The 57,671-nt window shown below is 59.7% G+C and carries 52 protein-coding genes and 4 pseudogenes (1 of these 56 only partly in view); 38 read left to right on the top strand and 18 right to left on the bottom strand.

The genetic code is table 11. The annotated features are described in order from the left end of the window. Nucleotides 1-614: 614 nt before the first annotated feature. The 7 genes and pseudogenes from EN857_RS15665 (at nucleotide 615) to EN857_RS15630 (ending at nucleotide 6,472) form a co-directional block, all read left to right on the top strand. The gene (locus EN857_RS15665) at nucleotides 615-1,175 is read left to right on the top strand and encodes a hypothetical protein (protein WP_091595768.1); all 561 of its coding nucleotides are present in this window, start codon (nucleotides 615-617) and stop codon (nucleotides 1,173-1,175) included. A gap of 457 nt (nucleotides 1,176-1,632) precedes the next feature. Continuing rightward, on the top strand, nucleotides 1,633-2,661 hold the full coding sequence (locus EN857_RS15660) for a hypothetical protein (RefSeq protein WP_091595766.1): 1,029 nt from the start codon (nucleotides 1,633-1,635) through the stop codon (nucleotides 2,659-2,661). A 2-nt stretch (nucleotides 2,662-2,663) separates the two neighbouring features. Further along, nucleotides 2,664-3,596 carry a cupin-like domain-containing protein gene (locus EN857_RS15655; protein WP_126092613.1) on the top strand — a complete coding sequence of 311 codons (933 nt, stop codon included), beginning with the start codon at nucleotides 2,664-2,666 and terminating at the stop codon, nucleotides 3,594-3,596. Further along, nucleotides 3,589-3,816 (top strand): hypothetical protein, encoded by a 228-nt coding sequence (locus tag EN857_RS15650; RefSeq protein WP_091595762.1) that lies wholly within the window; start codon nucleotides 3,589-3,591, stop codon nucleotides 3,814-3,816. The genes EN857_RS15655 and EN857_RS15650 overlap by 8 nt, the downstream gene beginning before the upstream one ends. Before the next feature lie 2 nt (nucleotides 3,817-3,818). Beyond that, on the top strand, nucleotides 3,819-4,580 hold the full coding sequence (locus tag EN857_RS15645; RefSeq protein WP_091595760.1) for a hypothetical protein: 762 nt from the start codon (nucleotides 3,819-3,821) through the stop codon (nucleotides 4,578-4,580). Nucleotides 4,581-4,826: 246 nt separating this feature from the next. Then, nucleotides 4,827-4,960: pseudogene (locus tag EN857_RS15640) on the top strand (IS5/IS1182 family transposase); the annotation flags it as partial. A 411-nt stretch (nucleotides 4,961-5,371) separates the two neighbouring features. Next, complete coding sequence (locus EN857_RS15630) at nucleotides 5,372-6,472, top strand: DUF4238 domain-containing protein (protein WP_091595756.1); 1,101 nt, start codon at nucleotides 5,372-5,374, stop codon at nucleotides 6,470-6,472. A 563-nt stretch (nucleotides 6,473-7,035) separates the two neighbouring features. Here EN857_RS15630 and EN857_RS36190 read toward each other — a convergent pair. The 7 genes from EN857_RS36190 to EN857_RS15600 form a co-directional block, all read right to left on the bottom strand. After that, nucleotides 7,036-7,167, bottom strand: coding sequence for a hypothetical protein (locus EN857_RS36190; RefSeq protein WP_268929511.1), 132 nt, complete (start codon nucleotides 7,165-7,167; stop codon nucleotides 7,036-7,038). Between the two features lie 297 nt (nucleotides 7,168-7,464). Further along, on the bottom strand, nucleotides 7,465-8,001 hold the full coding sequence (locus tag EN857_RS15625) for a hypothetical protein (protein WP_126043593.1): 537 nt from the start codon (nucleotides 7,999-8,001) through the stop codon (nucleotides 7,465-7,467). A 1,298-nt stretch (nucleotides 8,002-9,299) separates the two neighbouring features. Next, nucleotides 9,300-10,664, bottom strand: a complete 1,365-nt coding sequence (locus EN857_RS15620; protein WP_245511324.1) for a site-specific integrase — start codon at nucleotides 10,662-10,664, stop codon at nucleotides 9,300-9,302. An 11-nt stretch (nucleotides 10,665-10,675) separates the two neighbouring features. After that, nucleotides 10,676-10,924, bottom strand: a complete 249-nt coding sequence (locus tag EN857_RS15615; RefSeq protein WP_127221238.1) for a hypothetical protein — start codon at nucleotides 10,922-10,924, stop codon at nucleotides 10,676-10,678. 788 nt (nucleotides 10,925-11,712) lie between these two features. After that, on the bottom strand, nucleotides 11,713-12,150 hold the full coding sequence (locus EN857_RS15610) for a DUF6527 family protein (protein WP_187331429.1): 438 nt from the start codon (nucleotides 12,148-12,150) through the stop codon (nucleotides 11,713-11,715). Nucleotides 12,151-12,324: 174 nt separating this feature from the next. After that, a complete protein-coding gene (locus EN857_RS15605; RefSeq protein WP_245511323.1) occupies nucleotides 12,325-13,275 on the bottom strand; it encodes a ThiF family adenylyltransferase in 951 nt (316 codons plus the stop codon). A gap of 16 nt (nucleotides 13,276-13,291) precedes the next feature. Beyond that, the gene (locus tag EN857_RS15600; protein ID WP_127308822.1) at nucleotides 13,292-13,561 is read right to left on the bottom strand and encodes a multiubiquitin domain-containing protein; all 270 of its coding nucleotides are present in this window, start codon (nucleotides 13,559-13,561) and stop codon (nucleotides 13,292-13,294) included. Between the two features lie 129 nt (nucleotides 13,562-13,690). Here EN857_RS15600 and EN857_RS15595 point away from each other — a divergent pair, with 129 nt between their 5' ends. Next, complete coding sequence (locus tag EN857_RS15595; RefSeq protein WP_127308823.1) at nucleotides 13,691-14,035, top strand: helix-turn-helix domain-containing protein; 345 nt, start codon at nucleotides 13,691-13,693, stop codon at nucleotides 14,033-14,035. A 2-nt stretch (nucleotides 14,036-14,037) separates the two neighbouring features. After that, on the top strand, nucleotides 14,038-14,586 hold the full coding sequence (locus EN857_RS15590) for an ImmA/IrrE family metallo-endopeptidase (protein ID WP_187331428.1): 549 nt from the start codon (nucleotides 14,038-14,040) through the stop codon (nucleotides 14,584-14,586). A gap of 5 nt (nucleotides 14,587-14,591) precedes the next feature. Here the strand turns inward: EN857_RS15590 and EN857_RS15585 are convergent, their stop codons facing one another. Next, a complete protein-coding gene (locus tag EN857_RS15585; protein ID WP_128346386.1) occupies nucleotides 14,592-15,125 on the bottom strand; it encodes a hypothetical protein in 534 nt (177 codons plus the stop codon). Nucleotides 15,126-15,448: 323 nt separating this feature from the next. Here EN857_RS15585 and EN857_RS15575 point away from each other — a divergent pair. Together EN857_RS15575 and EN857_RS35735 are read left to right on the top strand one after the other, a co-directional pair. Further along, nucleotides 15,449-16,452 (top strand): annotated as a pseudogene (locus EN857_RS15575) (IS110 family transposase); the annotation flags it as partial. 680 nt (nucleotides 16,453-17,132) lie between these two features. Then, a pseudogene (locus EN857_RS35735) lies at nucleotides 17,133-17,335 on the top strand (hypothetical protein); the annotation flags it as partial. Here EN857_RS35735 and EN857_RS15565 read toward each other — a convergent pair. Further along, nucleotides 17,325-17,925: pseudogene (locus tag EN857_RS15565) on the bottom strand (IS481 family transposase); the annotation flags it as partial. The pseudogenes EN857_RS35735 and EN857_RS15565 sit on opposite strands and share 11 nt — an antisense overlap. A 165-nt stretch (nucleotides 17,926-18,090) precedes the next feature. Here EN857_RS15565 and EN857_RS36325 point away from each other — a divergent pair. Continuing rightward, nucleotides 18,091-18,147 (top strand): DUF2274 domain-containing protein, encoded by a 57-nt coding sequence (locus tag EN857_RS36325; RefSeq protein ID WP_245543666.1) that lies wholly within the window; start codon nucleotides 18,091-18,093, stop codon nucleotides 18,145-18,147. Here EN857_RS36325 and EN857_RS15555 read toward each other — a convergent pair. Continuing rightward, nucleotides 18,144-19,103 (bottom strand): LysR family transcriptional regulator, encoded by a 960-nt coding sequence (locus EN857_RS15555; RefSeq protein ID WP_128346517.1) that lies wholly within the window; start codon nucleotides 19,101-19,103, stop codon nucleotides 18,144-18,146. The genes EN857_RS36325 and EN857_RS15555 overlap by 4 nt on opposite strands. 193 nt (nucleotides 19,104-19,296) lie before the next feature. On the opposite strand from EN857_RS15555, the gene EN857_RS15550 reads away from it, so the two are divergent. Beyond that, a complete protein-coding gene (locus EN857_RS15550; protein ID WP_127308828.1) occupies nucleotides 19,297-19,533 on the top strand; it encodes a helix-turn-helix domain-containing protein in 237 nt (78 codons plus the stop codon). A 48-nt stretch (nucleotides 19,534-19,581) separates the two neighbouring features. Here EN857_RS15550 and EN857_RS15545 read toward each other — a convergent pair whose 3' ends face one another. After that, nucleotides 19,582-20,580 carry a LysR substrate-binding domain-containing protein gene (locus EN857_RS15545; protein ID WP_135858850.1) on the bottom strand — a complete coding sequence of 333 codons (999 nt, stop codon included), beginning with the start codon at nucleotides 20,578-20,580 and terminating at the stop codon, nucleotides 19,582-19,584. 104 nt (nucleotides 20,581-20,684) lie between these two features. Between EN857_RS15545 and EN857_RS15540 the strand changes: the two genes are divergently transcribed. From EN857_RS15540 to EN857_RS15510, 7 genes are all read left to right on the top strand, one after another. Beyond that, nucleotides 20,685-22,208: a sugar ABC transporter ATP-binding protein gene (locus EN857_RS15540; protein WP_127308830.1), complete on the top strand. Its 1,524-nt coding sequence runs from the start codon at nucleotides 20,685-20,687 to the stop codon at nucleotides 22,206-22,208. Continuing rightward, nucleotides 22,205-23,209, top strand: coding sequence for an ABC transporter permease (locus tag EN857_RS15535; RefSeq protein WP_128346515.1), 1,005 nt, complete (start codon nucleotides 22,205-22,207; stop codon nucleotides 23,207-23,209). Before EN857_RS15540 ends, EN857_RS15535 begins: the two co-directional genes overlap by 4 nt. 22 nt (nucleotides 23,210-23,231) lie before the next feature. Further along, nucleotides 23,232-24,191 (top strand): substrate-binding domain-containing protein, encoded by a 960-nt coding sequence (locus tag EN857_RS15530; protein WP_127308832.1) that lies wholly within the window; start codon nucleotides 23,232-23,234, stop codon nucleotides 24,189-24,191. A 62-nt stretch (nucleotides 24,192-24,253) separates the two neighbouring features. Continuing rightward, nucleotides 24,254-25,147, top strand: a complete 894-nt coding sequence (locus EN857_RS15525) for an amidohydrolase (protein WP_127308833.1) — start codon at nucleotides 24,254-24,256, stop codon at nucleotides 25,145-25,147. Between the two features lie 40 nt (nucleotides 25,148-25,187). After that, nucleotides 25,188-25,940, top strand: coding sequence for an SDR family NAD(P)-dependent oxidoreductase (locus tag EN857_RS15520; protein ID WP_127308834.1), 753 nt, complete (start codon nucleotides 25,188-25,190; stop codon nucleotides 25,938-25,940). Then, nucleotides 25,933-26,799 carry a transketolase gene (locus EN857_RS15515; RefSeq protein ID WP_127308835.1) on the top strand — a complete coding sequence of 289 codons (867 nt, stop codon included), beginning with the start codon at nucleotides 25,933-25,935 and terminating at the stop codon, nucleotides 26,797-26,799. The genes EN857_RS15520 and EN857_RS15515 overlap by 8 nt, the downstream gene beginning before the upstream one ends. A 62-nt stretch (nucleotides 26,800-26,861) precedes the next feature. Next, complete coding sequence (locus EN857_RS15510) at nucleotides 26,862-27,818, top strand: transketolase family protein (RefSeq protein WP_245511329.1); 957 nt, start codon at nucleotides 26,862-26,864, stop codon at nucleotides 27,816-27,818. Nucleotides 27,819-27,869: 51 nt separating this feature from the next. Here the strand turns inward: EN857_RS15510 and EN857_RS15505 are convergent, their stop codons facing one another. After that, nucleotides 27,870-29,054: an MFS transporter gene (locus tag EN857_RS15505; protein ID WP_187331427.1), complete on the bottom strand. Its 1,185-nt coding sequence runs from the start codon at nucleotides 29,052-29,054 to the stop codon at nucleotides 27,870-27,872. Between the two features lie 88 nt (nucleotides 29,055-29,142). After that, nucleotides 29,143-30,738 carry a GMC family oxidoreductase N-terminal domain-containing protein gene (locus tag EN857_RS15500; protein WP_245478098.1) on the bottom strand — a complete coding sequence of 532 codons (1,596 nt, stop codon included), beginning with the start codon at nucleotides 30,736-30,738 and terminating at the stop codon, nucleotides 29,143-29,145. A 498-nt stretch (nucleotides 30,739-31,236) separates the two neighbouring features. Here EN857_RS15500 and EN857_RS15495 point away from each other — a divergent pair, with 498 nt between their 5' ends. The 8 genes from EN857_RS15495 (at nucleotide 31,237) to EN857_RS15460 (ending at nucleotide 40,096) form a co-directional block, all read left to right on the top strand. Next, a complete protein-coding gene (locus EN857_RS15495; RefSeq protein ID WP_245493280.1) occupies nucleotides 31,237-31,881 on the top strand; it encodes a hypothetical protein in 645 nt (214 codons plus the stop codon). A 220-nt stretch (nucleotides 31,882-32,101) separates the two neighbouring features. Continuing rightward, nucleotides 32,102-32,692, top strand: a complete 591-nt coding sequence (locus EN857_RS15490) for a DUF1349 domain-containing protein (protein ID WP_128346046.1) — start codon at nucleotides 32,102-32,104, stop codon at nucleotides 32,690-32,692. A 536-nt stretch (nucleotides 32,693-33,228) separates the two neighbouring features. Then, entirely contained in the window at nucleotides 33,229-34,107 is an 879-nt protein-coding gene (locus EN857_RS15485) for a dihydrodipicolinate synthase family protein (RefSeq protein ID WP_127308841.1), read from the top strand. Between the two features lie 79 nt (nucleotides 34,108-34,186). After that, complete coding sequence (locus EN857_RS15480) at nucleotides 34,187-35,767, top strand: ABC transporter substrate-binding protein (RefSeq protein ID WP_245478094.1); 1,581 nt, start codon at nucleotides 34,187-34,189, stop codon at nucleotides 35,765-35,767. A gap of 66 nt (nucleotides 35,768-35,833) precedes the next feature. Beyond that, on the top strand, nucleotides 35,834-36,802 hold the full coding sequence (locus tag EN857_RS15475) for an ABC transporter permease (protein WP_127308842.1): 969 nt from the start codon (nucleotides 35,834-35,836) through the stop codon (nucleotides 36,800-36,802). A 17-nt stretch (nucleotides 36,803-36,819) separates the two neighbouring features. Beyond that, nucleotides 36,820-37,650: an ABC transporter permease gene (locus tag EN857_RS15470; protein ID WP_127308843.1), complete on the top strand. Its 831-nt coding sequence runs from the start codon at nucleotides 36,820-36,822 to the stop codon at nucleotides 37,648-37,650. A 1-nt stretch (nucleotide 37,651) separates the two neighbouring features. Then, nucleotides 37,652-39,235, top strand: coding sequence for an ABC transporter ATP-binding protein (locus EN857_RS15465; RefSeq protein WP_245478095.1), 1,584 nt, complete (start codon nucleotides 37,652-37,654; stop codon nucleotides 39,233-39,235). A 60-nt stretch (nucleotides 39,236-39,295) separates the two neighbouring features. Next, nucleotides 39,296-40,096, top strand: a complete 801-nt coding sequence (locus tag EN857_RS15460) for an IclR family transcriptional regulator (protein WP_245493282.1) — start codon at nucleotides 39,296-39,298, stop codon at nucleotides 40,094-40,096. 67 nt (nucleotides 40,097-40,163) lie between these two features. On the opposite strand, the gene EN857_RS15455 is transcribed toward EN857_RS15460, so the two are convergent. After that, nucleotides 40,164-41,159, bottom strand: a complete 996-nt coding sequence (locus tag EN857_RS15455) for a Gfo/Idh/MocA family oxidoreductase (RefSeq protein WP_127308844.1) — start codon at nucleotides 41,157-41,159, stop codon at nucleotides 40,164-40,166. Between the two features lie 131 nt (nucleotides 41,160-41,290). Here EN857_RS15455 and EN857_RS15450 point away from each other — a divergent pair, with 131 nt between their 5' ends. Continuing rightward, entirely contained in the window at nucleotides 41,291-42,112 is an 822-nt protein-coding gene (locus EN857_RS15450; RefSeq protein WP_127308845.1) for a helix-turn-helix transcriptional regulator, read from the top strand. Between the two features lie 54 nt (nucleotides 42,113-42,166). Here the strand turns inward: EN857_RS15450 and hisN are convergent, their stop codons facing one another. From hisN to EN857_RS15435, 3 genes are all read right to left on the bottom strand, one after another. Further along, nucleotides 42,167-42,958: a histidinol-phosphatase gene (hisN, locus tag EN857_RS15445; protein ID WP_127308846.1), complete on the bottom strand. Its 792-nt coding sequence runs from the start codon at nucleotides 42,956-42,958 to the stop codon at nucleotides 42,167-42,169. A gap of 149 nt (nucleotides 42,959-43,107) precedes the next feature. Further along, entirely contained in the window at nucleotides 43,108-44,133 is a 1,026-nt protein-coding gene (locus tag EN857_RS15440; protein ID WP_127308847.1) for a glycoside hydrolase family 3 N-terminal domain-containing protein, read from the bottom strand. Between the two features lie 65 nt (nucleotides 44,134-44,198). Further along, the gene (locus tag EN857_RS15435; RefSeq protein WP_128346048.1) at nucleotides 44,199-45,368 is read right to left on the bottom strand and encodes a Gfo/Idh/MocA family oxidoreductase; all 1,170 of its coding nucleotides are present in this window, start codon (nucleotides 45,366-45,368) and stop codon (nucleotides 44,199-44,201) included. Between the two features lie 559 nt (nucleotides 45,369-45,927). Here EN857_RS15435 and EN857_RS15430 point away from each other — a divergent pair. Further along, a complete protein-coding gene (locus tag EN857_RS15430) occupies nucleotides 45,928-46,746 on the top strand; it encodes a DeoR/GlpR family DNA-binding transcription regulator (protein WP_127308979.1) in 819 nt (272 codons plus the stop codon). Here the strand turns inward: EN857_RS15430 and EN857_RS15425 are convergent. Beyond that, entirely contained in the window at nucleotides 46,718-47,602 is an 885-nt protein-coding gene (locus EN857_RS15425; RefSeq protein ID WP_127308980.1) for a sugar phosphate isomerase/epimerase family protein, read from the bottom strand. The two genes, EN857_RS15430 and EN857_RS15425, sit on opposite strands and share 29 nt — an antisense overlap. A 370-nt stretch (nucleotides 47,603-47,972) precedes the next feature. Here EN857_RS15425 and EN857_RS15420 point away from each other — a divergent pair, with 370 nt between their 5' ends. The 8 genes from EN857_RS15420 to EN857_RS15385 form a co-directional block, all read left to right on the top strand. After that, on the top strand, nucleotides 47,973-49,775 hold the full coding sequence (locus tag EN857_RS15420) for a thiamine pyrophosphate-binding protein (RefSeq protein ID WP_135858845.1): 1,803 nt from the start codon (nucleotides 47,973-47,975) through the stop codon (nucleotides 49,773-49,775). Between the two features lie 100 nt (nucleotides 49,776-49,875). Continuing rightward, complete coding sequence (gene hisD / locus EN857_RS15415) at nucleotides 49,876-51,186, top strand: histidinol dehydrogenase (protein WP_127308982.1); 1,311 nt, start codon at nucleotides 49,876-49,878, stop codon at nucleotides 51,184-51,186. 63 nt (nucleotides 51,187-51,249) lie between these two features. Then, a complete protein-coding gene (locus tag EN857_RS15410) occupies nucleotides 51,250-52,503 on the top strand; it encodes an ABC transporter substrate-binding protein (RefSeq protein ID WP_128346049.1) in 1,254 nt (417 codons plus the stop codon). Nucleotides 52,504-52,593: 90 nt separating this feature from the next. Further along, entirely contained in the window at nucleotides 52,594-53,490 is an 897-nt protein-coding gene (locus EN857_RS15405; protein WP_127308984.1) for a sugar ABC transporter permease, read from the top strand. Next, nucleotides 53,480-54,400, top strand: a complete 921-nt coding sequence (locus EN857_RS15400) for a carbohydrate ABC transporter permease (RefSeq protein ID WP_245478121.1) — start codon at nucleotides 53,480-53,482, stop codon at nucleotides 54,398-54,400. Before EN857_RS15405 ends, EN857_RS15400 begins: the two co-directional genes overlap by 11 nt. A 4-nt stretch (nucleotides 54,401-54,404) precedes the next feature. Continuing rightward, nucleotides 54,405-55,505 (top strand): sn-glycerol-3-phosphate ABC transporter ATP-binding protein UgpC, encoded by a 1,101-nt coding sequence (gene ugpC / locus EN857_RS15395; protein ID WP_135858843.1) that lies wholly within the window; start codon nucleotides 54,405-54,407, stop codon nucleotides 55,503-55,505. Between the two features lie 9 nt (nucleotides 55,506-55,514). After that, entirely contained in the window at nucleotides 55,515-57,011 is a 1,497-nt protein-coding gene (locus EN857_RS15390; RefSeq protein ID WP_135858841.1) for a GMC family oxidoreductase, read from the top strand. Between the two features lie 191 nt (nucleotides 57,012-57,202). Then, nucleotides 57,203-57,671, top strand: the 5' end (the start) of a protein-coding gene (locus EN857_RS15385; protein ID WP_127308987.1) for an aspartate ammonia-lyase. Its footprint extends 941 nt past the window's final position; 469 of the gene's 1,410 nt are visible here — the first part of the coding sequence; the start codon lies at nucleotides 57,203-57,205; the stop codon falls past the right edge of the window.

Here is a 57,671-nt window from a genome sequence, read left to right as displayed (position 1 = left end):
GCTTGAAACATTCGCGTCAACCGCTGCCAGCGGGAGACGAGCGCACCCTTCTTCAGACATGGTCCAATGCGGCCAGTCTTGCATTTGCGATCAGGAATGACATCGCTCATGGCGTGCCACCAACTTGGGCGAGAACGCGCAAGAGACCGTCCAGCGACTATTGGGCCGACGATCACTCTCTCGATCTCGTTCGTCACGCCTTCGCGGTTCTACTGCGCGTCACTGTTGGCGTTTCGACAGAGAAGATGCCGTTGATCGAGCTTGCGAACCCATCTTTGCTACGTGCCCTCCGCCGCGAATTATTCTGAGCGAGATGGCCTGCAAAGACTATAATCCGACCTTCAGAAATACTAAATCGGCAGCGATGGCTTCCTATTTCCCCGCGAGCGCTACACTGGTCACTTCAAGAATGGCGGCACCGTACCGCGGGCGCGCAGGCCAGGATGTCCAGTTCGACGTCACGGAAGGCCAATCGAAGACACGATCGAGGCATTCAACAATCTTGGATTTAACGATCGCACGATGACGATCAATCGTACGGCTACTCGGGCTATATCGCTCGAACTTGGACCGATTGCCCTTGGCCGCTTCCAGGTCGCATTGGTTTCGAGGTTGTGCCGGCATTCAACGAAGCTTTCTACGGCGCGCTCCACGTCGATCATATCGATCACAGCTGGAATGAGAATGACGGCCTCGCTTTTCGCATTCAAAATACACTTGGCCTTGCCGGCTTAGTGGTCGGCGGCAAAGTAGAGTTCTGCAAGATAAGCGGCACCATTCCAATCGGCGGCGCGCTGGTTACCTTGGGCGCGAAGTCGGCGACGGGGTCGACATCGCTTGATACCCCCAATGGCGACAGCACAACCTACCATGTGCGGCTCACGCAGCCGATCTACATGCTCGCCCATGTCGTCACGCCGGTGTTTTCAGGTACGGTCCCCCTGTGGTTCAAGTTGGAACTGACCAAGGGCAAGATCCCTACAACGCTGGGACAGAAGGGGTCGATCCAGATCACACCGACAGGACAGCGCCGTGACTACGTCCTTGTCGTTAGGCTCGATCAGGCCGCCTTTCTCCCGCAAGGGCTGACCGCGTCGGGCAAAGTCGACGTTAATTGGCAGGCACCGACCACGCTGCCGCCGACCGCGGCCGGCATCACGATGCCGCACCAGTAGCGAATTTCTCGCTGTAGCCGGGTTTGAGCGCAGCAAGCGATCTATTCGTCGCACTGCAATCGGCCTATGGCGAACTGAGTGCGAGGCCCTTTTGGAGGGCTTTTCCGTGTTGGCCGAAACGGTAGCTTTGGGTCAGGTCACGACTATGCCTAGCGGGGTGCCTCAACGTTCGTTTCCGACTATTTGTGCCTTAAAACTGCCAACCTGCAACGGCCCAACGCCGCCTGGCAGCTTTTGCGCCTCGTGTCGGCCATAGAGGCGAACTTTACCTCTGCCCGGAAGCAGACATTTCGGTTGACAACGCGCGCCGTCGCGGTCGCGCCATGAACAGGCATGGAATGTGGGTTCAACTGAAATGGATAGCTGGAGACTAGTATTGGCAAAAGTGCTTGCATCGCGGTGCGAACTGACGCTCTCTATTAGCTTAAGGTAAGATCAATTAGCTAAACCTAGTGCCATGGGCGATACTGACATCAACGCCGCTTTCGCGGGGGTGGACATAGCGCGATTTGCCCCGAGGGGGCATGAGCGTTTTGATGGTCCTATTCGAACGTTCTCAGACGCAGATGGGACAACTCTCTCAGCAATATCGGATCGAACGTTTCTTAGGTGGATAATCAGAGAACTCGGCGATCTGAGGGGGAAGCGCATATACGAAATTGGAACAGGAACTGGTTATCTGGTGTCAGTACTCTCCTTGCTAGCCGGCAGGGAAGGAGACGTCCCACTGATATTTGGTTGCGAGATTATTCCCGACCTCTTCGATCAATCACAGCGCGCCCTCATCGGCACTTCTGGTGTGCGCGTGCAATTAGGTGATTGGGTCGATCGACTACCCGAGCTGGGTCTCTTCGACGTCATAATAGCCACTTCTGCGTTTCGTGGCATCCCGCGACTGCTTCGCGAGGCGTTGCGGGTGCCGGGAGGCATGCTCGCTATGCCTGTAGCGATTCCGGGTGGCGGGGACTGCTTTACGATCTTCCTAGCAACCGAGAAAGGACTACTCACGGTCGGCGCTAGGATGTCCGTGTCCGTCCCTACAACCGGTTCCATTGCAGATGAGGACACATGGTACATCCCGCTTGAAAAGCTTATTGATCCGCGACCGAAGTCCTTCTTGCATATTGAAAAGGGCCGAGGCTTTGGTCACCCTGTTTTGGATTCTTTGGCATTCCGGAGCTACCTTTTTGGCGCTGAACCGAATTTCCGCGCTGTGAACCTAGGCGTCGAGCGTACATTCGACCTCACACACTACTCTTTCGGTCTCATCGATAGCGAGCGCCGCTCGGGCGCGCTTTATCACGGCCGCGACATAGTCGTGTTCGGTGATCTGGGCCTCGAATTTGCCGGCACCTTGGCAGCCCATCGGGAACGATGGCAAGCAAATGGGCAGTCGGATCTTAGCCGAGTGCACTATCATATCCCTTGGACCGCGTTCGATGCTGACCAGTTGCCAAGCGGATATGTTGCTGCCCTTGGAGGCTGAGGATGTTGCAGACGGCTCCTCCAGACTTGTCATACGTTTGTCCCGATGTGAGATTTCGGGAAATAGGTTGCATCCCCATCATCGGAATGAAGTGCGCAGCAGAGCTGATGGAAACTCCCTGGGTGTCGCGAGACGTTTCCGCTCTGGATGAACTTGCTGCCCTCCTCACACCCCAGCGTATCGCGGCACGGCATGGGACGCGCTTGGTCACGCTCGAGCATAAGGAACGATGGCGGAACCTCCGGGCGCAACAGAGATTGGGCGATTATCTCGCTGGTCTCGACACAACTGAATTTTATCTCAGGCAGAGTGACGCGTCCTTCGTCGACATCGCGCATCGATTGCCTGTTTCACCTCGATCACGCGAGCCGGCATACTTCGACAACATATGGATCGGTCCGCCAGGAACGGTGCAAACCTTTCATCAAGATAACCACAACGACTACGTCACGAACCATAATTACTTCATTCAGTTGTTTGGGTGGAAATATGTTGCAGTCTGCCACCCACGGGATACCTTCGCGCTCACGGACGGCGCCACAGTGCGAGGGCACCATTGCGATGCCTCGCCGACGGACCCCAATGTCTGGCAACGCGTGCCGTCGTTACGTCATGCAATCGTCGGTCCATGCGACCTCCTGCATATCCCTCCCAGTTACTGGCATTACGTCCAATCCCTCTCAGTTAGCATTTCGGTGTCGCGTTGGTGGTTCGATAACCACTTGGCAGAGATCATTTACAGCGTTGGGCAAGAGCGTTGGGAGCGTCCTGCAATCGTTGTGGCGGATACTAGGACATTCTTGGCTGACCTTGAAGAGTTTGGCGGCGCTTCTGCTTTGAAGCGTGTCCTTTTGCAATTGTCTCCCATCGCAAGATTTGCAATTATAACGGCGTTCAGTGAATTCTATGGCAAAGGAGTTTTCGACTATGTCTGAAGCACCGCTTTCCTTCGAACTGAGTGAAGATCAAGCTAAGGCCCTCAGGTCCCTCGCTGGAGGTAAAGGCATACGCATTTCCGGTTATGTCGATGGGACAACCCTGAAGGTCGACAACATTGCCATCAACGCAGGGATAATCGGTATCAGCAGTTCACCCTTCAAGGACGGCATGGCCCCTTTTATCGCTTGCAATGGCCCGCTCGAAGTTGAAAAATGACAATGGACTACGTCGCGCGTTTTGTTGAAACTGCCCTTGACGAACAAGGCGACATAGCAACGCGCGACTACCTTCGGCTGTTTGGCGACGCTGTTGCACGTCACGTGCCGCCATACTTCCTCGCCGACTACGGCAACAGTTTTAGGTCGCATATTGAGAACCCGGTATGGGTGCTGCAGTCGCTTGTCTCGAATGCGATCAAAGAGGGCGAGGGTTCCCGCGACTTAGCGAAGATTGCCAACGCTTGCACAAGTGCCGGGCTTGTTGACGATCTGAGCCAGCATGTCGAGGATGAGGCAGGTCATTGCCGAATGTACCTTCGTCTCGCCGATCTGGTATTTCCAGACGCATTGCCAGATAATGTGCGCGGGGCCGTTGAGACCCAGTTTCCCCCCATGCAGCACAGCCAGGTCGAGGCCGCTAGCCTCGAAACCTGGAGGGTGCTCGACTATTTGATTCAGGTGAACCTCGGTGAGGTGAGGACCCGCATTCACCAGAAGTTGTTGGAGCCCGTGCTCGAGGCATATTGCCCGCACCGTAACCTAGACATGCTGGGTCGAACGCTATGCAAGTTAAGTGGCGACGAGTGTAGCCACATCCGCTACACTGCAAGACGCATCGGAGAACTGTCCAAAGAATTTGCCTCGACTCGGGTTGAAGAACTCTTTTGGCAGAGATTGCTACAGTTCACCGCATACACAGAGCGCGAATTGGGTAGCCAGAGGGCTGGAGGGTTTGCGACGTCCCTAGTTAGGGATCGGTGATTGCTCCGTGGGGATCGTGTTGGCAGGCACGCTCTTATTCAGGTCGCCTTCGCCGTTGACCCGCGCCGTTAGATCTGTCGACCTCCTGGATGAAAATTCGCTTGCGAACCGCGGGGAGTCAACCGGACAGTTCTCAGGACGGCTGTTGGCGCCAAGCGGTCCGCGCTATGCTGGACGTGTTAGTCCGTTTCTAGACCGGCCAACCCGAAAACAAATAGTCCGCTTGCGGCCCAGAAGCCGACGCATCTGGCCGCCGACAGCGCCTACGGATCGGCAGCGAACCTCGCCTGGTTGGTCAAGGAACGGGAGATCGCGCAGCATATCCCCGTGTTCGATAAAACCGCACGGATGGCACTTTCTCGCGCGCCGACTTCATGTTCAGCGGAACTACTGGTTCGCCCTGAGCGAGGATCGACCGCTATTCTTTTTCGCCGGCCTTCGGACGCCTTGGCATGGTATCGGAAGGTTACTCGGGTCTAGCCGGCGCGGCCGTCTTGTCCCGTTCCTGCCCGCTCCTTCGCTGCGCTCCCGTGTTGGGGACAAGCCAGCCCTGCACGCCGTCTCCTTTGGAGCCGTCCTCCCGGGACAGCGCGTCGGCCGCATCCAAGTCTGACGCTTCGTGAAACGAACGCCACCCTGCGACGGCGTTCGTCACGTCTCTTCGATTGAGTGCCAGGAAGGGCGGGCCTGAGACGTACATTCCCGCTGGAAGCTCTGTGTGATAGCAACGGCTTGGCGCGGGTGTTTGAGCGCCCCCACGGCAGTGCCGGAATGGCGGATCGCTCAATTGCATGGCGGAGAACAAGAACCAGCACTTTGTTCCCCGGGTACATCTATCGCCCTTCAGCGTGTGTGCCGAAGGCAAAGCCATTCACCTGTTTAACCTTGATCGCAACCAATCATTCTTCGATGCCCCGGTGAAGAATCAGTGTTCCAGGGATTACTTCTACGGGCAGGACCCAAGGCTCGAAACCGCAATCCAGACCGTCGAGGGACACTATGGCGACTGCGTTTCGTCGTTGCTCAAGCCACGTGCGGTCATCAAGGATCTTCATGCCACAATCCTCAGGCGTTTCGCCTACCTGCAGCATGTCCGCACAGAAGCCGCCGCGCGTCGATCCGCGGAGTTTGCTTTCGCTGCCACGTCAGTCAAAGGTGCGGACTTCGAACAACCGTCTTTCAAGGAGGCCGTCAAAAGTGCGGTGATCTCGGCGATGCATCACTACGCCAAAACGATGAGCGTCGTAGACGATCTAAAGGTGCGGGTTGTTCGCAACCTTACCTCGGTGCCGTTTCTCACATCAGATGACCCTGCTGCTCTCGCCAACCGCTGGCATCAACAGCACAGGCATGCGCAGCACAGATCTTTTGGAATCTCCAGCGCAGGTGCGCTTCTCTTCCTGCCGCTTTCGCCAACGCTGTTGGCTGTTCTCCTGGATGGCGACGTCTATCAAGCCGAGCACGTCGGTGGCTGGATCGATGTGTCAAATACGGCGGACATTCTTGCGTGCAACCACCAGCAGGTACTGAACTGCGCGGCAAATCTGTACTTTGGCGAGCGTAGCTCTGGGGATGATGTGCAAGCTATAGCGATCTCAGTTGCGCATCTGCGACCCCCGAGTCGGTTTGACGTGGTTATGGCGGTAGCCGACGGCAGAACCGAAACTCATACTCACTACGCAGTCGTAGATGCCCCCGACGCTCGGGAGCATGACGACGTGCTTATCCACGTGAGAACTGTCAGGCCGGTTCCGCCAACGTGGCCCTCGTTCCTGAAGTTTCGAAACAATCGTTTCGTCTTCACCAACGATACGGGCGCAGGCTTCCGCCGTCGGAGGACTGCGACGTCAAGTCTTTGGGGTAGTCCGCCTTGGCGGAAGGTTCGAGGCTAAGGAGACCAATGCTATTCTGGCGCTTCGCCATCATTCTCACCTGGCGGCGTTTTCGGGTTGTTCGGTTTCATCGAAGACCAAGAAGAGGGTGTCGTCATCCTCGTTCATGGCCCTTTCCGCCAATCCTTTTGCCAATCGCAAAGGCAACGCGTTGGCCGATGGCGGGATGCTGGTCCCCGAGTGGGTCATAGAACGGAGGTACGGCGTCGGCTTTGACTTTACAGCTTAGCGTGTGAAGCACGAAGAGCAGCCGCTATCGTTTGCGGGAGTGGCGTCCCATGCGAACTGGGACAGATTGGTTAGGTTAGTCTCCTACGGGCTAAGCCCACCCGACGTCGTCCTTTCTGGAAAGTCTCAAAAACAGATCGAACCAGAATCGATATTCGGCATCTTCACGATTGCCAGACACTTCCAAGGGACACTAGGCGACCGACGTGGTAGCGTCCTTGCCGTGCCTTCGATCTCGGCTTCCATCGCCTCGTCGTCGGATAGGAGTGCCCAATCTTTAACAATGTCATACTGGCTTCGCACATCGATGCCCTCCGTCTTGCCGAGAAGCAGCCTTAGGTACCCCGACGCCTCCCGACCTTCAACACAATGACAATGGCCATCACCAGCCCCGACGCGGCCAAGACGCCGTAAAACCCTTCGGCCGTTATTGCAAAGCCCCAGAAGTCGATTGTGATCTTGTCCATTGGTTCGGTTGCCTTCACCAGATTCCAGGTTCAAACGACAGACTGAACCGTCTGCGCTCGTGTTGCGTTTTACGGCGCAAGCATGAGGCACCCTTGCAGGCGTCAATTGCAAAAGCGCCATCTTAGAAAATTATACCTACAAAATGCGTCGTTTCAGTCCCGGCTGGGGCCGAAATCTGTCCTTCGCGAACCGGTCGCGCGCTGCCTTGGCGTCAATTGCCGTTATTGGGCAGTTTTTGTAGCCTCAACCCCATTTTTTCAGCTCGGCAAGGAAGCGATCCTGCTCCTCCAAGGCTTTCAGCATCGTTCCATGACAGTGGAATCCGTCATGCGCCGCAATTCTCGCTGAATGGACGATTCGTGAAGACCCAGCGCCGTCCTCAGCGCCAGTGAGTCTAAAACACCATGTACCTCTTTCCTGAGGGGCGTATCGAGGTATCCAGCCGCGGCCTTTTGGAGAGCAGATGCTTCCGAAAAATTGTACATACTCGCCGTCTCTTTGGCTTTCCGCATAAGGTACTCGCTAGCCGAGTCGGAGATCGATGACGTCGTGCGCGAGGGCGCTCTCGCCGTCCTTGCAGCTCTCGTTGCCGCCGCTTCGTTCATGAATTTCTGTCTGTTCAGCTTCCAGCGCCCCTGCCATCGACGGATCAAGGTAACGTCTGTCTCCCTCCGCGAGCTGGACATATCATTGAGGACCCGCCTCATGGCTGAAGTCGCCTTCATGGAAGGATTATCCAGCAAGATACTTGCGACCTTGGCAAGGGCCTGATCGTTGTTCTTGACGCCGCTGCCAATTGGGCGGCCGACGCGGCGCTTCTGAATCTCTTCCATTGCTTTGCCTCCAGTTGGTGTCGGTCTGCCCCGTGCGCTCTTTGATATTGTAGCAACGGATGGATTCTCAAGCGATTTAAATAGCTCCGATCAGTTTAAAAGCGCGGAAAATTCCCGCTCGTGAATCCAAAAGCGCGGAAAATTCAGCGACACGTAATTTTCCGCGCTTTTACGGCTTACGGAGAGGCTGAGCGCGAAAAATTCCAGCCGGTGCGGCGTTTGGCAATCGGCGTTTTCATCCGAAAACGGCCCCGCATTATTCCTCTAAAGCTTAGAACTGCCGGCCATATCGCGGGCGAGCGGCACTGCTGAGGTAAGCAACTCAGCTCCCACCTTGCAGGACCTGGATGACGGACTGCCCGCAGGTGCTGCCCCATCTGCTTTGGACCGCATCTGCGAAATTCTCACGTATCCTGCCTGTGCGCATGTAAGCATAGGGTAGCGCCTGGGCTCGATTGGCCACCACACTAAGAACCACCGTCGGCATGGCGACCGCAGGCTGATGTCCCAAACGCCACTCCAAAAGGATCATCCTCTCATGGATCCCAATGCCATCATTGCGTCCCTGCCAGTCGCCGGGGCTGATCGATCTGTGCTCATCGAAGTCGCTAATGCCGCGTTCGAGCCCGTCATTGAGCGGATTGAACCGAATATTAGGAACGACCCGAAGCCTTTGGGATGCTGATAACTACATCGACAATAGCCTTCTCGGCGTCTCTCCCACAAGTCCGTGGGAAACGGCTCAGGAATTCTTTGCGGCTCTCGCACGCAAGGAAACCTTGTTCACCCATACTTGGCAGCTGGTCGGCAGAGAAGCTCCCCTTGCTGAAGCCTTGGAAGCACACAAGAATCCGGACGTTGGCGTGACGCTGGTAACGGGGTCTGGCGGCGGCGGCAAATCTCGAGCTCCAAGCCATTCTGGACCAAATCGCCGCCGATCAGTCTGCGACTAGGATCAGGCTTGTCTCACCGACAATGGAGATCACCAAGGTGTCTCTAGAAGAGCTTGGTTCCGGTGACCTGCTCCTCGTCGTCGATGATGCTCATGACAGCGACAAGTCTCCAGCCATTGTTCAATTACGCCGCGGCCAACGTGGGTCGTGTAAAATTGCTCATTGTCTTCCGACGATATGGAGTTGAGCATATCCGGGCCCAGGCAAGCAGCTATTCCTTTTCTGGAGACCGTCTGAGCGTCATCGACGTACCGCCTCTTTCCAAGGAGGAGTCGGAGTCGCTTGCCCGCCAGGTGCTTGAACACCTAGGTGGACCTATGGAGCTTGCGGCCAGCATTGCTCATCTCACCCAAGATTGCTCGCTCGCCACAGTGGTCGGGGGCTCAGACCTGCATGAAGCCCCATCTTGTGCAGCGTCCTTTGCTTAGGCGCGGAACCATACGGAGCGATACGGGAAGATTTCTGATTTTGGCCCACGAGAAAGCCAATGAAATCAACGGTCCCGGCACATCCTCCGGGCCCACCATTATCGTTATTTATCAATGCTTTAGAGGGTGGTTCGCCACGAGGTTCGCCAATAGGTTCGCCAAGCATCGGCTTGCGCGTCACGAGGCGTACGACTCGATCCATCCCCTGGACGGCCAGCCGTACCTGCGATGCCTCGCGCGAATAGAGCTCCGCATGATCGATATCGTCGTGCCCTAGTACCTCCATGAGCTGTCTGGTTGAGGCCTCGGCCTCCGCCAGATAAACACCGAGCGACTTCCTCAGACCATGAAGAGTCAGACCCTTCGGAAGACCGGCGAGCTTGCACCAATGCGCCATCATCCCAGTCAGTGACTTGGCTGAGAATGGCTCACCATAGCCGTTGACCAGAACGGTCTCGCCGCGCCTGTCGGCCGCATCCAGGATCTCAGTCAGCATTGGTGTGATCGGCACGAAAAGCCGCTTGCCGCCAGTTCGTCCCTTGTTCTTGCCCTGAACAATATCGAACCCAACGAAATGACGCTCGACGCCATCGATGAAGACACGTCGGGTCACCCTCTGGTCCCAGCGAAGGCCCGCGACGTCGCCGCGGCGGTTGCCTAGCCAAAGCGCCAAACCGTAGCAAGTGCGTGCCGCTGTGCCGAGCTGCCAACGGGTTTCGAATTGCGCCATCGCTTCGCGCGACCAGGCTTTCCAGCCGCTATAGGCGGGCCGCCATTCGACCGCCGCTGTCGGATCGATTTCGATCCAGTCTTGCCGCAGCGCGACATAGACCAGCTTACGTATGCCCACCAGCAGGTGCTTGGCCTTATGGGGGGTGGCGATGAAGCGGCCAAGAAGCTCTTCAATATGGATACGTCTAAGGTTCTTAACCGCTACATCCCGCCAGATGAGTGGGTGATCAGGGACCACTCGCAGTTCTAGAAATTCTTCGATCAGCCGCGAGTTCTTGCGCTTGCTGGCTTCATCAAGCGCCAACCACTTGACCGAGATCTTCAACCGTTGAAAGGCCGCTCCAAACGTGCCGGGCAGAGCGGCTCCAGGCATACGGACGACGGGAGCCTTGGGGACTTTCCGGCCCTCGACCGCTGCTTGGTAGGCCTCCTTGAAACCCGCTTGATTGGGGGCCGGCAGACTAAGCACACGCTCCTTCGTCCGATAGCGCCAGCGAACTTTGCCATGGCGGTCGGTGTAGGAGGAGAGGCCGGGATGTTTGTCGGTCATGGCAGATGAATCTATTCCCTGCGATGATTCCCTTGCAACAGGAAGTCGACGATATTCTCTTCCTCGTCTCCAGGTAGTTCGGTAAAGGCGGCTTCGAGTTTTAAGCGATCCCAGATCACGCGGCTGTCAACCTTCTTCGGCTTTGGCATGCGGCGGTCAGCGACCATTTGGTCGAATTTAGTTGCGCCCACGCCAATGTACCGGGCGGCCTCTTCGCGTGAGAGGCCGCGAGGAGGATAGGAGAGGGGGTCGCTTTTCATGTCGGCACTCACGTGCAGTGCCCACGGCTTTGCACGCAGGCTTCTATGCAGCGACCAGGATCTACATCTTGTCGGATACTTCCAAAAGAGAGATGATCTAAGTCTGCGGTGAATGGCGGTCGGAGCGTAGAAATGGGATGGTTGCCATTGCAAAGTGACGTCAGGGTTAGCTCCGACGACCGTTACATCGCGAGACTAGCAAATGGGCTACCCTGCCTTGCGAGCGAGAGGCGATTTCATAAATCATCCGCAGCGCAGGCTTGATCGACGATCCTTTTTGGATGGGCACCATCTCCTTGTTGTGCGAAAGCGTGACTTAGCCCGCCTTTAAAGGCAAGTGCTTGTTTTTATTGCATGCCGCCGCACTCAAAGGTCAAGCCAATAGGGGCGAGCAGGCCTCGTGACCCTCATGGCAGACCCAAGCTTACATTTCGCCAAAGAGGACCATTGCTCCTGCCTTTAACCGCTCGCAGCTTCAAAGCCGGTCCCCGCAACCACTTTCATCATAAATCAATAACCGTCCCGGTCTAACCGGGGCGGTTTTTGCGTTTTAAGGGCACGCAATCGCCGCGGCGCGGAAGAGGGCGCATCACCGCTCCGAGAAAGTCGCGCGAAACGGGAACAAGAGCAGCGCGCCTAGGCGTGATGTAACGCGCCTTTATTGTATAGCCGCTCCGGGACTGGTCGTCACCAAGCTGCGCACAAGGCTCCAGGCAGAGCCTTGGTTTTCGCCGCCGAAGGACGGCGCATAGCGCTGCGCCCGGCGCAGCCGAATCGTCCCAGTGCCACTACCAGCGGCCTCTCCAGTGGCGATAGCAGTCGACCAACTGCCGGCGAATTTCCGCCGCAACACTCGAGATGCGGGCAAGCAAGCCCGGGCGCTGGAGGATATGTTTGGCGGCATCGCGGCGATCGCGCGCCTGCACGGCCGCGATGACTTCAGGCGCCATGCCCGGCGCCCATGAAACTCGGTTGCCGCTGATCCAGTAATGCGATTGGCAGGGAAAACTCCAGTTGCCAACGGACGGGATCAGGGAGACCTTCCCGTCCTTTTCAACAAGGCGCCACTTCGCCGGGTTCAGCGGCGTCACGACCTCACGCCCGCACCCGCAGCAGCACAGGTGCGAGGCGGTTGAATAGCGGCGGGAAATATAGATGACGCCCACCTCCAGCTCATCGGGAATGAAATCGACGAAGGAGGGCGCCAGGAGATTTGTTCCGCTCATGCCGCACTCTCGTGCACGAACTCGCCGGAGCCGATGGAGTAGCCGGTGTAAAAATGCGGCCGGGACTGCCGGTAGATGCCGAAGTGCTGTTTCCAGGCCATCACGGCGATGACCGCATTCAGCGAATTCAGCTCTGCGATCTGGATGTTTGTGGCGTACTCGTTGGCACCGCCGTCATCGTCCGCATAGGAGATATGAGGCGCGGCCGCTTCCCTTGTATCGGGTGTGCGTCGTTAGCCGGACGATCCCGCCCAGCTGGCCTTCGTGAAGAACGACCCCCATGCCGACTTCGGCGAACGGCGTGCCGTTCGCGATAAGCCGGTCGATCACGACCCGCTTCACCGGCCCCCTGTCGATACAGACGAACACGAAGTCGAGGCCGTCAAGGAGCGCGACGTTCGTTTCATCGAGGTAAACGTCATGCGCGACGATACCCTTGTGCATGTTCGAATACAGGGTCGCGAAATACGCCACCTTCTGGGGCTTGATTTCGAGGTCTTCGAGCGATGGGGCGCCTGGCGCGCGGAAAGCGTTGTGCTGGGAGAACACATCGCCGTCAAAGATATGGATTTGCGCCGCGGCCGTCTTCGTCACCAGGTCGAACACATAAGCGCCGGTGCCGCCCATGCCGAGGATACCGATTTTCTGGCCGGCCACCTTGCCGTTTACTGCCCCAATGCCGGCGCGGCTGGTGGCGGTGTCGACATACTTGAACACGCAGGATTCGTCGTCCGCCGCGATCGCCTGATAGGTGCGGGCCGTCGCGACAGGATCGACCTTGGTCGCTTCGCCGGCGATGCGGCCGATATAAGTCGTCATCTTGTGATGGTAGTCGCGGTAGTGCGCCTTGGCGGAAAACGTATGATCCGCCTTGACCCCGTCCCCGAAATCCTGGGGCGCTGAGGAGTTCTGGATCGCCGTGATCTTGCTGCCGTCACTGTGGCAGGGGTGCTCCCCGGTCCAGTAGGCGACATGATCGGTGGGCTTCACGGTCTTGTCGCCGGACAGCTCGAGTTTCGAGATCAGGATGCCGAGACGGACGGTTCCCGACGTATCGACATACGGAACGTTCCTGACGAGCAGGTAGCCGCCCCGTATGTCAAGGTCGTAACCCTCGTTCTGCATCCGGAGAAGGTCTGGACTAAGAGCGATTGGTCGACGTGACATCGAATTCCATCCCTTCCTTGATTTTCACCGACTGGCCCTCGACCAGCGTGCCCGACGGCTTGTGGCCGTGACCGCGGGTGTACTGGACGGTGTACTGGATGCCGTCGCCGGTCGGGGGATTATCGAAAGCCAGGGCAACGACCTCTTCAAAGGTCAGCTCTTCTTTCTTCGGGAGCGTCTTTTTGCGGCCGTTGACGATGATGGTCACCGTCTTCGGACGCTCTTCGGGGTTGAGGTCATTCATCGGTACATATCTTTTTGGCGCGTCGCGCCGTTTGAGGAGGATTGCGATTTCGCAATCAATTCGATATTATAATCTCGTGGGGGAAATTGCAAGTTCGCAATTGATTTAATTTTCGCAATTGGAGATACGATGACCGACCACTTCGACAGCGAAGCCTTCTACGCGGCGCTCAATGCCGCGCGTCTTGGTCGCCAGATGACGTGGAAGGAGGTCGCCGAGGAGGCAGGGGTCAACGCATCGACCCTGTCCAGGATCGGACAGGGTGCCAAGCCTGACGTCAACGGATTAGCGGCCCTGCTGACATGGTCGAATCTTAAGGCCGAGATGTTTATCCCGCGCGCAGGTCAGCAAGAAGCTGAACCGATCGCGCGTATCACCGCCTTGCTGCGCGCCGATCCGAAGCTGTCCGGCGATAAGGCGAAGCTCATGGAGGATATCGTCATCAGTACCTACAAGAAGCTGCGGGATGACTGACATTGAAGTTCAGGCACGGATTTAAGGCAGAGGCCAAACGTATCGCCGCCCGGGTCCGGGAAAAGGTCGGCCTGACGCCGATCTGTCCTATCGACCCCGTGCAAGTCTGCGCCCGCTTTGACATCCGTCTGCTCAAGCTGAGCGAGGTCGAGCCGGACTCCCCTTTTCTGCATGGCGAAAACCGGAAGTTCTTCTCGGCGGTGACCGTGCCGCGTGGCGGCCAGACAGCCATTCTGCACAACGACAAGCACCATGAGCACCGGCAGCGCAGCAACGTCTGCCATGAACTCGCGCACTGCTTTCTCGGCCACGGCTTCACACCGCCGCTGACGATCGACGGCGAACGGACGCACGACCGCGGTATCGAGGCCGAAGCAGACTTCCTGGCCGGCGTGTTGCTGCTGACGGACGAGGGCGCGATGCATGTGCTGCGCCGGAGGCTTACGGATGAAGCGCAACATCTCTACGGCGTGAGCGAGCAGATGCTGCAGCTTCGGCTGAACATGAGCGGCGCCTACATCCGCATGCGCCGCGCCGCCGTTTATTCGTAGCAGGTTCAGGTTCTGATCGGTATTTCCACGACGGGCCGCAGCGGCTCCAACTGGGTTGCGTACTTGCGTACAACCTGGTCGCAGAAATCCGCAATGCCTTTTGCCCGCGCCGTCGCGGCCAGAGCATAGGGCAGCTTTTCAGCGGGCGTAAAGTTCCGGCCTTCGAGCCGAGAATTGTAGTGGATGTCAAAGCACGGATTGCGCAGGCTCGACCCCCGGAAGATGCGGCTGGCGTGCAGGCAGTTTTCCCATTTCCAAGCATCGCGCCGCAACTCCTCTTCCTCGCCGCCCGAACGGATGCTGGAGAAGAAGCTTTTTGAATCGGGGTGAAGCTGGTCGTCCGTCTTGAATTTGCCGTCATGCGGCCGGAACGTCACCTCCAGCCCGGCTCTCGTGTAGTTGCCAGGGTGGTGCGGATCGGTCAGACACTTGTAGGCGAGCGTCGCAATGATCTCGGCGTTGCCGACAATGCCGCCGTCCGGCAGCGGGATCGGGGCTCGAATGTATTTGGTCGGCGAAATGTCGCCCTGGTAGATCACGCGGATCGTGTCGTCGAGACAAGGTCAAGATCTGGGGCCACGCGATCGCCACAGGCTTCTGCCGCCGCAAGGCCTGTGTCGCAAGCCGGCGGTGATCATGCACGCCATGTGGAGCGACGGAACGTTCTATGTCGGCGGGTCCGCGGCGAACCGAAGCGATGCCGCCCCGCGCGCTCACATCAAGGATCGCAGGCTGCTGGGAACGCATCGATGAGCAGAAGATCGACAGTACAAACGCACGGTGCCGGCACTCTGACCGGCGCCATCTGACACTAGAGATCCGTCGGCGGATGAGGACCGATGCAGACCAGGAACGACGGAAGATGAACATCGCCGTACTCGGAATCGATCTCGGAAAAACGCTCTGCAGCCTGGTCGGTCTCGACCGCCAAGGAGCGGTTGTGCTGCGTCGTCGGATGCGCCGGCCATCCCTTGCTGCATTCGTCGAAAAGCAACCGCGCTGCATCATTGGCATGGAGGCGTGCTGCGGCGCTCATCACCTCGCTCGTCAGTTTACCTCGCTCGGATACGATGTCCGGCTGATGCCGCCAGAGTATGTGAAACCGTACGTGAAGTCGCACAAGAACGACGATCGCGATGCCGAGGCAATCGCCGAGGCGGCGACACGACCGACCATGCGCTTCGTACCGGTCAAGTCGGAAGAGCAACTCGATGTCCAGACTTTGCACCGTGCGCGCGAGCGACTGGTCGGCACGCGGACGGCCCTGATCAATCAACTGCGCGGTGTGCTGTTCGATCGCGGCATCGTCATCGCCAAGGTCGACCAAAGCTGAACCTGTGGCTGCGCGAGAACCCGCCGAACAACACGACCTTGACCGCCAGGATGCAGCAACTCGTTCACGACATGGTCGATGAACTGCACGCGCTCGATCATCGGATCAAGCAGCTCGACCACGAGTTTGAAGCGCTCGCCGAAAGCGATGAACGAGCCCGTCTCCTGCGCAGCGTGCCAGGCATTGGCGCTCTCAACGCAACGGCGCTGGCCGCAGCGGTCGGCGACGTGTCGGCGTTTGCCAAGGGGCGTGATTTCGCTGCCTGGCTGGGGCTTGTTCCACGTCAGATCACGACCGACGGCAAGCCGCGGCTGACGGGGATAAGCAAGCGCGGGAGCACCTACATGCGCGTGCTGTTGATCCATGGCGCGCGAGCGGCACTGCCATATCTGGCGCGAATGGACACCCAGCTCGGCGCCTGGCTGCAAGCGCTACTGCAGCGCGCCAAGCGCAACGTGGTGGTCGTTGCGCTCGCCAACAAGCTGGCCCGGATCGCCTGGGCAGTGATGTCAAACCAGCGCCCCTACGAAGCCGTGATGGCGTCCAACGGTAACGAGTTTGGTCGAGCGGGCGCGTCCCGGCAACTGCTCGGCCGTATGAAGTCTGCGGGAGGATGTACATAGAGATGGCCCAACGGTTGATCGGCGTTCGGCAAACCCGTCGGCAGGCAGCGGCCCTTTCGAGGTCGTGTATCTTGTTAGGAGCCGGGCGCGCGAATCTCCATCTTGGCAGGACTCCTGAAGCGTCGAGGCCGGATACATTGGTGCAGACCGGTTGTCCCACTCAAAACATTCCGCTTGCAGACGGTGCGGGCCATACATTGCCTGCGGCCGCGCCGATCGACAGACGGCCGGACCGCGCTCGATTGCCTGTGACGATGCACCGTCAGTCCGATGGAAAAGTGCGCCACGACGGTTCGAGCGCTGCTTTCGTGCAGCCGATTAACCCCGTCGCAGAGCGCGGAAGATTGCACGGCGCATCGGAACTCGACGCCAGAACGCGGCATCGTAGCACAGAGAATAAATTCGTATATTATCGCACAGAAGGAGAGGAACGACGATGTCGAAAAGACCACCGGAAGCACAACCGATTAAGATGGCTAGATAAAAGCCCGCACATTGTGTGCTGGCCGGTCGGTTTGTTTTTGGGGATTTTCAGGTGCCCTGCGCACATTGCGGTCATTCGGCGCAATGTGCGCCGAACGCCCAAGACTTTGTATCGGCATCCTCTTTTCCACGTTGCAGGACAACGGCATGGCACAGAGCGCGAGCTTCGCATCCGCCCCGGCCGCATCCGCTCGACCCGTGCCCAGCATGCGCAGGCCTTCATCGCGCAAGCGCCAGCCGTAGCGAAGAAGGCTGGCGGTGGCATCGCTCGCTCGGGGAAAAGTTTTCCGGTAGCCGCTCTAGGTGTGGAGCCTCAACAGGTTGTCCTCGGTTAGAGCGAGGCGACTGATAGGTTTTTGGACTTTAGGCTGCCATGTGGGCGATGCCAATTGTATCTGTGCAGCCAGACAGGCAGCTCGGCGGAACGGTGATCTGAAGTCGGATAGGTGATGGCATAGGCCCATTCGCGCAGCGCGGTCTGGATGAAGCGCTCGGCCTTGCCGTTGGTCTTGGGCGTGTAGGGTTTGGTGCGAATGTGCTTGAGGCAAGCTTGCGGCAGGCCTTGGCGAAGGCCTTCGACCTGTAGCAGGACCCGTTGTCGGTCATGACGCGCTCGACCACGATGCCCAAGCTGGCGTAGTAGGCGACCGCCGCCTTCAGGAAGGCGATAGCGCTCTCCTTCCTCTAGTCCGGCAAGACCTGCGAGAAGGCGACGCGCGAGGCGTCGTCGATGCAGACATGGACGAACTCCCCAGCCGACGCCGCGGCTGTTGGACTGGCCGACGCGATCGCCGGTGATGCGGTGGCCGACGCGCTCGAAGCGCCCGAGTTTCTTGATGTCGATGTGGATCATCTCGCTGGCTTCTCGCGCTCGTAGCGGCGCACCGGTTCGGCCGGTTCAGGCTGTGCGGTCCGAGAAGGGAGGAGGCCGGATGGCGGCCTTCGCGTCGAGTGGAGCAGGACCGGCACGACAAACTCTGTCAAAGTCACGGTGAACAGATATGAGGATATCCTTGGACGCGAAGCCGGACAGCCGCATACCGATCCCATGCGCTTGATCGTGCTATGCTCCAGCGCTTCATGGCGACGGATGGCGGCTTCGCGAAAGCGAGAAAGCCTTAGCGTCGGACCGCCATGGGCGGCCGGTTCATGTCGCATGCAATATCGTTTGCCGGGAGACAGTTTTCGAAGGCCGACCGGATTGCATCGAGAGACACCTCCATGGTGCTGGAAAGCGTCCTGCCTCTCTGCCAGATGGCCACGTAGTGATAGAGCGCAGATGGGTCGACCGGTCTTGCTTCCAATTCGAACGCTGAATACTCGCGTGCAATGATCTCGTTGGTGATGGATACGCCAAGGCCGGCCGAAACGAATCCAACCTCGTAGCCATTGGAGTCATATTCCACCAGTATGTCCGGCTCGACGCCGGCGAAGCGCAAGGCGTTGAAGTTCATCTGGTGCGACGCGAATTCCGGGTCGATGTCGACGATCGTTTCGCCTGCGAGGTCGCTGGCTTCGACACACGTCTGCCTTGAAAAGCGGTGCTTTGGATGAAAGATGCACACGTTGTGCGCCGAACCGATCGGCGCCCATTCAAACAGGCGAGGGTCCAAAGGCAGCCGAGAGATGCCAAGGTCGACTCGGCCGGACAGGATATGCTCGCCCACTTGGTGATAGTTTCCTGAAATTGATCGGACGCTCGAACCAGTCTTCGATCGGACTGTCGCGACGACCTTCGGCAAGGTCACGAAACCGAAGACCGCGGGTGCGGCAATCGCGATTTGTTGCCTCTCTTCGTTCTTCATCGCGAAGATCGACGCTTCCACGCGATCAAGGGATGTCAGCGCAAGTTCGACGTTGCGGAGGAGTTCCCACGCCTCTCGCGAAGGAAGGATGCGGTTGGTGGATCTCTCAAACAGCGTGATGCCGAGGAGCGCCTCGAGCTGCTTGATGTGCTGGCTCACCGCCGGTTGGCTAATCCCGAGCGCGATAGCTGCTTGCCTCGTCGATCCGGCCCGCAGCACCGCGCGAAAGACCTGCAATTGTCGGAGCTTCAGGCCGCTCTGCAGCAACTCCATTTCGCGCCCTTCATAGGTTCGCATCTTTTGCAGGGAGAGGCGACAACGCCCTTCTTCCACGGGAACTATCCAGCGTTGGATCCCTAATCTCCCAAGGCTCAGATCTCGATGATATAAGGCATTCCAAACACCTTACAAGGTGTAAAATACACCTATAGGTGGCGGAGAAATCCGACCTGTCGATTGTGGACTCATGGTCAGTCCACGACAGATTCGAGCCGCGCGGGCATTGCTTGGTTGGTCGCAGCAGGAGCTTGCAGACAAAGCAATCGTATCGCTGAACGCGTTGGCCAGGTTGGAGAACGGAAAGGTGGACTCCCGGATCAGCACTCTACAAGCCATTGAGGCGGCGTTAACAAGAGCTGGCGTCGAATTCTTGTACGCTGGTCAAAAGGGTGAGGGTGTGCGGCTTCTAGATCCTCAGGCCTGACGGTGCAATTTCGTGGGACAAGGATTCAGTAAATCAAGCAGGATGGGACTACTCACGCGCTGTTTCGATTTTGTCGTCTCGGGAGCCGAAATGGGGCCGCCGTTCGAACGATATGCGTAGGCCGCTCGTCACCAGAAACTCACGGGCGCGATCCGTATCGCGCCTGCCGACATTCGACACCCAGTCCGAGAACAGGCGGACGGCACGCCGGTTCATATGTCGCGATGGGCAGACGAGCCAATATCCTGGAAACTCGATGACATCGAACTCGGTCGAAACGGGCACCAGGCTTCCCGCTGCAAGGTCCTCGAATGCAATCGAGGTGCTTTCCAGAACCACGCCCGCGCCGTCCTTTGCCAACTGGACTGACATGGAAGAACGGTCGAAACGATAGGGGTACGTCATTCGCGCACCCTGGATGCCGTTGCGTGGCAGCCAGTAATCCCAGCGGAAATAGGCCTTGACGCTGTCTATCAATCTGGCGTGACGAAGCTGTTGTCGCGGATCAGATGAAAGCGCCTGCAACTCGGCCAAATAGGATGGCGAACACATTGGCAAGATGAGATCGTTTACGACGCAGTCCGAATACAGGCCGGCCCAACCACCGTCGCCGTAACGCAGGTCGAGATCGATGACCTCCGTTTCGAAGTCGGAGAAGTTTGGCGTTGCGTCGACCCGCAAATTCCAGCTCGGAAACGCCTTGCTGAACTCGGCAAGCCGGGGGGCCAGCCACTTCTCGCCGAAGGAAGGGCTGACGCGAAGGCTGAGCTGAAAGGCCTCGCGCTGCCGCACGATGGAATTGCGAACCTCGCGGATGGATTCGAAGGCCTGAGTGGTCGTCTGATAGAGCCGTTCGCCGTCGATCGTCAGGGACAGGTGGCGTTTCTCGCGCTGGAACAGACGGACGCCAAGCTGGTGCTCCAGCAGCCGCAACTGCTGGCTGACGGCCGAAGGCGTGACCTGCAATTCCTGGGCAGCCTTTGCCACGCCGCCCAGGCGTGCAACAGCCTCGAAGTGAGCCATGGACTTGAATTTTAGGTCGAACATCGCTCTCAGCAGTTAAGCTCAGCTACACAAACAGTTAAGAAACGAGAATTGAGCCGGATGTCAATCGGTCGCATCATTCCTCAGGTCTCGGGAGGAGATGCAGGATGGAACCGGTCCAGAGCCTGGGCGGCGGCACAGTGGCCGCGGCCGGACAGGCATTCACCAGGGAGTCTTTGATCGAGGCTTCCAATGTCGAGAAGAGCTACGGCGCAACCCGTGTTCTGCGCGGTGTCGACTTTCAGGTCCGTTCCGGGGAAATTCACGCATTGCTGGGCGGCAACGGTGCCGGCAAGAGCACTCTTGTCCGCATCGTCACCGGTCTAACGCCTCGCGACGCCGGAGAGATCCGGTTTTCATCGGCGAAGACTAACAGCATCCATCCGATCATTGCCGTGGTCCACCAGGAACTGGCGTTGCTCCCCGAGCTCTCGGTCGCGGAGAATATCGGGATCGTGCATGCGAGGTCGGGTTTTTCACGGAGCAGCCATCGCCGTATGCGCGACGTTGCGCTGAACGCGCTCGATCTCATCGATCCGGCAATCGGGCGAGAGATTGTCGATCTTCCGGCGCGCAAGCTCTCTTTGCATGAAGGGCAGATCGTCGAGATCGCCCGTGCTCTTTCGACCGGTGCGGAGGTGTTGCTTCTCGACGAGCCCACCGCCAATTTGACCGCCGGTGAGACGGCCAAGCTGTTCTCCGTCCTGAAGCGACTGGTTCATGACGAGGGCATCGGCATCGTTTTCGTTTCGCACCGTATGAAGGAAATCCGCGAACTCTGCCATGTCTGCACTATTCTGCGGGACGGCATCACGGTGGTGAACGCTACCCCAGTTGCCTTGCTGAGCGATGCCGAGATCGTCCAGCAGATGGGGCAGCCGGCGCACGATGTGGCAGGACGGCTGAAGTCGAAGAAGGAGGTTCGCCAAGGCAGCCCAGTAGAGTTCTTGGGCCCGGACGATGCCAGGATGGAAATCTGGCCCGGCACCATACTAGGCCTTGCCGGCGCACCAGCGGGTCCGACCGGGCTGATCAATCCTCTGGTCGGTGCCGGCAGGGGTGCTGGCTGGCACGTCTCCGGCGAAGGTTTCAAAGGAAGCTTTTCATCGCCGTCGCAGGCGGCGCGCGCCGGCGTCGGATTCATCTCGGGCGACCGGACGATGAAGGGGATACTCTCGCAGCTTCCGATCGTCGACAACGTGCTTGCCGCCCGCAGGGTTCGCGAAGGGCGGCAGATCGTTGGCGCGGCCGAAAGGCAGGAATGCCTTGATCTCGTCTCGGCACTGAAACTGAAGGCCGTTTCGATCTGGGATCTGCCGGCGTCGTTGTCCGGCGGCAACCAGCAGAAGCTTATCGTTGCCCGCTGGCTCGGCTTGCCCCTGCGTCTGGTGGTGCTGGAAGAGCCGACGCGCGGTGTCGACATCGGCACCAAGCACGACATCTATGCCCTGATCCGGCACATGGCGGACGCCGGCGCAATCATTGTCTGGTGGTCGACCGAAAACATCGAATTGCTCGAATTGTGCGACGCCATCTTCGCCTTCGACACCGATGGGCGCCCCAAAGGTTTCCTGTCCGAAGAGCGTTTCACCGAAGACGGGCTCGCGGAACTGACGGGGATGGCCGCATGACCGACGTAACCAACGGAAACGCGGCGGCCAAGAAGATCCGGACCACGACAACCCGCGCGCCTGGACTCTTGCTCTCCTATCGCACCGAGGCTGCGATTGCCGCCGCGATTGTCGCCCTGATGCTTGCCGTGGGCATGTTCGTGCCGGCCGCGCTCAGCATGGGCAATATGCAAAACATCATCCAGGCGGCAGCCCCGCTCATCATCATGTCGTTGGGCGTCTTCCTGGTCGTCCTCACGGGTGGTATCGACCTCTCGGTCGGTTCGGTCTTTTCCTTGACCGGAATGGTGACCGCTTTGGCGATGGCCAATGGCGCCGATGGCGTCACTGCCAGTATCGCCGGTCTGGCCGTCGGCCTGGTGTTCGGCTCCCTCAACGGGTTCCTCGTGACGGTCGTGCGACTGGCCCCCTTCGTCGTTACACTGATCACATACGCCGTTGCCGGCAGCCTTGCCTTCATCGTTACCAACGGCCGATCGATGCCGATCGGCGCGCCGGATTTTTGGCTCCTGAACTCCGGCGAACTCATCCCCTCGGTGCCCAACCATCTCCTGTTCTGCATCATCCTGATGGTGGTGCTGGAGTATGTGCTGCGCAAGGTCGTCCTGGGGCGTTGGTTCTATGCCGTGGGCTCGTCGGCAGTGGCTGCCCGGCTGCTCGGCATTCCGGTGCTGCGCATCAAACTCGCGGCCTATGTGATCTCCGGCTTGCTTGCCTCTTTCGCCGGGCTGCTGACGGTCAGCTACATCCTCAACGCCGAGGCCACGGCAGGGTCCAGCCTGATGCTGCAAGCGATTGCCGCTGTCGTGATCGGCGGAGCCAGTCTCTTTGGCGGGACGGGCAGCGCGATAGGGGCAGTGTTGGGTGCGCTCATGATCACCTGCATCCAGAACGGCGTGAACCTCATCGGCGTGAACAGCTTCTGGCAGGGGTCTGTTACGGGCGCCGCCATCCTGCTTGCGGTGCTGATCGACCGCTTTAGCAACAAGAACCGACTCTAGATCATCAACGGGAGGAACTAAGATGAAGACCAAGACAATCCTGCTTGCGGCAGTGGCAACCGCCTTGGCCAGCGCATCCTATGCGCAGGACAAGAAAACAGTTGCCTACATCGCCCCTTCGCTGGACATCTCATACTGGCAATGGGTGGGCTACGGCGTGAAGGAGAAGGCCAAGGAACTTGGCATGGACTATGTCGAGTACACCTCGGAGAACTCGCCGGCCAAGCAGATGGACAATGCAAGGACGGCCGTGACCAAGGGGGTGTCGGCCATCGTGATCGGTCCCGTCAGTTCCACCTCGACGCCGCCGCTCCTCGACTATCTGGCCAAGCAGAAGGTTCCGATCGCGTTCGCCGGCATCGGGCCGCAGCCGGGCCTCACCAACTACACGTCCTCGGTTACCGCGAACAATTACGACACCGGCAAGGCGCAAGGCAAATTCACCTGCGAACTCGCCAAGGAGCGTGGCGGCAACAAGGTGGGAATGCTGTCGCTGCCGCAGGACAGGGAGAACGCGCAGAAATATCTGAAGGGTGCCAAGGAAGCGTTCGCGGCGAATGGCTGCGATCTCGTCCAGATGCTCGAAACGCGCGGTCTTACAATAAACGAGGCTGTCACGCAGGCAAACGATCTGCTGACCGCCAATCCCGACATCAAGGCCATTTACGGCATGTATGACGAAGCCGGTTCGGGTGCCGCCAAGGTGGTAGAGACCCGCGGCCTGACCGGCAAGGTCGGTATCACGGTCGCAGATGGATCGCCGACCACCATCGCGCTGCTGAAGAAAGGGGCGATCCAGGGCATCTTCTTCCAGGAAGCGGTGGGCCAGGGCATCGATGGAACGCAGCAGGTCTACAATGCGCTGACAGGCGCGCCGGTGACCCAGGACCTGGCTCTGGTGATGCCGCTCGTCACCGCGGACAAAGTCGACAGCCCCGAGGCGCAGAAGGTCATCGCCCGCGTTTTCCCACCAAGCAATTGAGCATCACGAGAGTGGACCTGCCGGTCGACCGGCGGGTCCACGCCCCATCAAGGAGCAAAATCGTGACCGAACTGCCGTTCATCGATCCGCACCATCATTTGTGGGATCTGGAAACCCACTACTATCCTTGGCTCACAGACGGTGTGAAACCGGCGGCCTTCGGCGACTATGAGGCGATCCGCAAGAGCTATCTGCTGGACGATTATCTCGAAGACGCCAGGAACCAGAACCTGGTGAAATCAGTGCACCTGGATGTTGGGTTCGACCCTCGAGACCCGGTTGGGGAGACGCGCTGGTTGCAGGGGATCGCAGACAAGCGCGGCTTTCCGCATGGCATCGTCGGTTACGCCGACCTATCCAAAGCCGATGTCGGCGAACTTCTCGACCGGCATATGGAGTTTGCGAATTTCCGGGGCATCCGGCAGTCGATGAACTATCATCCGGACCCGGCCAAGACCTATCAGACTCGACCGGAAATCAGTCGGACGCCTGAATGGCGTCGAGGCTTCCGCGAACTGGGAAAACGCGGGCTGAGCTTCGACCTGCAGCTCTACTACCCGCAGATGGGCGAATTTCTAGAACTCGCGCGTTACTTTCCAGACGTCCAGATCATTCTCGATCACACGGGGATGCAGGTAGACGGCCCGGATCATTTCGACGCCTGGAAAAGGGGGATGCGGCAGTTGGCGCGGGCGCCGAATGTCGCCTGCAAAATTTCCGGGCTGGGCATGGGCGACTGGTCATGGACCACGGCGTCGATCCGCCCTTATGTCGAAGAAGCGATAGCGGCCTTCGGCGTCGAGCGCTCGATGTTCGCGACGAATTTTCCGGTCGACAAGCTGTTTTCGAGCTTCGACGCCATCGTGAACGCTTTCAAGGAAATCACGATCGCCTATCCGCACGAGGAGCGGCTCGCCTTGTTTCACGACAACGCTGCTCGCTTCTACCGGCTCTAGATCATCCACCGAGAGAACTGAAAGTGCAGGAGACTTCGACATGTTGCTGAAGGGCAAGTCCGCGGTTATTTCGGGCGCCGCGAGCCCTCGGGGAATTGGCCGTTCCACTGCGACGCTGATGGCGGAGCACGGGGCGCGCATTGCAATACTCGACCTTGATGAAGGGCAAGCGCGTGATGCCGCCGCGTCGCTCGGTGGCCAACATATCGGCCTCGCCTGCAATGTCACCGACCTCGACGCGTGCAGGAAGGCTGCCGCCGCGGTGAGCGAAGCCTTCGGCAGGGTCGACGTGCTCTGCAACAATGCCGGCGTAACGCAGCCGGTGAAGACGCTGGAGATCGGCCCGGCCGACTGGGACCGCGTCCTCGACGTCAATCTGCGCGGCGTCCTCTACCTCAGCCAGGCCTTCATCCCGCACATGCGCGACAATGGCGGCGGTTCGATCATCTGCATGTCGTCGGTTTCCGCGCAACGCGGCGGGGGCATCTTTGGCGGCCCGCACTATTCCGCCGCCAAGGCTGGCGTGCTCGGGCTGGCCAAGGCGATGGCGCGCGAGTTCGGCCCTGACGGCATCCGCGTCAATTGCCTGACCCCCGGCCTGATCCAGACCGACATCACCGGCGACAAGCTGACCGATAGTATGCGCGCCGACATCGTCAAGGGAATCCCGCTGAGCAGGCTTGGCGACGCGCGCGACGTGGCGGGGGCCTATCTGTTCCTGGCATCGGACCTAGCCAGCTACATCACCGGCGCGGTGATCGATGTGAATGGCGGGATGCTGATCCATGGTTGATGCGGCATCTGAAACCGAGATGCCTCGAGCCGGCAGCAATGTGGGCCTTGCTGAACGTGCCTATCGCATCCGCCGGCATGCCGTGCGCATGGGGGAAGTCCAGGGCCAGGGCTATGTCGGGCAGGCGTTGGGAGTGGCCGACGTGCTTGCCGTCGCCTACTTCCATGCCTTGCGCTACCGACCGGAGGACACTCTGTGGGAGGAACGCGACCGTTTCCTGCTGTCCATCGGCCATTATGCGATAGCGCTTTACGCGGCATTGATTGAAGCGGGCGTGCTGCCTGAAGAAGAGCTCGCAACCTACGGCACCGATGACAGCCGCATGCCGATGTCTGGCATGGCGGCGTACACGCCCGGCATGGAAATCACCGGCGGATCACTCGGCCACGGCCTCGGCATTGCGGTTGGCATGTGCCTGGGGCTGAAACGCAAGCGGAGCGACAGCCTCGTCTACAATCTCTTGTCCGACGGTGAGCTCGGAGAGGGCTCGACTTGGGAGGCGGCAATGTCGGCGGCCCACCATAGGCTCGACAATCTCATCGCCATCGTCGATTTCAACAACCAGCAGGCCGACGGTCCGTCGACGGCCATGCTGTCCTCCGAGCCGGTGACCGACAAATTCGAGGCGTTCGGCTGGCATGCGCAGCGCGTGGACGGCAACGATATCGACGCGGTGCGCGAAGCATTCGACTGCGCTCGCTCACTCAAGGAGCCGCGACCCCGTATGATCATCTGCGACACACGCATGGCGAAGGGCGTGCCTTTCCTGGAATCCCGCGACGTAACGCATTTCATTCGCGTCGAGCCGCATGAATGGGCGCTGGCGCTCGAAGCTCTGGAACAGGGACGTCCGCTGTGAGGTTGTCAAAATTCGAGCCGCGCTTCGCCGTGAACGAAAGAGAGCGCAAGACCACATCCGCGATGATCGCCTCGATCGCGCCGGATGGCGTTTTGACGCGCAACGCCCCATTCGGTCATACATTGGCCCGCCTGGCGCGTAGCAGATCGGAGATTGTCGGGCTGACGGCCGACCTCGGCAAATACACCGATCTCCATGTTTTCGCGCAGGAGCATCCGGACCGCTTTTATCAGATGGGCATGGCGGAGCAGGTGCTGATGAGTGCGGCTGCCGGCCTGGCGCGGGAAGGCTTCAAGCCCTTCGCGACGACCTATGCCGTCTTCGCCTCGCGTCGCGCCTATGATTTCATTTGCATGGCGATCGCCGAGGAGAATCTCGACGTCAAGATCGTCTGCGCGCTGCCGGGCTTGACCACGGGATATGGCCCCAGCCACCAGGCGACGGAGGACATCGCCATCTTTCGCGGCATGCCGAACCTGACCATCATAGATCCATGCGACGCACTCGACATCGAGCAGGCCACCGAAGCTATCGCGGACCATAAGGGACCCGTCTATATGCGGTTGCTGCGCGGCAAGGTTCCGGTCGTGCTCGACGATTACGACTACAGGTTCCAGATCGGAAAGGCGCGGCTGCTGCGCGAAGGCGAGGACGTGCTCTTCATTTCCAGCGGTCTGATGACTATGCGTGTCCTGGAGGCGGCAAAGGCGATGGAGGCAGACCGGATCGGCTGTGCGGTCCTGCACGTACCGACAATCAAGCCGCTCGATACCGAGGCAATACTGTCCGTCGCGCGCAAGCCCGGGAGGTTGGTCGTCGTTGCTGAAAACCACACGATCATCGGTGGGCTCGGCGAAGGCGTTGCGGCTCTCCTCATGCGCGAAGGCGTGCACCCGGTCTTCCGGCAGATAGGCTTGCCGGACGAATTCCTCGATGCCGGTGCACTGCCGACACTTCACGATCGATATGGGATATCAACGGCAGAGATCGTGGGTCGTGTCCGGGTGTGGTTGCAATAAATCCACCGCTTGACGGCCATAACCGCGTCTCGCGTCGGCGACTGTGGCGGATCAAGCCTTCTCCCGACGCACCGAGCGTGCTGAAACTGCGATGGCGATGAACGCCAGCAGGATGATTAGGAAGCTGCCGGTCAACGACCCGACATGGGCGATCAGGCCGAGCAAACCCGGCCCCAGCAGCAATCCGGCATATCCCATCGTTGTCACGATAGACATTGCGCGAGCGGCCGATGTGCCTCCCGCGCGTCCAGCGGCTGCAAAAAGGGTCGGCACGACGTTGGCAAGGCCAAGACCGCACACCGCGAGCGCAACCAGAACAACGGGAAGATTGCCGCCCATCAGGATCAGTACGAGCACTGAACCCGCGCAGATCATTGTGCAATAGCTCAACATCGTCATCTGACCGATGCTGTTTGCGATGAAGTCACCAAACAGGCGGCCTGTTGCCATCATGGTTGCAAATGCCGCGAAGCCATAGGCGCCTGTGCTTTCTGCGCCGCCGGATCGCGTCACGATGTATATGGCGCTCCAATCCATCATCCCGCCCTCGGCGAGCATCCCCAGGAATGCGAGGCCGCCAAGCAGGTAGAGATGGTTCGTCAAAGCGCTGTCGAACTTGCCGTCCGTCGCCTCTGTCGCGTCCGCAGGGCCGTCTAACCGGGCTGCATTGTTCCACCCCGTGCAAGCGACAAGTGCGACTGCCGCCACACCGGCCCCCGTGACGCCAAGGCATACGCTCAAAGCGCCACCGTGGGACAGTATTTGACCGACCACAAACGCGCCGGCCAAGCTCCCGAAACTGAACACGGCATGAAACGACGACATCACCTGCCGGCGCATGCGACGCTCCAATGCCGAGGCATCGATATTCATCGAAACGTCGAGCGTTCCAAACCCGGCCCCCGCAAGGAACACAATCGCCGCCAGCGGCCAGGCGTCCCCGACATAGGGCAGGGCCGTCAGGGTTGCCCCAAACGTGATCGATCCCACCAGGCTTAGTACGCTGCTCGGGACAATCGCTATCAAGCGGGCGATATTGGTCATCATCAAAATGGCGCCGAGAGCAAAGCAGATCAGGACTAGCCCGAGTTGCCCTTTGTCCAGATTCATTTGAATGCTGAGGACCGGAAGGGAGGAGGCCCAGGCCCCGATCCCGATGCCGCCGCCGAGGAAGAACAGACTGCAAAAGAAGCGGCTGCGTCGGATGCCTTGGGAAATCGTCGAGACATCGTTCACTATCGTAGGCCTCTGGTCTGCATGTCATCATCACCGGCGTGCTGGCCAGCGAGCGCGTGAGGCTGGTCCTCGGGGCGGAGCCGCGTTCCTACTTGCCCTGTTGGATAAAGTTCGCGGTCCTCTCGCCGATCATGATGCACACAGCATTGGGGTTGCCGGATATCAGCGTTGGCATGACCGAAGCATCCGCCACGCGGAGTCCTTCGATACCGTGGACGCGAAGCTCGGAATCAACGACGGCCATGCCGTCCTTGCCCATCCGGCAGGTGCCGGCGGGATGCAGCGCCGGATGCGCGACCTCCTGGCAGAACTTTCTCACCTGGAGTGGCGTCGCTGTGCCCGCGGACGGGATCTGCCTTGAGGCAATGTAGCGGCGGATGGCGGGCTGCTCCATGATCTCGAACGCGCCCATCGTGCCTTCAGCCACGGCATCGAGATCGTAGGTGTCGGAAAAATATCGCGGTGCAACGCGTGGATTATCGTAGGGATCGGCGCTTCTCAGCGTCACTTCCCCTCGAGACCGCGGCCTGATCTGCCCAAGATTGATGGTGCAGCCATTCCCACCCGGGACGGCGTCGACGCCTTCCTCGATGCCGGCTCCCACGACCATGAAGTATTGCACATCCGGGATGGCCTCGCTTGTATTGCCCCACCAGAACGCTCCCCCTTCGATGAGGTTCGACGAAGCGGGACCATCCCTGAACAGGAGGTAGTTCAGACCGGCAGCGGCCTTCCAGTGCGGCTTCTTGTATTTGTCGTAGCTGTGGGGTCCGTTCAACTGATAGACGAGAGATATCTCGATATGGTCCTGGAGGTTCTGCCCGACGCCCGGCAGGTCAGCAACAACAGGAATGCCATGTTCGCGCAGAGCGCCGGCGGGCCCAATTCCCGACAACATCAGCAATTTCGGCGAGGCAATCGCACCCGCCGACAGGATCACTTCGCGACTGGCCATAACCACCCATTTGCGGCCTTTTGCTACGTACTCCACACCGACGGCACGCCCCTTCTCGACGATTATTCGCGTGACAGTGGAACCTGTTCGAATCTGTAAGTTGGATCTGTGCCGGGCGGGCTTGATGAAGGCCGTTGCGGCGCTGCTTCGCCGATTATTTTTGGCGGTGATCTGGTAAAGACCGCAGCCGGCCTGGTCGCCCGAATTGAAGTCCGGATTATAGGGCAGCCCGGCCTGCTGACACGCCTGCAGCCAGGCACGTGTGAGGGGGTGGATGTGGTCGATGTCGGAAACGCCTAGCGGTCCGCCCACCGCGTGAGCCTGATTGCAGAAACGGTTGTTGTCTTCGGAACGCAGAAAGAAGGGCAGTACATCGGCGTAGTTCCAGCCATCCGCACCGAGCGCTTCCCACCGCGCATAGTCGGACGGAGCGCCGCGGATATAGATCATCGCGTTGACTGAACTGCCGCCGCCCAGCACCCGGGCCTGCACCATGGTCGGCTGCTCGCTTCGCGATTGGCTTGAGGTCGGTTCCCAGGCAATTCGTTTCAGGAGCGATCCTTGAGCAGTCTTGTAGTAGGCACCCGGTATATGGATGTAAGGATTGAAGTCGCGCGGCCCCTCCTCCAACAGGAAGACCGAGGCATCGGGATTTTCCGAAAGCCGCGAGGCAATCACGCAGCCAGTCGAGCCGCCGCCAATGACGATGTAGTCACATTTGGTTTGCATCACTTCTTCCTGCGGACGTATGCCCCAGAGAGCCGAGCCATGCGATGTCATCGGTCATATCCTAAAAAGCGGCCCCGGTTTCAGGGCCAGGGCGCCGCCGTCAATGTTCGATTCACTGCGGCGAACCTCGACAATGCCGAGGCATCGGCCGCTAGTAGGCAAACATCGGGCATCGCTGACAAGTTCGCAGGATGGCGAACTTAGACGCAACATGACGCGCCGGGAGAGGCGTCGCTCCTTGGCTCAGGCATGGACGCCCGGCAGGTTTGGCCGTCCGGGGCGATGGTTGGAAAGCAGATGGCGCCAGTGCCAGTATCGCGGGTATGAAGGCCTTCGCAGGGCGACGCATAATGGGCGTCAGGTCACGACAAGAATCGTCACAACGCGCACTTCTTCCAACTGCCGCATTGTGGTCTGGTATGGCGAAAGTCACCCTCAGGATGGACCAAAACCGTGCCCAACCAAACGAGAGATCTTTCGTTTGCCGATGACTTCATCTTGGCCAAACTCGTGGAGGATGTCCGCGACTATGCCGTTGAAGACGCGGTCGTTGTGAACATCAGCCCCAGCGCCATGATCACCGGGGACGAGCATCCGGCAATCGTGCCCGCCTGGAAGTCGACATGGCTGAAGGGCGGACAAATCAAGTCCGCGGACCGAGCGGCTATCCTCAAATTGCGAAAAGCTACCAATCTTGGCGGCTGCATGTTTCGCGGTTGGGACTGGCTCGGCAATCGCATCAAGAGCTTTCCGCGCGATACGCCGCTGTTCATTTCGTCGCAGGATGAGATCGGTACGGTGTCGACCGACCCGCTGGTCTTCACCAATGAACGTGCCGCCCCAGGATCGCCGCAGACGTTTACCCTCAAGCTGAACCTGTGGTGGTCGCCGGGCGATACGGACTGCTTCATCCACAACGAGCACCCTTTCCTGGAAACGCATACCCAGATCCACGGCAGCGGACGCATGCAGAAGTTTCGACTGCGCGACGAAGCCACGATTTACGAAGACGTGGTTATGCCTGTCGGATATTCGCACGACCCATTTTGCCGGGTTACCGGCAAGAACCAGTGGACCTACCCCTGGCATCGCTACTACGCGGATACCGACTCGGTCTGGCTGGCCATAGAACTTCATCCCTGACAGCTGACAAAGGCCGTGCTTACTCACCAGCCTTCCAATTCCGTCGCGACCCTGGATCAGCCATGTCTCCGTCGGCCATTCCAGGCTGGATCCTGCATAGGGGCCGACCGCCACTGCGTTGGATAGTGCCCAGGCTGGTGGCAGGCTCTCGGGCTTAAGCGTGGATATGATCAGAGCGGCGCACCGCTTGGCACGCAACTGTAAGTGAAAGGAAGCACTGATGAAACTCGACAGCTTACTCGTTGAGGGCACGGACAATGGCGACGCGACAGTCAAGGGCGATCTGGTGCGGTTGCGTGCCAACGGAAAGACCGATTGGTTCTTCGCACCAGGGGGCAAAAGCCGGATGGCAAATGTCACGCGACTGGTGGGCGAGGTCGAAGACAAGCATTTTGCATTGTCTGCAAAGGTATCCGTCGAATTCGCCTCCCCCTTTGACGGTGGCGCCCTCTTCATCGAGTGCGACGGCGACAACTGGGCGAAGATCGCCTTCGAGTTCTCTGCCGCGCGCAAGCCGACCATCGTCAGCGTGGTTACGCGCACGACGTCCGACGATTCTGACGGTCCAGCCTATCCCGGCGACCATGTGTGGTTGCGCATCTACAGCGATGGGGAAGCAATCGCCCTCCATTTTTCGGCCGACGGCAAATATTGGAACTTCCTGCGCTGGTTCACCCTGCCTGGCATTGCAAGGCGACCCGTCCATATCGGCATGGGGGTTCAATCGCCCACGGGCGAGGGGACGACCGCTGTCTTCTCGGACATCAAACTTTCCGTCGGCAAGATCGATGATCTGCGCAACGGACAATAGTCGAGCCGGCACTCATTGACGATGCCCGGCCGTCATCTGCAACGGCCCGGTTCCTACTTCGATCGGTTCTCGAATAGTGCGCGTCATCATCGCGGCGGCGGTTGCTTGTCGGCTGGTTGATAACACCAGCGGACCCGCACAGCCGGCCGCCGCGACTTCCTGTAGGAGCAAGTGCGGGCGCGGGGCTTCGTTCATATCCTGGCGCGAACGGCATCGCGTCGGCGACATCGCGGGCGGTGGCCCGGACCGTGACGTCGTCTCGTTTTCCCTCGCCTGCTTCCAGTTTGGTCATTCTGGTGCAGAGCCCCGCAAAGCGGATCCAGGCCAACGGAAGCCGGCAATCGTCCGCGTTCACGCCTTGCAATGAACAAAAGACCGGCGATCCGCCTCGATAGCCGACCATCCGAGGCCTTCAACAACCTGGCTGCGAAAATGTCGTTCGAGCCCGCTGCGCAAAACGCTCTTGACAAGCGAGGCGCTTCACGGGATGTTCATTCAGTAATAGTGACTTTCACTGAATGAAATAAGGATTGGCAATGACGACTGTGCTTCAAAAGGACGAGATCAAGGGGATCATCCCCCCGCTCGTTTCGACCTTCAAACCCGATGGTGATCTGGACCTTGACCTGTTCAAGGGCGAACTGAAGTTCATGGAGAGCGCGGGCATCAGGCTCGCCGTGGTCGGCGGCAGCACCGGTTCAGGGGACGAACTCTCCGCCGAAGAACTCGGCATCCTGGTGGAGACCGCAACAACCTGTAGCAAGCTGCGCGTCATCGCCGGGATAATCACGACCACCACTCGCGACGCGATAAAGCGTGGTCAAATCGCCAAGCAGAACGGCGCCTGCGCTCTCATGCTTGGACCGCCCATCTACAATACCCCGTCCGGGGATGGGCTGGACAAGTTCATCCAGGATGTCGGGGCGGCGACCTCGCTTCCCATCATCTACTACAATCATTTCTTCAACCCGCCGGCCGTCATGCAGCGCATTGCCAAGCTGCCCGAGGTCATCTGTGTGAAGGAAGTGGCGCTGGAGCCCGTGACGGAGCTGGTCCAGACCGTCGGAGACCGGGTTGTCATCGCCGCTGGTGCCGACAGCGTGAATATTGCGAGCTTCCTGTTCGGGGCAAAGGCCTCGATTTCCGGCATCAACAGCGTCATCCCGAAGCAATATGTGGAGATCCATGCCGCGCATGCAGCGGGCGACTACGCGCTCGGCCGCAGGCTCACGGACAAGATCGCACCGCTCGCCCGCGAAATGACCAAGGGCGTGAATTTCCCCGCCCGCATCAAGTTCGCGATCAATGCCCTGGGCCGCAAGGTGGGTGAACCGCGCCTGCCGAATGGCAACCTGGCCAAGGAGGATCAGGACAACATCATCAAGGCGCTCAAGCATGCCGGACTGCTTGCCTGAGCCGGGATCGGCTGGGGCTGCCCGTCCGGTGGTCGATTAAACCAGCAAACAAAACAATCAAAACAGAGGGAATGTGGACATGAACAAGGACATCAATCGCCCCAACGCTGATCCGACGCTTATCGGGCGCCGCGATCTATTGAAAACAGGCTTGATGATGGGCACGGGCATGGTGCTTGCGGGGGTTGGGCTTCGCCCGGCCCTTGCCGATGAACCGAAACGGGGAGGGACGCTCCGGGTCGGCCTTGGAGCAGCCGGCGCGAAGTCGTCGCTCAACCCTTTCATCTCGACCGGCGATATGGATTTCGCGGTCGCCCAGTCGATCTTCGATCGGCTCACCGACTTCGACAAGGACGGCAATCTCTACAACAAGCTGGCCGATGACTTCACCCACAACAGTGAAGGCAACATCTGGAAGATCAAGCTCAAGAAAGGTGTGGTGTGGCACGACGGCGCGCCCTTCACCGCCAAGGACGTAGCCTACACCATCCAGTACATCCTCAATTCCGACAACAAAGCCGATGCCTACCCCAACCTGGCTCCGCTCCTGGAGTCAAAAGGCGTGCGCGCATTGGATGCCAGCACCGTCGAAATCGAGCTGAAGCAGCCGTATGCCCTGCTGCCGCAAGTGCTGGGCAGCAAAGTGATGTTCCTCATCAAGGACGGGACGACCGACTTCGACAAGCCGATCGGCACCGGACCCTTCAAGTTCGTGTCATGGTCCCGCGGCCAGCGAGTGACACTTGCACGCAGCGACAATTATCGCACGGCAGGGCAACCCTATCTGGATGGGGTCGAGTTCATCGCGATAAACGACCCGACCGCCCGCATGAATGCGCTGGTGGCCGGCCAGGTCGACGCTGTGGCCCAGCTTGACGGGAGCCTGGCGCGGCTCATCGAAGCCAATCCCGCGCTTGTGCTCCTGCGCTCCAAGAGCGGCGCCACCACCGATCAGTTCATGATGACAAACCTGAAGCCATTTACCGACGTGAAGGTCCGGCAGGCCTTCAGGCTGATGATCGATCGCCAGCAACTGCTCGACAACGCGCTGTCCGGCTATGGCAGGATCGGCAACGATCTGCACTGCATCACGGATCCGGACTATGCGTCCGAAATCCCGCAACGCACATATGATCCGGATCAGGCAAAATCGCTGCTCAAGCAGGCGGGCTACGACAACAGCCAGTCAATCACGCTTTACACTTCAGATGCCGCTCCAGGCATGCAGGCGTCTGCCACCCTCATCGCCAATCAGGCGAAGAAAATTGGCGTGAACATCGAGCTCATGGTTGTCCCGCCCGATAGCTACTATTCCGGCCCGAACTTCAAGAAGACCCAGATGGGAAGTTCGGACTGGGGCCAGCACACCCTCGAATCCCAATTCGGCCAGGGCTATGCGCGCGGCGCTTACTGGAACGAACCGGATTGGACCAGCGACGCGTTCGACAAGTGGGTCAGCAAGGCAAGAACCACATTCGACGCCCCCAAACGCCGCGAATATTACGTTGAGGCGCAGAAGGTGCTCTGGAACGAAGGGGCCTACATCATCTGGGGCTTCCGCGATCTCCTCGACGCCTCCAGCGCCAAGGTCAAGAACATCGTTCCTTCGACCCAGAGAAACCTCGGCTACTATCAATTCGAAGGTGTCTATCTCGCGTAAGCAGCAAGGCCGCCGTGGCGCCGATCGGGCCACGGCGGCTTCCTCTCATATGAAGAGTGATAGCCCTTGAACAAGCCATTGCTTCAGCTTCTGCTGACAAGAATAGTCCTGGCTTTCGTCACGCTATTTGCTGTCTCGGTCGTTGTCTTCACCGCGACTCAATATCTGCCGGGAGATCCCGCCCGCGCGGCACTCGGCGCCAAGGCCGACCCCTCCGCTGTCGAGGCGCTCAGGCGCGAGTTCGGCATGGATCGGCCTGCGGTCGTGCAATATTTCAGCTGGATCGAAGGCGCCCTCACTGGCGACTTTGGACGATCAATCCCATCGGGCCGGCCGGTCTGGGAAGCGATCGGGCCTAGAGCCGTCAACACCATGGTGCTGACGGTCACCTCGCTGCTCCTGCTGATACCGCTATCGTTCGTCCTCGGCATTGTCGCGGCGATCTACAAAGACAGGTTGGCGGATCACCTGATATCCGTTCCGACCATCGTCACGGTTGCCTTGCCTGAGTTCGTCATTGGCACAGTGTTGATCGTGCTTTTCGCGGTCTATTTGCGCTGGTTGCCGCCGGTCTCGCTGATCAACGACAGCCTGCCTCTTTCGTCCCAATCCAGCCTCTTCATCTTGCCGGTGCTGACGCTGCTTGGCACGACACTGGCGCAGGTGGTGCGCATGGTTCGGGCAGTGGCCCTCGAAGTGCTGAGCGCCGAGTACATCTACATGGTGCGGCTACGCGGGATTAGTCCAGCGCGGGTGTTGATATGGCACGTCCTTCCCAACACCATCACGCCGACCATTCAGACGATCGCGTTGAACGCGGCCTGGCTGGCAGGTGGGGTCGTGGTCACAGAATCCGTCTTCCAACTGCCTGGAATCGGCAGCGCGCTTTCAGATGCGGTGATCAACCGTGACATGCCGACAGTGCTCGCCATCACGCTGATTATCACCGCCACCTACGTGCTGATCAACTTGGTGTCGGAAGCGCTTATCCTTCTCCTGAACCCAAGGCTGCGCGTAGCGAGCGGCAAGAACTGAGCCGGGGAGATCGGTCCATGTCCACCTCTGTCCTGCGCCTTACGCTGGCGAAGCCCGCCGCCCGCATCGCCCTGGTCCTGGTCCTGATTATCGTCGCCCTTGCAACGCTTGGACCCTATTTCAGCCCCTACGCTTTTGATGAAATTGTCGGCGCTCCGTTCGCGCCCATAACTCAAGAGCATTGGCTCGGAACCGATTTCCTCGGTCGCGACACTTTCAGCCGTTTCCTCTATGGCGGCAGGACGGTTCTGGTTGTCGCGCTGAGCGCGACGGTCGCGGCCTATATCGTGGCCGTGCCCCTCGGCATCTATTCCGGGCTGCGGCGAGGGCCTCTCGATGTCGTGCTGATCGCAATATCCGATGTCATCTACGCCTTGCCGCCGGCCATCTTCCTCCTGGTGCTTCTCGCCTCGACCGGCCCCAGCCTCCCAACAGTCATAGTCGGCATCGTCATCCTGCATTCTCCCCGCATCTTCCGCATCGTGCGTTTGATCACGATGGATATTTCCAAGAACGAGTACGTGGAGGCGGCTTTCGCCCGCGGAGAGAGCTGGACGGCGATCTGTTTCCTCGACATCCTTCCCAACGTGCTGACGCCGGTCACAGCCGACTTCGGTGTGCGGCTTTGCGGATCGATCATTCTTTACGCCTCCCTCAGCTATCTGGGTCTGGGCCTGCCGCCGCCGGCGGCCGACTGGGGCCTGATGATCAGCGAAAACCGAATCGGCATCACCATCTCGCCATGGATCGCCATCGCACCGGCGCTTGCGATTGCCGTCTTCTCCGTTGCCGTCAACGTTCTGACCGACAGCTTTGCGCGCTCGGTTGGTCGCTCGAAAGAGATTTGAAATGGCCGAAGCAATTCCGCTCGTCGTGCAATCGCTTTTCATGCACGATCTCAGCGGCCGCGAAATCGTCAGCGACGTATCCATTGCCGTCAAACGCGGCGAAGTCCTGGCCATCATCGGCGAGTCGGGATCGGGCAAGACCTCTGTCGCGCTGAGCTTGCTTGGCTTTGCGCGACCGGGAATGCGCATTTCGTCGGGCAAGATAACGATTGGCGGTACCGACATCCTCTCGCTTTCGGGGCGCGAGAGGCGCGCCTTTCAGGGCGGCAAGGTCTCACTGGTTCCACAGAATCCGACCACCAGCTTCAGCCCGCGAATGTCCATCGGCAAGCAAATGGCCGAGCTTCTTGCCGCGCATGGTCACTCGGGGCCTGGCCTGAAGCAGTTGCTGGCCGAGGCTCTGCGCAACGTAGACCTCCCCAATGATGAACGGTTTTTGAAACGCTATCCCTTCGAGTTGAGCGGCGGACAACTTCAACGCATCGCCATTGCGATGGCCTTTATGACGTCTCCGCAGGTGATCGTGATGGACGAGCCAACGACGGGCCTGGACGTCTCGACCCAGCAGACGATCCTTGAACTCATCGCCAGGCTGGTCAAGTCCAGCAACGCCAGCGTGGTCTACGTAACCCATGACCTTGCGGTTGTGAACGTCGTCGCCGACCGGGTGGCGGTCATGCTTTCTGGCAGGATTGTCGAGCAGGGCGGCCGCAAGCAGGTGTTTGCTGAGCCGCGCGACGATTATACACGCATGCTGCTCGACGCCATACCGCGACTGGTGGCCGAGAGCCCAGGTCCTGCGGCAGATGATACGACCGACAGCGCCCTTGAATTCCAGAACGTCCTCGAGGTGAAGAACCTGCGCGCCTCGCATGGCAACGTTGAGGTCGTCCACGGTATCTCATTCTCGGTCGGCAGAGGCGAATGCGTAGGGCTGGTCGGCGGCAGCGGCAGCGGCAAGACCACGACAGGCCGGTGCGTGACGGGTTTGCATGGCAATGCCACCGGCACCTTGTTGTTCGAAGGCCATTCGATGCCCTTCGCCGTGTCGAGCCGCTCCAAAGCTGATCTGGGTGCCATGCAGATCGTGTTTCAGAACCCTGACCGCTCACTCAACCCCAAGGAATCGATTGCTCAAAGCATTGCCCGCGCCGTTAGCCTGACCGGGATGACAGACAAGACGAGGATCGGCGCGGAGGTCCGGTCGCTGCTCGACCGCGTTCGACTGCCGCAAAGAGTAATCGACCTCTATCCCGCGGATCTGTCCGGAGGCGAGCGTCAGCGCGTCGCGGTGGCCCGGGCGCTGGCGTTGAAACCGAAGCTCCTGGTTTGTGATGAGATTACCTCGGCTCTCGACGTGTCTGTGCAGGCTGCGGTCGTCGAGCTTCTGCTCGATCTGAAAAAGGATGGCCTTGCGATGTTGTTCATAACGCACAACCTGCCGCTGGTCTCGGAAATTGCACAGTCCATCATAATCATGAAGGACGGAAACATCGTTGAGGCCGGGCGAACGAGCGAAGTCCTCCATTCGCCGCAGCATCGTTACACGAGGATGTTGTTGGAAGCCGCGCCGCGCCTTAATTGACGGCAACCTCTTCTTGGAGCACCAAGAGGGCGATTGTCATGGAGATTCGCCGGAGCGATCTTGCCCACCGACCTTGCCACCGCTGAGCAGAAGAGTGCCCGTTTCGACGCCGTCGATCGGGCGGTTGCCGTTCTGCGCGTTCTCGAACGGGCGGACCAGCCGATGTCGCTGTCGATGATTGCCCGCGAGGTCGGGCTAGGCCAGCCAACCACGTCGCGCTATGTCTCCAGTCTTGTCGGTCATGGCCTTATCGCTAAGGTAAACGGCAACCGCTATGTCCTGGGCATCGGGCTCTATATTCTGGGGCAGAAATCCCTCCATAGAAGGGATGTACGAACCGTAGCCCGTCCCTATCTCGAAACCCTGCACGAGCAGTTTAACGAAACGGTCAGCTTCGCTCTCTGGCTGCGCGATGAGCTCGTTGTCGTGGACTGTATCGAGGCCATGCAAACCTTGCGTCAGGGGGCGTCAGTCGGCGTGACGAATCCGTGGCACGCCAGCTCCTTGGGAAAGTCCATACTCGCCTGGCTGGATGCGCATGAAGTCAACAGGCTCATCAAGGCGTCGGGGTTACCCCGCTACACCCAAAATACCCTTATCACCCTGGACCAGCTGCGTGGCGAATTCCCGCTTATACGGGAGCGGGGCTATGCGGTCGACAACGAAGAGTCGGCGATAGGTGGCCGCTGTATCGGGGCCCCTGTTTACGATGAAGCCGGACGCCCGCTCGGTGCGATCAGCATCAGCGGGCCGATCGCGCGCGTCACCGACGAGGATATTCCCTCGACAGGCAGGCGCGTTGCCGAGATCGCCGACCAGATATCACGCGCTATGGGGTATGAAGGGAAGATGCCCGCCTGAGCTTCGGGAGCGAGTGATCGGCGGAGCTACCTGCTTGGCTGTCATTTCGACAGCCGGGTTCTGCAGGTTACGGCCGAAGTGCGATCGTTCGGCGCTTTGTAGATGCCGCGGCCACCGCCTCGGCGGCCCGCAGGGCGGCGATGTTATCCGACCCTCGCGCCAGCCAGGACATCTTTCGGTCCCCTGCGCTGACGAAATCCTCGACAGTCGCGACGTGGGAGTCGCCGTCACGAACAGGAACGAGCTCATTCTTGGCTCCATGCCGTCGCATGAGCGTGCCCGAAGCCTTACCGTTCAGCGTGCCATGAGCGATCAGAGTGCCGCGATCGCCGGCGACCACGACCATGCTTTCCATGTCGATGATCGCGAAACTCTCGAACGATTGAAATAAGCTGCCATCGTCGAGCTTGAATGCATAAGAAATCTGGTTGGGAGCACCGCCTTCATTCGCACCGAGGGCGGAAACTTCCTGAGGCTCTGCGCCCGTGAGGAATCTAGCCAGGTCGATGTCGTCGACGGACATGTCGAGATAGATGTCGCTGTCGCCGTCGAGATCGTCTTTCCTGCGCTTGGCTGTTGGCTTGTATGGTCCCTCGCGCGTGATAAGGATCGACTGCACCTTGCCGATTTCGCCGTCGACGATCAACCTGCGCATCGTCTGGTGGATCGCCGAAGCCCGGAACGGGTGATGCACGGCAAGAACGATGCCGGCTGTATCGCACACGCGCACCAGGGCGGCTGCCATCTTGCTGCTTTCGGAGATGGGACCGTCGCAAAGGACGTTCTTGCCAGCCTGCGCCGCGGCTGTGATGTAATGCGCCCGCCGCTGTATTCGGGCACTGACATAGATGAACTCGACGTCAGGGTCGCCAAGGGCACTTGACAAGTTGGTTGTCCACTGTGGGATATCCAAGTCCTGGGCGAAATGCGCGGCATCCAGTTTGCGTCGACTGACCACCCACAAGGGAGTATGCCCTTGCGCCCTGATCCCGGCGACCATCTGCTCCGTGGCGATGGTGCCGGTACCCATAACCGACCACCCCGTCTTGCCGTGAGTTGCCATGCCGGGAGCTCCTTATTCGGTCCAAGTATGGGCGAATTCGCGTCGCGGAGCCAACTTCGCATCTGATTGAGTTCTGAATTAAAGTGGCGTACACAGAGCGTCTATTCGCGTCACTGGGGAAGGCCGCCAGATTGAACCACCTCGCAGGGGAGAATGCTGCGCTTGCGGCGAATTTGAGAACCCTTTGCGACCGTCACGGGTCTGTGGCAGCCGTTTGTCGCAAATTAAACGTCAACCGGCAACAATTTAACAAATATTTGTCCGGCGCCCATGTGCCATCGAGCGCCAATCTGCGCACGATCGCGAATTTCTTCGGACTGAGCGTTCCGATCCTTTTCTCCAACCCGGAGGAATTTCGGACGTTGATCGACGGTAATTTTTTTCATGCGATGTCCACTGCCCGGCATCTGCCTGAGTTTGTGAATTTTCTTTCCAACATTGTTTTTGATAGCACCGTGCAGGATTCCGAGATCCTGGGCGTTTATGATCGCTACCAGTTTTCCTCGATCTATAAGGGTTTCATTCTAAAATCGGCGTTCTGCCTGTATAGACCAGATAAATTTCTGCAGCATTACTATATTGAGCGGTTTCCGAGCTTCGATAAGCCGGGGAAAACCGAATATGTCTTTAAGTACTATGGCTTTAGTTTCCCTGTGGCGGACAGGCTGTTCACAGCCGATTTCGAAGGGATTCAGAGCAACGAGCTCACCTTCGGCGTCTATGCCCAGGTCAAGCGAAACGCCAAGCGGTTCATGTTCGGCATTGCCAGCGGCATCGCGGCCAATGCCTTTCGTCAACCCTACTCAACGAAGGTCGCTTTGCACTACAAGGGGCCGGGCCTGCTCCAGCGCCGTCACCTCAAGGAGCTTACAGTGATCGACAGAGGTGATCCGAGCATTCCCAGGGAGGTGCTACAGTACCTCGGGGATGGGTCCGATATGATCCAGATGTAGTCTCGAAGCCTTGACGGTACGAGGCGGTCGTCTGACACTATTCGTGAAGCCGGCCTACGCCGTGCCGACAAGCTCATTCAGCGCCAAGCGATGCAGCGCAGGCGTGGCTGAGGCCAAGACCGGCCCTCCCTCTTCGGCGCGGCCACCGTCGATACGTGTGACGACGCCGCCCGCTTTCTCGATGATCGGTATCAGCGCGACAATGTCGTAGGGCTGCAGGGAGGGCTCGAGCGACAGATCGATCCGGCCCGCGGCCAGCATTGCGAAGGCGTAGCATTCGCCGCCATACCGGGTCATCTTTACCGCGCTGTTCAGCCGCTCGAAACCAGCCTTGAGATCACCATGAAAATGCTCGGGCGAGTTGGTGTGAAGAATGGCGTCGGAAAGGTTGTCGATGTTGCGCGTCTTGAGCGCCTTTCGCTCGCCGGCGCGCTGGCGCCATGCGCCCGTTGCGTCGGCCCAAAACCGTTCGCCGATATAGGGCTGGCTGAGCATCCCCATCTCGGCGTGGCCGCGATTGGTTAGACCTATGAGCGTCCCCCAGACCGGAATGCCGCAGATGAAAGGTCGCGTTCCGTCAACGGGATCTAGGACCCATCGCCAGTCGCTGCCGCCGCCCGTCTCGCCGAATTCCTCGCCGAGTACGGCGTGGTCCGGAAACTCTTTCACTATGGCGGCGCGCAACGCGATTTCAGCCTCGCGATCTGCCTCCGTAACCGGATCGAACCTGTATCCGGCCTTCACCTTGGTCTCTACGGCGAGGTCAACCAGATAGCGGGGCAGGGTCTCGGCATCCGCCAAATCGGCCAGATGGTGCAGGAAGGATGAGTCCGGGAGCTTTGACATGGGTTCCATCTCCATTTGGTCGATGCGGCCGCCGCTTGGGTCGAACGCCGGATCGAGACCGAATTTCTGGGCGCGCGACTTTAATCTGTCTAGAACAGCACCGAGCGATCGCATCCGGCAAAAGCATGCGCATTTGCACCGGTGGTTGCTCAGGCAGCCTGCAAGGACCGATCAGAATCCGCGGCCAGACGGCGCACCGCGCTCGCCGAACGGGCAACGACGTCTCGTTCGAGTTTGCCGGCGCGGACACTGGCGATGATACTGTTTGCCACATCATCGACCTGAGGCCCGCCCGCCAACAGGAGAAGGTCGACGCCGGCTTTGAGCGACGCCACCGCGGTTTCCGGAACCGTGCGGCCGCGCAACGTTCCGGGCAGATCGAGATCGTCCGAGACGATCAGGCCACGGAACCTGTGGGCGCCGCGAAGCATCGCGACTACCTTTGCCGAAGTCGACGAAGGCTCGGACGAATCGATTGCATCGACCGGTATGGGCCCGGTCATGATGGCGCACACACCTGCTGCAATGGCCGCGTCGAAGCACTTTAGATTGGGTTTCAGCTGCTCCAGCGAAGCAGTGACCGTCACAGTCGCGCTGTCGTGCGGGTCGGCCGGCACATGGGGATGCCCGGGAAAGTGCTTTGCTGTTGCCGCAACTCCCTGGTTCTGAACGCCTCTAATGAATGCCGACGCGGCGCGACTGACCAGGTCGCTATCCGCGGAAAAGGTGCGGTCACGCAGCCACGGGTTGCTTCCGGTCACCAGATCGACGACGGGCGCCAGGAAGAAGTTGATGCCGCAGGACCTGGCGGCGCGAGCGGCCTCTGCCCCGAAGTGCTCGATCTCGGTCTCCTTCATCTCCAGAACTTCGCGCGGATGAGGAAGCTGGGGTCCGAGGTTGTGGAGGCGGTGGACACCTCCCAGTTCGTAATCGATTGCGACCAGCACGTCGCCAGCAAGCGCCCGCGCACGGTCGTGGTAGTCCAGGAGAAGCTGCGGCGTTTCCGATTGCTGCCTGGCCGGCGACATGCGCCGCGCCACATATTCTTCGCGCGTCGAACCGAGAAGGGAAGCGACGCCGCCGGCAGTGAAGAAAGACGTCGACGCTTGTGTGAACTCAACCTTGTCAAAGGCGGGCAGGAGTACTGCGTAAGCGTCGCGAGAGAGGTCATCCATTTTTTCAGTCCTGATGTGTTTTGGCTCTGAGAGGGCAGAGTCCAATCATTTGGTGGTTGTCTGCTTCAGGAAGCTGGGAACGCAACCCAGGATTTCGACGCTGACGACGTGACGCTGACCTCGGACAGCAGAACACCCCGCAGCCCTTCGTAAACATCGGAAACCGGCACCTGCAGCGCTTCTCGCCAGTTACGTCCTGCCTCGAGCGCCGTCGCATAGTCGCTGTACAAGACGGCGAGCGCTTCGAGGTAGCCTTCGGGAGAGCCGGCCGGCAGGCTGGTCGCCTGTTTCGCGTCGGCCGAGAGGTCGCTGTTTCCGCGACGATAGGTGAGGTCGCCTTGGCCAAGCCGGAAGACACTGAGCGTTTCCGGTGCTTCCTGCCGCCATTCCATGGTGGCCTTGGAGCCGACGATCTTGAAGCGCAGGCCATTGCGATGGCCAGGAGCGGCAAAGGAGGACCACAAAAGGCCGTTGGCGTTGCCCTCGAATTCCAGCTGGATCAAGTCAGTGTCGTCTAACCCGAAGGAGTCGACGGTTCGCATCAGGTTGGCGCTGAGTGCGGTGCACCGGAGACCGGACACAAACTCGAGGATATTGAAAGCGTGCGTGCCGATATCCCCTAGCGCGCCCGTCGGTCCCGCCTTTGCTGGGTCGCCGCGCCATATCCCGCCCTTGCCCAGCTTCGACGGGTCGTTGACCAGCCATTCGAGCAGATACTCCACATGCATGAAGCGAACCTGCCCGATCTCGCCCGCGCGGATGCGAGCGCGCGCGTCTCGGACCATGGGATAGCCGGTGTAGGTGTATGTCACGGCAAAGAACGTGTCATTTGCCGCCGCTATCCGCTGAAGCTCGCGCGCCTGCTGCGACGAGTGGACCAGCGGCTTTTCGCAGATGACAGGAATGCCAGCTTCGAGAAACGCTTTGCATGGTTCGAAATGCAGATGGTTGGGCGTGACGATGATCGCGACTTCAATCGCATCGTCGCGTGCCGCTTCCAAGGCCGCCATGTCATGGAAGCTGAGGTAATTGCGGCCCGCGGCCACCCCAAGCGCCTCGCCGGCTTCAAGACAGGTCTGCCGGTCGGACGAGAAGGCGCCAGCTACCAATTCGAAACGATTGGTGAGCCGCATGGCAGTTCGATGACGGCTTGCAAAGAATGAACCACGCCCCCCTCCCACCATGCCGGCGCGAAAGCGACGTTTGCGGGGGATGTCGTTCGTCAGAAGGCTCATAGGTCCCCATCGCGCATTTCGGTCCATCTTTGGACTTGGTCGGAAGTGTCGCACTCGTCCTATTCGACAGCGGCTGCGATGAGGAACGGTCGACGGTATCCTTCCACTCGCGAGATCGAGCGACAAGTTCGCACGGTTCCAATCTGTGACGCAGAGTGACGCGATGTGCCTAGGTCGCTGTCTGTCGTGCATCAAGTCCAGGCTCCCACTTGAGCGCCGCTCAGCCGCGATGGTATCGGCGCCCGCAATCAATCACGACAGCCCGGGGTTGGTCTGATGGATAGGATATCACGGGGGGGCCTCCACGACCCCCGTTCCCCGTTTCCCGACATCGGAAATGAACGTCCAAATGCGTCAGGAATGGTGACTGTGCGAAATTGCATCGGTGAGCGGCTGGTAGTGAGGCTTATCGACCACATGATCGACGAACAGTGCCCTTGGCTCGACCTGCAGCGACGGTTCATCATGACATTGTGGCCTGGGACGGTTGGGAGTTATATCCGCTAGCCATGAAGACGGAAAAAGAAGCTGCCCATGATCTGTCTGGGAGGTTTGGGTGATGCTTTCGGAAGAGCGCCAGGCGATCATACGCGATCGATTAGCGGAGCAAGGCAAGGTCCTGGCCAACGCGCTGGCGCTCGAATTCCGTGTGTCGGAAGACACCGTACGCCGCGATCTTCGCGATCTTGCCAAAGCCGGGTTTTGCCGCAGGGTCTACGGCGGAGCGCTCGCCAGATCATCAGCGACCGGCACGGGAGGCGGGCGGTTGAAAATCTCCGTCTCCGATCTCGCGGCGCCGGCTGCTACCGCAACCAAGCTCGTGCAGCCCGGCGCGGTGATCCTGATGGATCAAGCAGCCCTAAGCGTCGCATGCGCTGCCGCTTTGCCCCGTGACATGGCCTTGACGGTTGTGACGAATGCTCCGTCAGTCGCGACGGCATTATCAGGGCATCGTCAAGTGCGCGTGGTTCTGTTGGGCGGCCTGTACGACCAGGACAAAGGATGCTCTTTTGGACCTGTCTGCCTCTCGCAGTTGGAGCAGTTCCATGCCGATTTCTTCTTTGCCGCCGATTGTGCCATAGATGCTTCCGTCGGCTTGACCGCATTCGACCTTGCCGAGGCTGAAATCAAACGCGCGATGTGCAGGCGGAGCATCGCTCGGGTAGCTTTTGCGACCGCAGACAGGATGTCGAGGGTCGCGCCCTTTCAAGTTTCGGGACCTGGAGAGATCGACCATTTGGTGGTCGGGCGCCAGCTAACTGCCGAGAGCCTCCAATTGTTTAGCAAGCAGGGCACGGTGATCCACCGCGCATTGGGGGGTCCAAATCGAAACCTCGACGATCGACGACCTAAGGACCTTCAACAAGATCCTGCATGAGGGTTTTGAGATCGCGAGCGACGTCGTAGCTGTTCATCTGATGCTGCTTGTTGCAGAACAGCTCGCAGCTCCACCAGCCATCGTAGCCGGTAGACTTCACGGCAGCTACCCACTCTCGAAGGTCTAGCGCGCCCTTGCCTGTTTCCACGTCGCGCAGCACCGGCTCGTTGGGGACTCCGCCCGCAAACGGCAGAGAGTCGCAGATGTGCACGCCGTAAATCAGATCCTTGTCCAATCGCGAGATTTGTTCGGGGCCATCGCCCGAGGTGTAACAGTGCCAGAAGTCGACGACGAGACGTATGTTGTCGCGCGCTGCTTTCCTGATGGTCCGAAGCTGCCTGTCAAGGGTGTTGAGCGGCGTCCAGGACAACGCTTCATGGTAGATGACCACATTGCGCTGGGCGGCAATGTCGGCGACCGCGGCCAATCCAGACGCCGTGATGTCGATCTGCTCCTCTATCGGCAGGCCAACAACGCCGCGGTAGAGATCGGGTAGCCGGGTAACGCTGGTGGGATCGAGAGCCTCGAGACTGATTGGACCTGTAATGACCTGAATGCCCTTTGATCCAACCGCCGAGGCAAGGTCCGTCAAAGCTTCCGCGTCTTTCAGCAGGTCCTTTCGGGCGTCGCCGTAGCGTTCCACGTCGAGAAGAAATCCAATTCCTGGAATGAAAGTATCGCCGACAACGCGCCGCAGCTCCTGCGGGCTGAAACCAGCGTCCAGGAAAGCGCGAATCTTGGCGCCGGATGCTTCCAGCCCATCGAAGCCGATCTGGTGTGCGATATCGAGATCAAGTGCAAGCGTGCCGTATCGCGCGACGAGTGCATGCAGGACAATCTGGTTGCGCTTCGACATGGGTTCCACCGTCATAAGTGGTTGACATTACCAGCAAGCAAGCCATACGCGTTGTTGAGGCGGAATTGCGCGGTAGTGCGAATTCTTGCGCGATATGCAGCACTTATCGCGTTATATCGCGTCGAAAATCTCCTGGAATCTGGACGCGTGTTGCGCCTGGCTGGAGCCAGTCTCGGCATATTTCGCCCATCGGCGGCTGGAAGCGGTCAACCCCTACTGTCGCAACTCTTCTCTGATAGCGCGTCACATTGCTTCGAATAAACCTACCCTGCGAACTTGTCGCAGGGCCTTCCATGGCTGCTTACTAAGAGCATGAACGAGGAGCATATCTCGCAACCGCCTCGTCAGCCAAAGATAAGAGGGTCGAACAATGAAACTGACCGGTGGGCAGATCGTCGCAAGAGCGCTCAAGGAATATGGCGTCGAATATGTGGCTGGCGTACCTGGACATGGCATCTGGGCCCTGTTCGATGCTTTTCTAGAGGAAGGCTCGCAGCTGCCTTTCATCCAGGTCATGCATGAACAGAGCGCCGTTCACATGGCGGACGGCTATTTCCGCGCCAGCGGCAAGCCCATGGCATGTTCGACGTCGGTCGGACCCGGCGCTACCAACACGATCATTGGGCTTGCGACAGCCTACTGCGACTCGACTTCCTTGTTCTATGTCTCGGGCTCCCCACAGACCTACATGCATGGCCACGGCACCATGCAGGAGATCGAGCGCCAGCAGGACAACGCCTTTGCGCGCATCACCGAGCAGGTGACCAAGCGCGCCTGGCAGGCTCAATCCGTTCAGGTTCTGCCGACCATCATGCATCGCGCCTTCAACGAGATGCTCACCGGCCGTCCGGGCCCCGTGCACGTCGAGGTACCGATGGACGTGCAGGTCGAGGCGGCCGAGGTGAGCATTCATCCGCTGGATAAGCGCCTGCCGATCGGTGTGGCCTACCCGGATCCGAGCGCGATCGAGGCGGCCGTAAAGCTTCTGTTGAACGCCGAACGGCCGGTCATCGTCGCCGGTGGCGGCGCCATCACGGCTAACGCTTCGAACGAATTGACCCGTCTGGCAGAGCGGCTCGGCGCGGCGGTTTCGATCACCTGGAACGGTAAGGGCGCCATCTCGGAAGATCATGAGCTCTTCATCGGCGCAGTCGGCCAGACCGGCACGACATGCGGCAACAAGATCACCGCGTCCGCTGACGTCGTGATCTCGGTAGGCTGCCGCTTTACAGATTGGTCGGCATCTTCCTACGCCAAGGGCGTTTCGTTCTCGATCCCCCCGGGCAAGCTGATCCACATTGATCTTGACCCGCGTGAGATCGGCAAAACCTATCCGACCGAGGTTGGCATCGTGTCCGACGCAAAGGTGGCGTTGGAGGCAATCCTGGCGTTGATCTCGGAGGCAGATGCCAAGAAGGCTCTCGCAAAACGCGAGAAGTTCCTGGCGGACGTCCAGAAGGCGAAGGCCGACTGGATCGCCCAGGTGTCGCCGCGCGAAAACAGCCGCGAAACGCCCTTCACATCGCAGCGGCCACTGGTCGCTTTGCGCAAGGTCCTCGACCGCAATGGTATTGTGGTTGTCGGTTCGGGCAACACCCAGGGTTCGGTGAAGCAAAGCTTCCCGGTCTACGAGCCTCGCACCCACCTGACCTCCGGCTCCTATTCGCCGATGGGCTGGGCGGTGCCGGCGGCTTTGGGCGCCAAGCTCGCATGCCCGGATCGCCAGGTCGTGGCGATCGTTGGCGACGGCGACTTCATGATGTCGCTGCCCGAAATGGGCACTGCCGTGATGAACGGCATCAATGTGGTGTTCCTCGTGTTGAACAACTCAGGTTACATGTCGATCCGCGGTGGCCAGCGCAAGTTCATGGGCCGTCACATCGCTTCCGAATTTACCCATCACTCCGGGAATGGCCAGCCTTACTCTGCCGATATCACGGCCTCCGCCCGCGCATTCGGGCTCGAGGCCTGGAAAGTCGAGAAGGATGAAGATCTCGAAAGCAGCCTGAAGGCAGCTCTGGAATGCGGAGGCCCGGCTCTTGTCGAGGTCATTGTCTCGCGCGACGCGGCGGGACCGTTCGCGACCGGCTGGTGGGATTTTCCGTCGCCGGCCTACTACGAAAAAGAACAGGCCGGATACGCCGAGATGCGCGCCCGCGAGCAGCACCTGTAGCAGGACCGACGTGAGGGCGGGCCGGCCCCGCCCTCAAACTTCGCCACCCATCTCGTTGAGGATGCGGCGCCCACGCGCTCGCGAACGAAGAGCTATTCCAATGATACGCACCGTCAAGTCCGCCCGAGGCAGTGTCGCAGACGATGGTCAGCCGGCAGTTACCGCGACAGTTCAGGCCTTGCTGGCCCAGGTCGAGAAGGGCGGCGACAAGGCGGTGCGCGAATTGTCCGTCCGCTTCGACAAGTTCGACAGGGATGACTATCGCCTGACCAAGGCCGAGATCGACGGGTGCATCAACGCGTTGACCAAGCGCGAACGCGATGATCTCGATTTCGCGCAGGACCAGGTGCGCAGGTTCGCCGAAGCCCAGCGCGCGACCCTTCTCGATCTGGAGATCGAAACGCTGCCGGGAGTCGTTCTAGGCCACAAGAACGTGCCGATCCAGAATGTCGGATGCTATGTCCCGGGCGGCAAATATCCGCTGCTTGCGTCCGCCCACATGACTGTCTTGACCGCCCGAGTGGCTGGTTGCGAGCGCGTCATCACCTGCGCCCCGCCGTTTCAGGGCAAGATCGCCGAGAAGATTGTCGCCGCCCAGGCGCTCGCCGGCGCCGACGAAATCTACTGCCTCGGCGGCGTCCAGGCGATCGCCGCCATGGCCTACGGCACCGAGACGATCGCTCCCGTCGATATCCTGGCCGGCCCTGGAAATGCCTATGTGGCAGAAGCGAAACGGCTGCTGTTCGGCAAGGTCGGCATCGACCTTTTCGCCGGTCCGACCGAGACGCTGGTGATTGCCGACGACAGTGTCGACGGTGAGATCGTGGCCACGGATCTGCTTGGCCAGGCGGAGCATGGCGTCAGCTCTCCTGCTTTGCTGATCACCAACTCGGAAAAACTTACCCGCGACACGCTGGATGAAATCGAGCGTCTGCTCAAAATCCTGCCGACCGCGGCTGTCGCGGCCAAAGCCTGGGAGGATTTCGGCGAGATCATCCTGTGCGATACGATCGACGAGATGGTGGCCGAGGCCGATCGCATCGCCTCCGAGCATGTCCAGGTCATGACGCGTGATCCGGACTACTTCCTTGAGAAGATGAAAAACTATGGCGCGCTGTTTCTCGGTGCCCGCACGAATGTGTCGTTTGGCGACAAGGTCATCGGCACCAACCATACGCTGCCGACCAACAAGGCCGCGCGCTACACTGGCGGGCTCTGGGTCGGCAAATTCCTCAAGACCTGCACCTATCAGCGCATCCTGACCGACGAGGCCTCGGCCCTGATCGGAGAGTACGGCTCGCGTCTCTGCCTGATGGAAGGGTTCGCCGGGCATGCCGAACAAGCCAACATCCGGGTCCGCCGCTACGGAAGAAAGAACGTCGGCTACGCCATGCCGGCCGATCCAAGCTGACTGCAACCGGCCCGATAACAGCGAAAATGCGACCGGGCTTCAACCTCCAAAAGGGGAAGAACGATGACGAACCTTAAGAGAATGCTGCTCGCCGCTGCCCTGGGACTGCCCTTTGCGGGCCAGGCAATGGCACAAACCAAAATTGAAGGCCTGCATGTCTGGACGTCGGCGAGCGAGGTCGGGGCCCTGAAAGTCATCACCGACAAGCTCAAGACCATGGGCTTCGAGTGGCAGGACAGCGCGGTTGGTGGCGCCAATGGCGCCAATGCCCAGCAGGCGTTGCGCACTCGTGTCGCCGCCGGCAATCCGCCTGCGGTGATGCAGTTCCTCGGCTTCGAAGGACTGGGCTGGGCCAAGGAAGGCGTGCTGCGTTCGTTGAATGACCTTTATGCCAAGAACAGCTGGAAAGCCGCCCTTCCTCCGGTCATGCTGCAATTCCTGGAGCAGGATGACAGCTTTTTCTCGACTCCGATCAACATGCATCGTCAGAACTGGGTTTGGGCAAATAAGGCCGTCTTCGACAAGGCTGGGATCGCCATTCCCACAAGCTGGGACGAACTGATTGCCAGTGCCGAAAAGCTGAAAGCGATTGGTGTTACGCCGATAGCGATGAGCGACGAGAGCTGGCAGATCGAAGAGCTGTTCGAATCCATGCTGATCGACGTGAACGGCCCCGATTTTTACAAGAAAGCAGCTATCGATCTTGATGAGACGGCGCTGTCCAGCCCCGAGATGATCAAGACGTTTGAACTTCTGGGCAAGGTGCGTGGATTGCATGATGCCGGTTTCACCGGCCGTGACTGGGCGGCTGCGACCAACTTGGTCGCCAACGGCCAGGCAGGCATGCAGATCATGGGCGATTGGGCGAAGGGTGAATTCCTCGCCAAGGGCATGAAGCCCGGCGTCGATTTCCTCTGCTTCCCGACGCCGACCGCCACGCCGAATTACAAGTTCGTGTTCGATACCTTCGGCGGCTTCAAGATCGACAATGGCGATATCGCAAAGGGGCAGGACGCGGTCGCGGAAGCCATCATGGACCCCGAGGTTCAGAAGAAGTTCAATCTGATCAAGGGCTCGATCCCGGCTCGTCTCGATGTGCCGATGGACGATTTTGACGACTGCGCCAAGCGCAGCTTTTCGGACCGCGTCGCTGCCATCAAGGACAACGCCATCTACGGATCGCTCACCGACGGCTTTGCTGTCGAGCCGCGTTTCTCTGGCGTGTTCCAAGACGTCGTCGGCAAGTTCTTCGTCACGGATATGAGCGCGGAAGACGCGGTCAAATCCCTGGTCGACGGGATCAACAACGCACGCTGAGGCGTGCGTTCGCTGCCGGGGCAATGCCTCCCATGAGGTCCCGGCAGCGCCTTTCTCGCAGCTCCATTGACCCAACCTGAGGGCAAGCCGATGAGCAGACCCACCCCTTTATCGAACCGTATTGAGCATTGGTTGCCACGGCTTGTGCTGGCGCCCAGCCTCTTGGTTGTGCTGGTTGCGGTCTACCTGTTCATCTGCTGGACGGGTTGGATCTCGCTCTCGTCTTCCATGATCGTGCCGAAATACGATTTTGTCGGCCTCAATCAGTATGTCCGCCTGTGGTCGACGCCGCGCTGGCACACGGCCGTGTTCAATCTGTTCGTCTTTTCAACACTGTTTTTGGCCCTGACCACCGGGCTCGGACTGTTGATGGCAATCCTTCTCGACCAGAAGATCCGCGTCGAAGGCACATTGCGGGCGATCTTTCTCTACCCGATGGCGCTGTCCTTCATCGTCACCGGCACCGCCTGGAAGTGGATTCTAAACCCCGCTCTGGGTGTGCAGAAAGTGATCAATGAGCTCGGCTGGACCAGCTTCGTTTTCGACTGGATCGCACAGCCGACTTTCGCGATCTATTGCGTGGTGATAGCCGCCGTCTGGCAATCGACCGGCTTCGCCATGGCGATCTTCCTGGCCGGCCTGCGCGGCATCGACAATTCGGTCATCAAGGCCGCCCAGATCGAGGGCGCAAGCCTGCCGCGAATCTATCGGACAATCGTCGTGCCGATGCTGCGCCCCGCCTTCCTGAGCGTGATCGTCTTGCTCAGCTATATCGCAATCAAGAGCTTCGATCTCATTCTGGCGCTGACCAACACCGGACCCGGTTCCGCGACCGAAATGCCTTCCACCTTCATGTACTCCGCCACCTTCCGGCGTGACCAGATGGGCGTTGGCGCAGCCAGTGCGATGATGATGCTGATGACCGTCGCTGCGATCATCGTTCCGTATCTCTATTCAGAGCTGAAGGAGTCCCGCGATGGCCACTAATGCCGCGTCCTTGGCCACCAGTTCCACGCCCTTGGCCACCAATGCCAGGTCCTTCCGTCGACAGCATCGTATCGGCCGTGCCGTGATCTACGGCAGCCTGTTTTTCATGGCTGCGTTTTACCTGATGCCGCTCTGGGTGATGATCACCACTTCGGTGAAACATCTCGATGAGATCTATGCCGGCTCCTTTATCGGTCTGCCACAGCAAATCAGCTTCGATGCCTGGCGCACCGCTTGGTCAGAGGCTTGCAACGGAACCGCCTGCAAAGGGCTGAAACCCTACTTCATCAATTCGCTGCTGTTGACGATCCCAGCCGTAATCATGTCGACCGGCATCGGTGCGATCAACGGCTATGTCATCACTAAATGGCGGTTTCCCGGCTCCAACGTGATCTTCGGGCTGCTGTTGTTCGGCTGCTTCCTGCCTTTCCAGGCAGTGATTCTTCCCATGGCGCAAACGTTGGGCATTCTTGGTCTCGCCGGGTCTCTTCCGGGGCTCGTGCTGGTCCACACGGTCTACGGCATCGCGTTCACCACGCTGTTCTTCCGCAACTATTTCGTCAGCATTCCCGATGAACTTGTAAGAGCGGCGAAGATCGACGGTGCCGGTTTCATCAGGATCTTCGTATCGATCATGCTGCCGGCGGCCCTGCCGATCATCGTCGTGTCCTGCATCTGGCAGTTCACCCAGATCTGGAACGACTACCTGTTCGGGGCGTCATTCACCGCTGGCGAAAATGCCCCCATCACCGTAGCGCTCAACAACATCGTCAACGTCTCGATGGGCCGCAAGGAATACAACGTCGACATGGCTGCCGCCATGATCGCCGCGCTTCCGACCCTTTTTGTCTACGTCGTCGCTGGAAGATATTTCGTGCGCGGCCTTACTGCCGGCGCCGTGAAAGGCTGATGCCATGTCAACTCTCGAAATCGATCGTGCTCGCAAACTCTATGGTGAACTCGAAGTTCTGAAGGAGGTCAGCATCTCCATCGGAACCGGTGACTTCCTCGTACTGCTCGGCCCTTCGGGCTGCGGCAAGTCCACGCTGCTCAACATGATCGCGGGGCTGGAAGAGATATCGGGCGGAGAAATCCGCATCGCCGGCAAGGTGGTCAACGACCTCTCGCCGAAAGATCGGGATATTGCGATGGTGTTCCAGTCCTACGCGCTGTACCCCACGATGACCGTGCGCCAGAACATCGAGTTCGGCATGAAGATACGCGGTGTGCCACAGGCCGAGCGGGACAAGGCCGTGAAGACCGCGGCAGACCTGCTCCAGATGACGCATCTTTTGAATAGGAAGCCGTCCCAACTTTCGGGCGGTCAGCGACAGCGTGTGGCGATGGGGCGCGCGATCGTGCGTCAACCCAAGCTGTTCTTGTTCGACGAACCTCTCTCCAACCTGGACGCCAAGTTGCGCGTCGATATGCGCACGGAGATCAAGCGCCTCCACGCACGATTGGGAACCACCATCGTCTATGTCACCCACGACCAGATCGAGGCCATGACGCTCGCCACGCGCGTCGCCGTGATGAAGGACGGCGTGGTCCAGCACCTCGACGATCCGCAGTCGGTCTACGACCGGCCGGCGAACGTATATGTGGCCAAGTTCGTTGGCTCGCCATCGATGAACATCATTCCGGCGAAGCTCGAGGTGAAAGAAGGCCGCGCGGTTGCTGTCATCGACATCCCTGGCGCGGCGCCCACTGAACTCGCCGGAATTCCGGTCTCGTCGCAGGCGGCTGCCAAATACGCCGGGCGCAGGGTCTTTGTCGGGATCCGTCCTGAACTTTTCAGCCTTGCCGGCGCACAGTCTGCGCAAAAGCTGTCGGTAAATATCGACGTTGTCGAACCGACCGGACCCGACACGCTTGCCCTGTTCCAGGCAGGTGGCGTCGAGGTCACGGCGCGCGTGCCACCACGAGCCGTAGCAGCCCGCACGCCCGCGACCCTCGCTGTCGATACTGCCAAGATCGTGCTGTTCGATGCTGAGACCGAACAACGCATAGATTGAGGCGCCGACTTGGACCAGACAGCAGATATCGTCATCATCGGATCGGGGATTGGAGGCGCGTCCCTGGCCTATAGCCTTGCCGATAGCGGCAGGCGTATCGTGATCCTGGAACGTGGCGAGCACCTGCGGGATACCCCCGAAGCGCGCGATGATACGGCCATATTCCTCAAGGGATTTTATCGATCGAGCGAAGAGTGGATTGGCACCGATGGCGAGGCTTTCCTGCCGGGCAATTATTACTATGTCGGCGGCAATTCCAAGTTCTTTGGCGCGGTCTTGTACCGCTACAGAGAGGAAGATTTCTCGCCTCGCCCCCACATGGATGGCGCTTCACCAGGGTGGCCGATCACCTATGACGAACTCGAGCCGTGGTACGAGCGGGCCGAGGCGATCTTCAAGGTGCGCGGCGATGCCTCACAGGACCCGACGGAGCCGCCGCGTGTGAGCCCCTACCGCTTTCCCCCGGTGCAGGACGAGCCCGCCATCGCCGCTGTGCGGGCTCGCCTGAACAAGGCAGGCGTACACCCCTCCAGTCTTCCCCTGGCCATCGACATCGATGAATGGCTTCGCCGCGCCAAGACCGGATGGGATGCTTTTCCCAATACTGGATCCGGCAAGGTCGATGCTGAGGCCGGCCCGCTGGCGGCGGCGCTCGAGCACGGCAATGTCAGCCTCTTGACTGGGGCGAATGTCTTGCGCCTGGAGACCGATCCGGCCGGTCAGCAGATGATTGCCGCGGTGTTCCTGAAGGATGGCGTTGAGCAACGCATCAGCGCTGGCGTCTTCGCTGTTGCGGCCGGCGCCGTCCAGACCGCTGCGCTGCTGTTGCGGTCTGCCAATGGCGCGCACCCGCGCGGGCTGGCCAATGGCTCCGACCAACTCGGCCGAAATTTCATGAACCACAACACCACCGCCATGCTGACGATCGATCCGCTATCCGCCAACACATCGGTTTACCAGAAGACGCTTGCGTTCAACGACTTCTACAATGCCGATCCGGAGACCGGATTTCCGCTCGGAAACGTCCAGTTACTCGGACACATTACGGGAAATATCCTGAAGGCCAACGCACCACTACTGCCGCGCTGGCTGGCCGGTCTGATAGCCCGCAATTGCTATGGCTGGTTCCTAACCAGCGAGGATCTGCCCAATCCCGACAGCCGCGTCACGGTCAGCAACGGCCGCATCGTCATGCATTGGGTGCGCAGCAACATGCGGGCGCACGAGACCCTCATCCGCAAGACGCGTCACGTCATGCGCAAGGCGGGCTTTCCCATCGTTCTCACCCGAACTTTCGGCAGGAAGACGACTTCGCATCAGTGCGGCACTGCCAGACTAGGGAACGATCCGCAGACGTCGGTCGTGTCGACCGATTGCCGTTCGCACGAAATCTCAAACCTCTACGTGACCGACGCTTCGGTACTTCCTACATCAGCGGCCGTTAACCCCGCACTGACCGTTGCGGCCCTCGCCATCAAGGCTGGCGCCGCCATCAAGCAGAGGTGACGGTGTCACCTCCCGCGGCAGAGAGGACGCCGCTGAAGGCGAGCCCTGGTGGGACGCCGAGAACCTGAGCGTCGTACCCCGCAGAGGCCCGGGTCCAAGGCTTGCGGCAGCCCCGTCAGGCCGATCGGGTCCACAGGCAAGCGATGGGGCGGTGTGTGGTGCCAGATCCTGTCCTGAGAGAGGAAGCAACCATGTTTGTCGAACGCATCGAATCCGACCTGATCGGACCGCTCGCTATCCCTGGCAATGTGCTCTACGGCGTGCACACCCGTCGAGCGGAACAGAACTTTGACATTTCGGGGCTGCGCCTGAGGGATTTCCCCGAGCTCATCCAGTCGATGGCCATGGTGAAAAAGGCCGCTGGCCTGGCGAACATGGAACTCGGACTGCTCTCGCCCGAAAAGACACATGCCATATCGGATGCCTGTGACGAACTCATCGGACTTCGGGGGATCGAAGAGAATTTCCCCGTGGACATGATGCAGGGCGGGGCCGGCACGTCCACGAACATGAACGTCAACGAGGTTGTAACGAACCTGGCCTTGATCAAGCTCGGCGCAGCCGTTGGCGACTATACGAGACTGCACCCCAATGACGACGTAAACCTTTCCCAGTCGACCAACGATGTGTATCCGACCGCAATCCGGCTGACGGTGTTGC

Origin of the sequence: Mesorhizobium sp. M4B.F.Ca.ET.214.01.1.1 (assembly GCF_004791545.1) — a bacterium.
In the GTDB taxonomy this organism is placed as follows: Bacteria; Pseudomonadota; Alphaproteobacteria; order Rhizobiales; family Rhizobiaceae; genus Mesorhizobium; species Mesorhizobium abyssinicae.
Note: the sequence above shows the minus strand (reverse complement) of the source record. Positions and strands in the feature narration are given on the sequence as shown.

Coding starts and splice junctions, on each gene's coding strand:
- EN857_RS15420 (WP_135858845.1), top strand. CDS start 47,973: ATGAAACTGACCGGTGGGCAGATCGTCGCAAGAGCGCTCAAGGAATAT.
- EN857_RS15440 (WP_127308847.1), bottom strand. CDS start 44,133: ATGGATGACCTCTCTCGCGACGCTTACGCAGTACTCCTGCCCGCCTTT.
- EN857_RS15555 (WP_128346517.1), bottom strand. CDS start 19,103: ATGGAGTTGCTGCAGAGCGGCCTGAAGCTCCGACAATTGCAGGTCTTT.
- EN857_RS15480 (WP_245478094.1), top strand. CDS start 34,187: ATGAACAAGGACATCAATCGCCCCAACGCTGATCCGACGCTTATCGGG.
- EN857_RS15520 (WP_127308834.1), top strand. CDS start 25,188: ATGTTGCTGAAGGGCAAGTCCGCGGTTATTTCGGGCGCCGCGAGCCCT.
- EN857_RS15400 (WP_245478121.1), top strand. CDS start 53,480: ATGGCCACTAATGCCGCGTCCTTGGCCACCAGTTCCACGCCCTTGGCC.
- EN857_RS15510 (WP_245511329.1), top strand. CDS start 26,862: ATGATCGCCTCGATCGCGCCGGATGGCGTTTTGACGCGCAACGCCCCA.
- EN857_RS15455 (WP_127308844.1), bottom strand. CDS start 41,159: ATGGCAACTCACGGCAAGACGGGGTGGTCGGTTATGGGTACCGGCACC.
- EN857_RS15435 (WP_128346048.1), bottom strand. CDS start 45,368: ATGAGCCTTCTGACGAACGACATCCCCCGCAAACGTCGCTTTCGCGCC.
- EN857_RS15425 (WP_127308980.1), bottom strand. CDS start 47,602: ATGTCGAAGCGCAACCAGATTGTCCTGCATGCACTCGTCGCGCGATAC.
- EN857_RS15405 (WP_127308984.1), top strand. CDS start 52,594: ATGAGCAGACCCACCCCTTTATCGAACCGTATTGAGCATTGGTTGCCA.
- EN857_RS15540 (WP_127308830.1), top strand. CDS start 20,685: ATGGAACCGGTCCAGAGCCTGGGCGGCGGCACAGTGGCCGCGGCCGGA.
- hisN (WP_127308846.1), bottom strand. CDS start 42,958: ATGTCAAAGCTCCCGGACTCATCCTTCCTGCACCATCTGGCCGATTTG.
- EN857_RS36190 (WP_268929511.1), bottom strand. CDS start 7,167: ATGGACAAGATCACAATCGACTTCTGGGGCTTTGCAATAACGGCCGAA.
- EN857_RS15615 (WP_127221238.1), bottom strand. CDS start 10,924: ATGAAAAGCGACCCCCTCTCCTATCCTCCTCGCGGCCTCTCACGCGAA.
- EN857_RS15430 (WP_127308979.1), top strand. CDS start 45,928: ATGCTTTCGGAAGAGCGCCAGGCGATCATACGCGATCGATTAGCGGAG.
- EN857_RS15620 (WP_245511324.1), bottom strand. CDS start 10,664: ATGACCGACAAACATCCCGGCCTCTCCTCCTACACCGACCGCCATGGC.
- EN857_RS15470 (WP_127308843.1), top strand. CDS start 36,820: ATGTCCACCTCTGTCCTGCGCCTTACGCTGGCGAAGCCCGCCGCCCGC.
- EN857_RS15465 (WP_245478095.1), top strand. CDS start 37,652: ATGGCCGAAGCAATTCCGCTCGTCGTGCAATCGCTTTTCATGCACGAT.
- EN857_RS15605 (WP_245511323.1), bottom strand. CDS start 13,275: ATGCAGAACGAGGGTTACGACCTTGACATACGGGGCGGCTACCTGCTC.
- EN857_RS15625 (WP_126043593.1), bottom strand. CDS start 8,001: ATGGAAGAGATTCAGAAGCGCCGCGTCGGCCGCCCAATTGGCAGCGGC.
- EN857_RS15550 (WP_127308828.1), top strand. CDS start 19,297: ATGGTCAGTCCACGACAGATTCGAGCCGCGCGGGCATTGCTTGGTTGG.
- EN857_RS15500 (WP_245478098.1), bottom strand. CDS start 30,738: ATGCAAACCAAATGTGACTACATCGTCATTGGCGGCGGCTCGACTGGC.
- EN857_RS15630 (WP_091595756.1), top strand. CDS start 5,372: ATGGCGGAGAACAAGAACCAGCACTTTGTTCCCCGGGTACATCTATCG.
- EN857_RS15410 (WP_128346049.1), top strand. CDS start 51,250: ATGACGAACCTTAAGAGAATGCTGCTCGCCGCTGCCCTGGGACTGCCC.
- EN857_RS15545 (WP_135858850.1), bottom strand. CDS start 20,580: ATGTTCGACCTAAAATTCAAGTCCATGGCTCACTTCGAGGCTGTTGCA.
- EN857_RS15535 (WP_128346515.1), top strand. CDS start 22,205: ATGACCGACGTAACCAACGGAAACGCGGCGGCCAAGAAGATCCGGACC.
- EN857_RS15645 (WP_091595760.1), top strand. CDS start 3,819: ATGGACTACGTCGCGCGTTTTGTTGAAACTGCCCTTGACGAACAAGGC.
- EN857_RS15660 (WP_091595766.1), top strand. CDS start 1,633: ATGGGCGATACTGACATCAACGCCGCTTTCGCGGGGGTGGACATAGCG.
- EN857_RS15485 (WP_127308841.1), top strand. CDS start 33,229: ATGACGACTGTGCTTCAAAAGGACGAGATCAAGGGGATCATCCCCCCG.
- EN857_RS15515 (WP_127308835.1), top strand. CDS start 25,933: ATGGTTGATGCGGCATCTGAAACCGAGATGCCTCGAGCCGGCAGCAAT.
- EN857_RS15650 (WP_091595762.1), top strand. CDS start 3,589: ATGTCTGAAGCACCGCTTTCCTTCGAACTGAGTGAAGATCAAGCTAAG.
- EN857_RS15530 (WP_127308832.1), top strand. CDS start 23,232: ATGAAGACCAAGACAATCCTGCTTGCGGCAGTGGCAACCGCCTTGGCC.
- ugpC (WP_135858843.1), top strand. CDS start 54,405: ATGTCAACTCTCGAAATCGATCGTGCTCGCAAACTCTATGGTGAACTC.
- EN857_RS15595 (WP_127308823.1), top strand. CDS start 13,691: ATGACCGACCACTTCGACAGCGAAGCCTTCTACGCGGCGCTCAATGCC.
- EN857_RS15490 (WP_128346046.1), top strand. CDS start 32,102: ATGAAACTCGACAGCTTACTCGTTGAGGGCACGGACAATGGCGACGCG.
- EN857_RS15610 (WP_187331429.1), bottom strand. CDS start 12,150: ATGAGCGGAACAAATCTCCTGGCGCCCTCCTTCGTCGATTTCATTCCC.
- EN857_RS15655 (WP_126092613.1), top strand. CDS start 2,664: ATGTTGCAGACGGCTCCTCCAGACTTGTCATACGTTTGTCCCGATGTG.
- EN857_RS15600 (WP_127308822.1), bottom strand. CDS start 13,561: ATGAATGACCTCAACCCCGAAGAGCGTCCGAAGACGGTGACCATCATC.
- hisD (WP_127308982.1), top strand. CDS start 49,876: ATGATACGCACCGTCAAGTCCGCCCGAGGCAGTGTCGCAGACGATGGT.